Below are 57,671 nucleotides of genomic sequence, written 5' to 3' on the forward strand. Positions count from 1 at the left end.
GCGCGCTTCGTACCTGCTCCAACTGGCCGGCGGTGAGCTTGGTCACCGACTCCAGGAATCTCTTGAACTGGCGGGCGTTCATCGACTGCTCTCGTCATATCAACGACCAAAGTCTAGCAGCTATCCACGCTTAACCTGAACAGCGCCAACTGGAGATTGATGACATGACAGTGGCAGCCGTCCCGGCTGAGGGAAAGAAGATCTGGGTCAACGCCGAATACTGTGTGGAGTTTCATAAGCACAGCAAATGCGACGTGACATATTTCAAGACGATGTCGGAAGTCACGACATTCATCGAAGCGAACTTCCGCCACTACGGGGAAGGATTCAAGGTCGACGGCATTAGCTTTCGACCGGCTCGCTTTGTCTGGGATTTGTTCGGCGAACTCGAGGAAGAGAGCGATCGGTGAGGTGTTGCTGACGCTGTGATGTTTCCACCCACCTGGGGAATCCGTCCCCTGGGATCGATTCCCGCTGTTTGGAGAATCGATATGGAGGGAAATCGAAAATCGTTCTGGCAGCACTGGAACGACTGGCTCGCGCAGGCTTCCGATCATGAACTGGAAGTGCTGGAGCGCTATCTGCGGCTCGCCGCAAAGCGCAAGGGAAACACGAGTGTCTCCGGGGACAACTTGGTGCGCCTGTGGATCCGTTGTTGACGTCGGTATCAAACACAGCTTGGCTCCTGTAACGGCTGTGGATCCTTCGGGATCTGGAGTGTGATCGTTTCAACCATCCCGCGGGGACCGCATCCCCGATCGGGGTCGTGCCGGAACCCGCATTTTCAAGGAGTCTTGAAATGCAATTCTTGCGCAATCTATCCGCCGGCTTCCATCGCCAGCCCACCCAAAACGGTCACGTTCCGTTCTGGCAAGGCATGAGCCGGAACTATCCGAAGTTCCTGGTGACGCTGGAGCTTGGCTATGTGCAGCGTCTAACGGTTGGTGTCTCCGCGCCACATGAAGACGGGGCGACATCCATCGTGCGTCGCGCGCTGGACGCCGGCACGCTCTGGAAAGACACCGAAAGCATGCCGATCCTGCAGCACGGGTTCGAGCCTGCCAAAGCGGAACGTCTCATCCAGGGCATGTCCGTGCACGAGGTGGACGACTTGCCGGAGGCGGATTCATCTGTTTCGATGATGCGGTGCTATGACGCATCGTTGACGCTCTTGACCTTCGCTCGGCAGGTGCTGGAGGAGTGTGAGCGCCACCAGGACCTCGATGACCCGGTCTCCGACACGTTCACTGTGGAACTGGCCGCCGATGACATTCGAAAGCTGGCGAAGTTGGTGAGTACGCTCGACGACTGCTGAGCGTCGTCTTTCTGTTGATCCCAGCGGGGAAATCGCTTCCCTGCCCAGGGTGACGATTTCCCTCGCCTTCGATATGCATGGTGTTGGAGATTTCACCGATGGAAAACAAGCTGCATACGCAGTTGCTTCAAAAGATGGCGGGCTATCCGCTCGGCTCACAGTCGGAGGCGAATGATCCGATGGTGCTGGTTAAGCTCTTTGATGTTGCAGGGGCTGCGACCTGGTGGGTGACCGAGTATGACCCTGAGGACAGGATCGGCTTTTGCTACGTGACCGGCATGGCCTACGACGAGTGGGGAACAGTCTCGATCGATGAGCTGTTCGAGATGTGGATGACCTTCGCCACAGATCCGCGGCGCAATATCTGGCGCGTGCAAACCACGAAGCCGGGCATCGGTACGCCACGAATCGAGTTGGATCGTTCGTTCGAGCCGAAGCTGTTCAGTGAGGTGAAGGCGATGGTGGCGAAGTATGCGTTGAGAGCTAGCAACGCATACTGAACGTCGCATATCACGCAACTTGGAGAGGGTAACCTCTTTGCACCTGATCGGATCTGCCGAGTTTCCTGGAAACAGGATCCTTGGCGGTCCGAACCTTATCCGCGTGTTTCTCGCCGAGCAGTCCTAACCCAGACAGATGCAAGGCACCTCTCGCGAGTCCATCGGGTTCGCCGAAGACGGCAGGCAACTTATAGCCATCATAATGGATTGGGGGAGTTGGTCGCCGAGGCCCGCCCCTGACAGAGGATGCGATTCGAGCGCGCAAAGCGGAAGATGTCGCAGGCCGTCAGTACGGGTTAGTTTCAGCGTATGGACATGATGGAATGCCGCTCAGGGCAACGGTTTCGGAGCCTCTTTCGATATCCACAGGGAACATAGCACCGCCTTACCAAAGCAGTTGGAATTTCCATAGCGTCCAATGGCGCGAGTGATCGAGGACGCCGCCAACGTGGGCGACGACCTGCTGAATCAGGTCTCCGTGATTTGAGATTGCCAGTCTGTTCGTCGACCGGGAGATGCACATCAAGCGGTACATCCCGAAGGTCATAGATCTGTCCGGCATCATTCTGGGGGGGGGCGGCCCTTGTTTGACCTGATGCACCGGCCGCAATATCCGTCGGCTTCTTCAACGATGGTTCGACAGCCTATGCGACGGTCTGTGTCAGCTGATACGTCGTTGAATAGCTGAAGCGGCTCGCCGGGTGAACCCCGGTCGTTACGGCGATCACCTTGTCGCGCAGGAAATAGGTTCGGATGATTCGTAACCCGGCCGATCCCTCCGGTACCTGAAGAACATCAGCTTGTGTGCCTTCGATCAGCAGTCCCTGCACTTCTTGCTCGACTCGCGTGACTTTGATGCCGTACTGCTTTTCGACCATCGTGTACACAGGAACGTCCAACGTTGCTCCGAGCGGGGGTAACTCACTGAAAGCCCCGTCGACGTAGATGTCAACAAGAGCGATCGCTTCATTTGGGGGAGCGCTGCCATATCGAGTGCCAGCGATGTGCAACCAATTCACGCCGGGCGAGCAACGCAACAAGGCGGTCAGGCATTCGTCGGCGTTTATGCGTTCGCACAGCGACTTTCGGAGCGTTGTACCTTTGGCATAACCGACTAGGTCGGCAGGTGAATCCATTACCTGCATGAAGCGACTCAGGGGGCGGTCTGAGACAACGCGCGTACCGACGCCTGCTTGTCGGGTAACCAGTCCGAGGCTGCACAGCTTTTGCACCGCCTGTCGCACGGCGTAGCGACTTAAATTCCACTTTTCGCACAATTCGGCTTCTGTGGGGAGCAGTTCACCCACAGCAGGATGGCCGTTGTGGATCTCCTGCATCAGCGTCCGTGCCAAATCAATATGGCGGGGAGGCGCGGGAGCCAGGACAGCTGGATAGGCTTCGATCTCGTCTTGCATGGTTTTCAAAAAGCGATGGGTTCTTGGCTTGTCGTCTCGGGCCGCAGGGGCTGCTACCTGCCATGAGGATCACAAATCCTATCACGATGCACAGGGTTACCCCCAATATTCGAATGTTCGAACAAACTTCTATAGTTCGGCCATCGATGTGATGACGGATCGGTTCGCCCCGCCCCGCAACCCATCGCCCTCGTTTACTGGAGATACCTCGAGCATGTACCCCATCGACTTCCTGTGGCGCGCCGTTCACCGGCATCCGAATCGGGTAGCCATCATCAGCCCTGCTGGCGATCTTTCCTTCCGGGACCTGGCTCGCATGGTGCTCGAACGGGCGGCGGCGCTCACGGCCATCGATCCGGCTCCTCGCAGCCTGATCTGCGTCGGGGCCGCAAACACCGTAGACCATTTGGTGGGCATCCTGGCCATTCTGGCTGCAGGCAAGGTATGGGTACCGCTCAACCCGCGCAATGGCGACCCCGAATTACACCGCATCGTCGAGTTTGTCGAACCGTCGCTCGTGCTTGCCGACGCCGACATGGCAGGACGTTTGACTGGCATCCCCGTACGCCTGCATTCGCTTGAGGATTTGGCGCGCGGTAAGGGTGAGACAGGTGCAGTCGTAATGGGCCCGCACTCGCAGGGCGGGATTGGTCTTGACGAGCCGCAGGCCATCAAGTTCACCGGCGGCACCACTGGCTATCCGAAGGGGGTAATCCAGCCACTGCGCGCCTGGAACACCAATATCGCAACCCAGATCCACGAACTCGGCCTGGTTCCGGAAGATAGGTATCTGGTCGCCGCTCCGATTACACATGGCACGTCGACATACATGCTTCCCGTACTGGGTGCTGGCGGAGCGCTGATATTTCCGGAGTACGCCAAAGTATCTGCGTTGCTTGACGCTGCAAGCACGCATGATGCGAGCTTGTTCTTCGCGCCGCCCACACTGATTCTTTCGCTGGTCGAGGAGCAGCGCCGCTCGCCGCGTCCACTGCGCTCCCTGCGCTATCTTGTGTACGGCGGCGCACCTATGCGCCCGGAACAGATCCGCGACGCTCAGTCGGCTTTCGGACCCGTCCTGTGCACCTCGTTTGGCCAGACCGAGGCGCCCCAGATCATCACGTTCCTCCCCCCGGCGGAGATGACCGGTGAAAATCTGGCCTCCGTGGGAAAGCCATCACTGCTCACCCGGGTGGCCATCGTCGACAAGAACGGTATTCCGCTTAAAGCCGGGGAAGAGGGCGAAATCGCGGTACGCGGCGATCTGGTGATGAGCGGCTACCTGAAGGCGGAAGAGGAAACACGCAAGACATTGGTCAATGGCTGGCTGCGCACAGGGGATGCCGGCGTCTTCGACGAGCGCGGTTTCCTATTCCTGCGGGACCGTATTCGCGATGTGATTATCACCGGTGGCTTCAACGTCTATCCCAGCGATGTCGAGGTGGTGCTGTCGGGGCACCCGGCTGTAGCGGACTGTTCGGTGGTCGGCATACCGGATGCGAAGTGGGGGGAGGCCGTCCATGCTGCCGTGCAATTGCGTCCGGGAATGAGCGTCGACACCCATGAACTGATCGCCCTTGTCAAGCACGAGCTCGGCTCGGTCAAGGCGCCCAAGCATGTACATCTGTTCGACGCACTCCCGCGCAGTTCGGTCGGCAAGGTACTAAAGCCGGCGGTTCGATCGTCCATCCTGAGCACTCGGAGCCAATAATGACCAATTCGAACGAAGCCAAAGCGGCCCGCTCGAAGCTCTGCCGCTACACGAGCCAGGCCGTCTACTATGGCGAAGATGATCTGGTAAGCGACCTGCTCGGTCGGGCCAGCTTCGTCGATGTCTTCATGAAGCAGACCTTTGGAATCGTGCCGACCGCGGCACAGCGCCGGATTATCGAAGCTGTGCTCGTGACGCTGATGGAGCACGGCATGACACCTAGCGCGATTGCCACACGCATGATCTATGCGAGCTCACCCGAAAATCTCCAGGCTGGCGTAGCGGCAGGCCTGCTGGCGGTAGCCAGCCGCTTCGTCGGCACCATGGAGCCGGCGGCCGAGCTCCTGGATCGCATCGTGGATGCTGGCAACGATGGCCTGAAGGAATCGCAGCGTATTGCCCAGGACTTTCGTGTACGGCGGGAAGCGGTACCGGGTTTTGGTCACCACTTGCATCGGCCAGACGACCCACGTGCGATTGCGCTATTGAACCTCGCGCGCGAAGTCGGTACCCACGGACCACATTGTGCCGCGCTGGAGCAACTGGCTGCCGAGGTCGACGCTGCAGCCGGACGTCACATAACGATCAATGCAACGGGTGCAATCGCCGCAATCCTGGGCGATATTGGCATCCCCGCGGCGCTCATGCGTGGCTTCGCCGTCCTTAGCCGTGCGGCCGGCTTGATCGCTCATATTGCAGAAGAACAACGCGAGCCTTCGGGACGATTCATCTGGGACCTGGTCGACGGCGCGATGACGCCTGAACATTCGGCGGAGTGACCATCCCCAAACGGCAGGCGAAGTCTTCCTGATCTTTCGTACCATCCCATCCGCAGTAGGAGGAGACAAAAATGACCCAAGCAAATCATTCCATTCAGCGCCATCACCATATCACCCTGAATGTCGGCACGGCCCAGGAAGACTATGACTTCCACACCAAGGTGCTCTCGCTCAAGAGCGTCAAGAAGACCCTGATCTACGATGGCGGTACACCGTTCTACCACCTCTACTACGGCAACGACCTCGGCGAGGAGAGCACGCTGATCACCTGCTTCCCGGTATCTCATTTCGGCCGGAAGGGCAAGCGTGGGGCCGGGCAGATCGGCAACTTGGCGCTGTCGGTGCCGGCGTCAGCCATTCCGTTCTGGGAGAAGCGCCTGACCGACCACGGCTTTGAGGTTGTTCGCTCCGAGCGTTTTGGCGAGCGGGTCCTAACGTTCGCGCATCCCTGTGGCATCGAGTACGAGCTGATCGGTATAGCCGACGACGCTCGCAAGCCTTACTCCAATGGCGAGGTGCCGGCCGAGTTAGCAATCCGCGGCCTGCACACCATCGCAGTGAACGTGCGGGAGATGGAACCTTCGCAGGAGTTTATGCAGGACGGCTGGTCTGCCCGCGAGGTGGCGCGAGACGGCAAGTACGCTCGCTATGCATTCGGCGAGGGCGGCTCCGGCAAGTTCGTCGACTTCGCCCTGGAAACGAGCATGCCCCAGGCGAGCTGGACCTATGGCGAGGGCACCGTGCATCACTGCGCGTTCCAGGTGGCGGACCATGTTGTCCAGGACCTGGTCAAGGCCAGGCTCGAGGGCATGGGTTTGACCGACACCTCCGAGCGCAAGGACCGCGGGTACTTCGAATCGATTTACGTGCGCACGCCCAGCGGCGCGATGTTCGAGGCCACAGTATCCAAGCCTGAGGGCTTCCTGATCGACGAACCGTACGAGAAGCTCGGCACCGAACTACAGATCGCACCCCAGTTCGAAGGCCAGCGCGCGACGATCATGGAATCGCTGGAGACCTTGAAGTACTGAGTCCCAGCGGGCGCACAAGCTGCGTCCGACTGCACGCTACTGGAACACCCCGCGCAACGCCACATGCCATACGCCAATCCTCATCTGCATCAACCGGTAAGTACCTTCGGAGCAGCCACAGCGCGCGATGCGGCGCTTGCTGTCATCCTTGTGCATGGCCGTGGCCAGTCGCCCGCGCTGATGCAGGAGATGGTGGTCAGCCGTTTTGCGCGGCCAGACATCTCATGGCTTGCACCGTTGGCGGCGGAAAACTCCTGGTACCCGGAGCGTTTCATCGAACCACTTGAGGTCAACGAGCCGCGGCTTTCGCAGGCGCTTGAACGCCTGGATACGCTGTCGGAGGAACTGCGGATGCTTGGTTTCCCATACGAGTCCCAGGTCCTGATGGGTTTTTCGCAGGGCGCGTGTCTTTGTAGCGAGTTTGTCTGGCGTCAACGACGACGTTACCGCGCGCTAGTCGCATTCACCGGCGGACTGATCGGCCCGCAGGGCATGCTACGCGACACTTCGCATCGCAATTTTAAAGGAATGCCCGTGCTGTTTTCAACCTGGGAGCAGGACCCGTTCGTACCTGCGAGGAGTGTGCGGGAATCAGCCGCACTATTCCAAACGGTGGGTGCCGACGTGACTTTGAAGGTGGAGGCTGGCACGGAGCATGGCATCCGCGACGCCGAAATCGGCTATGCCAGGGCCACCCTGGACCAGAGCGCGTCGCAAGCCCACTTAAATTCCGCCCGGAGCCGTTAGCATGCAGCCCTTTGTGCACGAAACCCACGGAGCCCGCGTTGTCTTTGGCGGCGGGGCGCGCCAGTTCCTGCCGCGTGAGCTCGAGCAACTTGGGATGCATCGCGTATTGGTGCTGACCACCCCTGAGCAGGTCGAACTGGGCCAACAGATTGCGGGCATCCTAGAGAATCGTTGTGTTGGCGTGTATGCCAAGGCAGTGATGCACGTGCCTGCCGACGTCGCGCGCAGCGCCATCGATACAGCGCGGACCTTAGGCGCTGACGGATGCGTTGCTGCCGGTGGGGGATCGACCATCGGGCTTGCCAAAGCGATCGCGCTCGAATCGGATCTGCCGATCATTGCCTTGCCAACGACCTACGCTGGTTCGGAAATGACGCCGCTATATGGAATCACTGACGCGGGCCTCAAGAAGGCAGGGCGGGACTGGCGCGTAATGCCCCGCGGTGTTATCTACGACCCCGAGTTGACATTGACGTTGCCGCTAGCCCTGAGCATGACCAGTGGGATAAATGCCATCGCACACGCTGCCGAAGCCCTGTATGCCCGCGACGGAAATCCAATCTATAGCCTGATGGCCGAGGAAGGCATTCGTGCGCTCGCCGGTGCACTGCCGCGCCTGAGACGCGCATCCGCTGACATCGATGCCCGCAGCGACGCACTGTACGGTGCCTGGCTGTGCGGCACTGTGCTAGGCAACGTGCAGATGGGCGTGCACCACAAACTGTGTCATACCCTGGGCGGCAGCTTTAATCTGCCGCACGCAGAAGTGCACACGGTGATTTTGCCTTATGCGCTCGCCTATAACGCCGACGCGGCGCCCCAGGCGATGGCGCGTATTGCGAAGGCAATGGGGCGCGAGAGCGGACCGGCTGGCTTGCGTGAACTCGGTGAATCGCTTGCTGTGCCTCGTTCGTTGCGCGAAATCGGCATGCCCGCCGATGGTCTTGATCGAGCAGCCGATCTGGTGGTGGAAACACCTTATCCCAATCCGCGCCAGATCGAGCGAGGGCCGATTCGCGAACTGCTGCAGCGTGCATATGAAGGTGCCGAACCGGCTTGAGGGCGCACCAATGGAGAATAGAGAGAAATCCATGTCGTACATCATTCGTTGCTATTTTCGCCCCGGCTCGGCGCAAACGCGTCTGAAGATCCGGCCGGCGCATATCCGCTATGTCATTTCCAGGCTGCCCGAGATTGTCTGCGCCGGTGCATTGTGGGGGGAGGATCAACAACCGCAGGGCTTGTTTCTTGCCATCAACTGTGCCGAGAGAGCGCAGGCGGGCGAGTTCATCGCGGACGAGCCGTACTGCCGCGCAGGTCTGTTCGAGCGGATTGAGGTCGACCGCTTCAACCAGTTCGTCCCCCACGCGAATGCGCGCATCCTGCATGAGGAGTTGGAGCGAGCCCTGGAAGCCGCCGCTTCCGCGGCGAACTGAGGATGGCAGGCGCGTGCGCTGGTCTGGTTTGCAGCGCGCGGCAAAATTGACAGAGACAGAACGAGAGGGCAGAGCGCATATGCGCATCCGCCACAAAATCCAGGTCTAGGAGACCCCATGTCAATCGACCCCACATACCCGGCACGGGTGCCGAGACCCGGCGCTTCGTAGCGTTCGTTTAGGCGTAGCGGCGACTTTCCAGGTCTGCAAAGCCGCGGGCGCTTTTTCATCAGTTCAAGCAAGAATGCGCAGTGAAACCCTGCAGGGCGGCATTCGCCCACGACAGGTGAGCGCACGCGATGGCAGCAGCGGGGTGCCTTGCCGACGCGTCCCACGTGCCGCCCATACAAGCAGCCCTCAGCCTTTAGATGTCCTATTCAGAAAGAAGACGTGAGTCATGGAACGTATCAAACGCATCATCCTGTCGGGGCTGCCCATCACCATCATCGGGGGACTCCTTTATGCCGGCCTCTTCGTCAAGCCCAAGCCGGTCGGCAAGCCTGTCGAGCAACCGCTCGTCGAGCGAGGTGATGCCTTCTACGGCATCGTTGCCCTGCCCAATGGGTCCATGTGGGCAGTCGGTTCCAATGGAAAGATCCTGCACAGCGAAGATGCCGGGCAGAACTGGCGCAAGCAAAGCGCGGCCAGCCGCGAGACGCTGCAGGATGTCGCGGCCTGGGACGCGCGCCGGGCCGTTGCCGTAGGCAACGAAGGCGTGGTTCTGACGACGGAAGACGCGGGGCACTCGTGGGCGCCGGCGCAGGCACCGAAGTCGGCTATCAGCAACAAGCTGATGCGCGTCCACGTCAGTCAGGACGGCAGCGCCTGGGCGGCTGGCAGTGGCGGTGTGCTGTTGCGCTCACGCGACTATGGCAAGAGCTGGCAATCCGCCGCGCAAGGCGAGGACAGCGCTTGGAATGGCATCGCCTTCGACGGGCAGCGCGGATGCGTGGTGGGCGAGTTCGGCCGCATCCGGATCTCAAATGATGCTGGCGAGAGCTGGACAGGCGTTGCTAGCCCGGTCAAGCACAGTCTGATGTCGGTCAGATTCAGGGACGCCGGCCACGCTGTCGCCGTTGGTCTCAGCGGCACGGTATTGGTGAGCGACAACGGCGGCGCAAGCTGGATGCAGGTCGGCAAGGCGACAGATGAGGATCTCCTGGACGTTGCGTGGGATGGCAAGCAATGGATTGCCGTGGGCGACAAGGGCGTCGTCCTGGTGGCCGGGAAGGATGCCGGCAAATGGCGTCTGACCCGCTTCGCACCACAAGACCGCGGCTGGTACACCAAGGTGCAGGCACAGGGTGGCAAGTACTACGTCGCCGGCTCACGCTTCGCCGTTAAAGACGCCGCCGCTTTGTAAGGCAGCACATAGAGCATTTGGAGGAGAACATGAATACGATGGATCGAGGCAGGCTCGAACGCTTTGTCGAGTACTGCATACACCGGCGAGCTTACGTGACCGGCATCTTCTTTCTGGTGACGGCCGTGATGCTTGTGGCCGCCTTGCGGGTGGAAGTCAGGACTGTTTTCGAAGATCTGCTGCCGCGCAGCCACCCCTATATCCAGGTTCACGAGCAGTACAAGCAGGCGTTCGGCGGCTCGAACGTGGTCAGCATTGTGCTCGAGGCCGAGAAAGCGGACATCTTCAACACTGCGTTCCTGGCCAAGGTCAAGACGGTGACTTCCGCCTTGCAGCAGGTTGATGGCGCCAATCAGTTCCAGATAGTCTCGCTGGCGTCGCGCAAACTCAAGGAGATTCGTGGCTCGACCGAAGCCATCGAATCGAATCCGCTGATGTGGCCGGATGTGCCGCAAAGCGAGGCAGGACTGGAGACCTTAAAGCAAGCCGTGCTGAACAATCCGCTCGTCTACGGCGCCTATGTCTCGAAAGACCTCAAGGCTGCCCTAGTCACGGTGGATTTCTACGAAAATGCGGCCGACTACAACAAGATATTCCCGCAGGTGATGGCTATCGCCGATGCGGCACGCGGCGACGGTGTGCGGGTGCGCGTGACCGGCGAACCCATCCTCTACGGCTGGGTGAAGCACTTCCTGCCAGAGACGCTGCACATCTTCCTGTTCACGATCGGCTGCCTCGTGCTGCTGCTGTTCATCATCGCCCGTACCTGGCGCGGAACGCTGCTGCCGCTTCTGGCAGGACTCAGCAGTGCCATTTGGGCACTCGGCGTCGCACGTCTGTTGGGCTTTAATCTGGACCCGCTGGTGATTGTGATCGCGTTCCTGATCACGGCCAGGGCTATCTCGCATTCCGTGCAACTAGTATCTCGCTTCGATGAGGAGATTGCCGCGGGCGCCAACACCACGAAAGCGGCTGCGAAGGCAAGCATGCTGCAGCTTTTCAAGCCGGGCATGCTTGGCGTGATTGCTGATGCCGGCTGCATGGTCGTCGTGGTGCTGACCCCCATCCCGCTGATGCACAAGGTCTCAATCATTGGTACGGTGTGGGTGATGACAATCGCGCTAAGTGCCTGCGTCATGACGCCGGTACTGCTCTCGTGGGTGCGTTACCCGCGCGGGTACGCCCACCGCCTGGACCTCGGGCGTTACCTGGACCGCATCCTGAATGTTTGCGTACGGAGCGCGACCTCGCGGTGGCGCTATGCAGTGCTCGCGTCTGCGGTCGCTGTGTTTGCGGTTTCTGGGTGGTACGCCACCCGCATTCAGGTAGGGGACGCGCAGCCCGGCTCTCCGATTCTCTGGCAGAACTCTTCCTATAACCGCGATGCGGCAGCGATCAATCAGCAGTTCCAGGGCGCTGACAGGCTGTATGCCGTGTTCTCGGGAACCAAGCCAAATGCTGTGAAGGAGCCCAAGGTTCTCGAGAACATTACCGGATTGCAGCGCTACATGGCCGCTCAACCCGAAATCGGCGGCAGTGCCTCGATCGCGGACGTCATCCCCATGGTGAGGCGCGTCCTGAACGAGAACAATCCGCGCTACCAGGAACTGGGCCGTACCGCGCAAGAGAATGGGGAACTGATGTACATGTTCGTCTCCGGATCCGATCCAGGCGACATGGCCCGCTTTACCGATGCCCAATCGCAGAACGCCTCGGTGACGTTCAACTTCCGCGATCACCAGGGCGAGAGCATTCGCACGGCAATGGCACGGCTTAAGGCCTATGTAGATGCCCATCCCCTTGCCGAAGGCACCTACCGTTTGGCGGGCGGCCTGGTTGGTGTCCTGGCGGCGGTCAACGAGGTGATTCTCGCAGGACAGATCGAAAGTATCGCGCTTGCGCTGCTGGTGCTTGTGATTTGCTGCGCGGTGGCCTACCGCTCCGTGACGGCCGGCATCTTCTTCATGGTGCCCGTGATTCTCTCCAACACCATCACATTCAGCTATATGGCGTGGAAAGGCATCGGCATGAACCTGAGCACACTGCCGGTGGCGGCACTGGGCATTGGCTTGGGGGTGGACTACGCCTTCTACATCGTCGACGGCATAAAGGAAAAACTCAGCGAAGGCAAGGATCTGCCGGCAGCCACGATCGCATCGCTGCACGGTGCCGGCCGTGGCGTGGTGGTTACCGCGCTCACGCTGACTACCAGTGTGGTGCTTTGGTGTGCCTCGTCGCTGCGATTCCAGGCTGACATGGGTGTGCTGATGGCCATCTGGCTATTCGTCTCCGCGCTGAGCGCCCTGTTCATCATGCCGGCGATGGTACTGGTGTTCCGGCCGGCGTTCATCGTAAAGACGGCAGGCAAGGGGGTGACGCCGGGATGTCACAACGTCGCAATGAACGCGGTGCCGGAGCGCTAGGACCTCGCTTCGGTGAAAAAACAATAAGAGAGCATTAACAGGAGGAGACAATGAAATTGAATTCTTGGTACGAACTCGGCATGAAATCCGGTGCGGCTGGTCTGGCGTTGGCGCTTCTAGCTGCCTCATCGAACGCTCGGGCCGCCGCGGCGGACGAGTCCGCCACGGTCAGTGCGCAAAGCGCCGCGGACAGCGAGAGCAACTCGGAGAACTACAGCTTCCACTTGGGCGGATACGCCCGGGCCTGGGCCTCCTTCAATCTGCAGAACCCGCCGGAGACGAGCAAGAACGACAGGTATTCGCCATCCATGGTGCGGGGTTCGCTGTTGCTCGATGCCGATGCGAAGACGGGCCCGGTTACATGGAAGGTCGTAGGGCGGGCGGACGAAGAGTATAAGACGCCCTATCTCAAGGATCTTGAGCGGCAGAACCAAGAGCATTCGCCAGGTGGGCCGGGTAGCCGGTTGATGGACCAGTACAACCGGGCGGACCTGCGCGAATACTACGCAGATTTCTCACCAGTAGACCGCGTAAATTTCCGTATCGGCAAGCAGCAGGTCGTCTGGGGAGAAACGGACTTTTTCCGTGCGCTTGATCTGGTCAACGGCTTCGACTACCGCTGGCGGTCCTTCCTGGAGCGCGAGGGCGACGAACTGCGCAAGCCACTCTTCCTGATCAAGACCAAGATCAATGTTCCGGAGGCGGACGGCAGCCTGCAGCTTCTATTTCGCCCCGGCATTGACCGCAATCGGGACGTTGGCAATAGCTACGACCTCTATGGCGGCCGCTGGGCGGGACAGCCATACAAGGGCGTGGACTTCCTTGCGCCTGGCGCGCTGAACTACAACTACAGGCAGCCTGGCGCGAACGTTCAGGACAAGACAGGCGGTGTACGGTGGGAAGGTATCGCGGGGCCGGTCAACTATTCGTTGGCGTATCTCAAGACCTTTAGCAACGATCCGGTCGTCAACTCCGCCTTCGCGCCATCCGGCGCCGCACCCACAGGCGCGCTGGGCGATTTCATCTTCCCGAAGATCGACCTGTTCGGCGCGACCGTCAGCGGCTATGTGCCGGTGATCGATTCGGTGCTGAGCACGGAGCTCGTCTACACGCGCAATGCACCATACAACGTCGGTACCAACTTCTTTGGTGGGGCCCTCCCTGGATTTGGCGGCATCATCAAGAAGGACCTGGTCACCACCATGGTCCGAATTGACAAGAACCTGAACCTAACCAAGCTGCTCGGCACGAGCCGACCGTCATTCTTCTCGGTCCAAGTGTTCGATAAGTGGATTCAGAACTACAAGCAGTCGGACGATATCGTCAACATGGTTGGCTATGGCGCGGCGGCGAAGGAGCACTCCACCATCGCCACGGTGATTCTTGGCTTGAACTACAAGAACGACAAGATCAATCCCCAGCTAGCCGCAGGCGTGGACCTGCAGGGCCGCGGCGGCTTTCTGATCCCGAGCGTGGAATTCGTCTACGGCAACCACTGGCGACTGGTGTTGGAGGCGGATCTGTTTTTCTCGAAGAACCAACGATTGCCCGGCCAGGTGGAAGGCTCAACGCGCCTGTTCGGTTCCTTTGCCAATAATGACCAGTTCATTGCTCGTTTGACACGACAATTCTAAGCAGGAGACATAAATCATGTATCGCATCAAGAAGACCCTCGCCCTGTGCATGTTCGCGGCAATCAGCGCGGGCGCAACGGCAGCCGTTGCCGCGGAGCTGCCCGCCGGCACCGTAATCGACAAGGCCAACATTGACAAGGTCAAGAACGACACGTTCGACGGCCATACCATCGCGAGCCTGTTGACCGAGAAGCTCGAGTGGCAGATTCGCAATACCGGGCTGAAGATTCCACTTGGCCACGCCAAGCCTGTGCAACTTGATCCCAAGTACCTCGAGGCCACCAGGAAGAATGCGGGCAAGGCGCAATTCGATGAGAAGACTCGCGAGGTTACGGGCTGGGTGGCCGGCATTCCCTTCCCCGAAGTCAGCCAGAGCGACCCGCATGCGGGCGACAAGCTAATCTGGAATTTTTACTACGCCTCACCGGAGGGCGACGTCATCAACAACAAGGCGACCTTCCTGATGATCAGCGGGGAGAAGGGTCTGGAGTCGACGCAGGACTGGCTGTTTCAGCGGTACTACATGAAGGGACGGCTTAGCGGCGACAAGCCGGTGCTGGGCGACGGTAGCGTTCTCAGCAAGACGTTGTTTGTTGCGACGGCACCCGAGGACATCAAGGGGGTGGGCACCTTCACCATCCGCTACGACGATCCGAAACTGGAGGACAGCTGGGCCTATATCAAATCGGCGCGGCGCACCCGTCGCCTTTCTGGCGGCGCATGGATGGACCCAGTTGGCGGGCTTGATGTCCTGAATGACGATATCTATGTATGGAACGCCAGGCCTTCGTGGTATCCGAAGATTAAATTGGTGAGTCGGCGCTGGATCCTGGCGATATCCGATGCCAAGCTTGGCTACACGCCTTCGAAGAAGGGAACACCGGAAGAGTGGAAAACGGTGGACTTAAAGGATCCCCCGTACTGGAATCCCGTGCAAACGTGGCAGCCGCGTGAGGTCTGGGTCATCGAAGGCACTCCCCCGACGGAACACCCCTATGGCAAGAAGGTGGTCTACATGGACGTGAATTATCCGCGCGTCTATATGGGCGAAGCCTATGACAAGAAGGGGGAATTCTGGAAATTCATTAATTTCCACATGACCCCGTCAGTGGGTGAGGATGGCACGAAGTACTCCTCATCGATCCAGGGCGACATCATCGATTTCAAGGCGCATCACGCCTCCATCTACCTCTTCCGCGGCTACAAGCTCAACGAAGCGAAGATCAAGGAGAGCGATATGAGCTACACCGCGCTGGAAACCATCGCCAAGTAGCACGGGTCGGGTGTCCGCTGACGTGCATGCGGGGCGGACACCTTCCTGCACTGTTCTCGGCTGGAATGCCCACCAACCTTCAGGGAAGGGATGCACAAGCCAGTCGCAAGCAACAGGGATCATGACGAGATTGCCGTGGACGGAGCACGGAACAGAGCAACAGGTCTACAAACATCGGAGGGCGGGAGAGCGATCATGGAAACAAGAACAATGACGGACGAGCAGCGCAAGGCAATTGCGCTCGAGTACTTCAAGCGCATGGACCGGGGCGAGAGCGTCCTTGACCTGTTTGACGAACACGCTGAGTTTTGTTTTCCCAAGTGGGGTATAGCGCAAGGCCATGAGCAGATCGGCCAACTGTTCCAGGATTTGATGGGCATCATGGAATCGATTCGTCACGATGTTGCCCATGCAAATGTCATACAGCAGGGGGATCTATTGGTGGTGGAGGGTACCTCCAGCGGAAGCCTCAAATGCGGCGAGACGTGGCGCGCGGGGATGACTCATGCGGGTCGCTGGTGCGACGTTTTCGAGATCCGTGACTTCCGGATACAGCGCTGCTATGTCTATCYGGACCCGGACTATGGGGGCAATGACGTAGAGCGCTATCCATGGCTGAGCAAGCAGGGCGAGAGCCGGCGCTGAAAAGGTATTCCGTGTGCGACGCAACGGCGCACACGGACAGCCTCATCCACTTTGTAAGCAGACAATAGGACTACGCGGTCTTGCTAAGGTCGGGCGATGATGTTTCCGGGGCCTGCCGCAATCAGGATGATGAAGCCGCCAATGATGCTGATATGTTCCAGAAATCCCGTGAAAGACACGGTGCGCTGCGCGCCTTTCAAATTCCAGAAATCGTAGAATACCAATGCGGTTGCCAATGTGAACACTGCAAGAAGTAGCGAAGCGATGCCGGTCTGCCATCCTGCCATGATGGCGATGCCACATGTAAGCTGGACCAGTATCGTGCTTGAGAGGATAAGGCGCGGAAACGGAATGTGTCGTGATCTGACTTCATCCAGACCATGACTGAAGAACAGGAGTTTATTGGTTCCGCTGAGTACGTACATGAATGCGATAAATACGCGTCCAGCAAGCAGGTAGTAATCAGACATAAAGACTCCCAATGGGGGCGCTTAGGGTGGGAATGCGTGGCCGCATTTCCGACATGGAGGAGAACCGACCGGCCCGGTACGGTTTGCAGGGCCGGCCCGGCTATAGTCAGCTACGATCGTAGGAGAATTGGATTCCGGCCGTGCCGCCTGTTTCAACGAACAGGTCAATGAATGCCGGCACGGTTTCCGCCCTTGCCCAGTCGCGCTGCAGTTCGCAGAACAGCTGCGCAACGCTGATCATCTTGCCGCCTGCTTGTTCGATCCGGCGCAGGGCAGCTTCGTGAGCGGCGACGGAGGTACCGCCGACGGCGTCCACCACCACATAGACTTCATATCCTTCCTTGAGTGCATCCAGAGCGGGGAACGTTAGGCAAGCCTCGGTCCACAGCGCGGTCATGATGAGCTTTTTTCGCCCGGTTGCCTCTACGGCTTTCCGGAACTCGACGTCTTCCCACGAGTTGATGGTAGTGCGGTCATAGGTCGGATAGTCGTCCAAGACGCGACGCAGTTGCGGAATAGGTGGCTTGTTCAAGCCGCTCTTCACATTCACGGTCGAGTGAATGATGGGCAGCTTGTATGCAATGGCCGCCTTCGATGTGCCAACGATATTATTGATCAGAAGCTGGCGGTCCATCGACGCGATGGAGTTCACTTGCACCGGTTGGTAATCGATGACGACAAACGCTGCGTTCTGCGGGGTCAGCAGATGGTCGCTTGCAGGATCGCGGATGGGTTCGCTGGCCATAGTTTTCTCCATATAAATAAGAAAGATGCTGCTATTCAATACGCATTGATGATGCCTGCGTGCGCACCGCGGGCTGTCGGCCTTACTTCGGTGGCTCAATGGAAAGGCGGCAAGTTTCAGGACCGTGGTGAGATCCCGTTGTTAGCTTGCCAACCGGACATTCCAGCCATTTCAAGCGGAAAGTCGAAACGCTGCGGTGAGCCTGTGCAGAATAAGCGATCCCAAGTGCTGAGCGTGATAGGCATCTGCCGAACACGGTGTTCCATCTGGTCGAACTATGTGGTCGGGCAATTGAGTGCATGCTGTCTCCGATCCATGGTCTGGTGGATGCCGGACATCGTCAGGGACCTTCGACGTGAGGCGCTCGCTGGGTCCCGCGGTTCCCCGCTTCCTCCCGCCAAGCAAGAGTCGGCGCTTCGTACTTGCATCTTTTGATATTCAAAACTTGTTTTTATATATTTTATTGGATAGTATAGTTTTTGTATCTGCCGCGGCAGACTCGCCGGATTGACCACCGTGCGCAAAGAGTCAGAGGCTCCACATAGAGAGCGGCGGACGACACAGCACATTGAACAGCGGGAGACAAAGATGGACATCAACGAGACTCACTCAAGGCTGGGCGGAAGCGCTGCGGCGTCTGGACCGCGACATGCGGTGCATTCAATCGATCACTACGCGCTGGAGGTCCCCGACCTGGCAGTGGCTGAGCACTTTCTCGACGCTTTCGGGCTGATCCCGCAGCGCAAGGGAAACTCGCTTGAGGTTTTTGCCGGTGACCAGCACTGCTGGGCCAGATTCTATGAGGGTGAACAGAAGCGCCTGGCTTACCTGAGTTTCAATTGCTTTGAAGGGGACTTCGACGGCATCCGGCGACAGCTTGCCGATTGCGGTGCGACCTTTGTGAGCGATGTGCCGTTCGGCGGCGCAGAAGGGATGTGGTTTTTCGATGTGGATGGCAACCTGGTCCAGGTCAAGGTCGGTCCCAAGACATCCCCGAGCGCGAAGTCCACCGTGCGAATGGAGAGCGCGCCGGCAGGTAGACGCGGTGCGGCGGTCAGGAGCCAGGTGCAGAGAGTCCATCCGCGACGCCTCTCTCACGTGCTGCTGTTTTCGCCTAGCGTGCCACGCGCGCTGGATTTCTATCGGGATGGGTTGGGCTTGCGCCTATCGGACAGATCCGATGATGTGATCGCCTTTACCCACGCCCCATACGGCAGCGACCATCACCTGCTTGCCTTTGTGAAGAGTTCCGCCAAAGGCTGGCATCACGCAGCATGGGATGTCGAAAGCGTCAATCAGGTAGGGCAGGGTGCCAGCCAGATGGCCAACGCGGGTTACAAACTGGGCTGGGGAACCGGACGCCATGTACTCGGCTCGAACTACTTCTTCTATGTACTCGACCCTTGGGGCTCGTTCTGCGAGTACTCGGCGGACATCGATTACATCGCCGCGGGGCAGTCGTGGCCTGCGGGCGATTTCCCGACCGAAGACTCGCTGTATCAATGGGGGCCCGACGTTCCCGACTACTTCATACGCAACACGGAAGCTTGAGGTAGCAGAGGACGTCGCGGCGGCGCGCTAGCACCGGGAGATAGCCGCCAGCGGTTTCTCCGCCCTCGGTCTTTTCCTTTAGATGCAGAGGGCTCCCCCTTCGCGATGACGGAAGCCGAGTTAGGCTGGCTTCAGAAATTTATTTGCATTTGTATCTATTTATATCGCTTGGCTGTGCGTTATGGCCTCGATCTCTAAGGGAGTTTGAATATGAAGTTGGTAACGTTCCTGCTGGATGGCCAGCAACGTGTGGGCATGGTGACCACCGAGGGCGTGTTTACCTTGCCTGCGGCCGCCGGCAATGATATTGGCGCGTTGATTGGGGCAGGCTTGAGCACAGACCAGTTGTGCAACCTGTATGCCGAAGCCAAAGCTGTGCCGGACGGCAGCCGGCTGACTTATCTACCGCCTGTTGTCAGTCCCAGCAAGATTCTCTGCGTAGGACTTAACTATGCCGACCATACCAAGGAATCGCCTTACGACCAGCCGGATTACCCGACGCTGTTCCTGCGCGTGCCGACGAGCCTGGTGGGGCACGCCGGTGCTATTGTGCGGCCATTGGTGAGTGACTCGCTGGACTTCGAGGGCGAGCTGGCTGTCGTGATCGGGAAGGGGGGCAAGCACATCGCGAAGGAAGCTGCGTTGGCTCACGTGTTCGGGTACTCGATCTTCAACGACGGTTCGGTACGGGAGTACCAATTCAAGTCTCCCCAATGGACGGTCGGCAAGAATTTCGACGCAACTGGTGGCTTCGGGCCGGTGCTGGTGACAGCGGATGAATTGCCGCCGGGCGCGGCTGGCCTCAAGCTGGAGACGCGGCTGAACGGCCAGGTTGTCCAGTCCGCGAATACCTCCGACATGCTGTACGACGTGGCCACCCTGATCGCCATCATCAGCGAGGCGATCACCCTTGAGCCTGGCGACGTGATCGTAGCCGGCACGCCGTCCGGCATTGGCTGGGCGCGTAGCCCGAAGGTGCTGATGCGCCATGGCGACGTGTGCGAGGTCACGATTGAAGGCATCGGCACGCTATCTAATCCCATCATCGACGAGCAGATGCAATAAGGCGCGCTGAGCGCGAAATCCGAGGAGACAAAATTGAAGACGATCGAAGTCCCCGTTCTTGTCGTGGGCGCTGGACCGGCGGGCCTGGTGGCCACGGCACTGCTGGCCACGTACGGAGTCCGGACCCTGACAATTACCAAGTACCAGGGCACCGCCAATTCGCCTCGCGCCCACGTTACCAACCAACGTACCATGGAGGTGTTTCGCGATCTGGGCATCGAGGATCGCGTGCGGCAGTTTGCAACGCCCAACGAATTGATGAGCAACAATGTCTGGGCGACGAGTTTTGCGGGCACGGAGATCGCAAGACTACAAACTTGGGGCAGCTCGGAGCAGCGCAAGGCAGACTACGCGATGGCTAGCCCATCCCAGATGTGCAACGCGCCGCAGCATCTGCTTGAGCCTGTCATTCTGGATTGTGCTCGGGAGCGTGGGGCCGAGTTCCTGTTCAATACGGAACTCATTCAGATCTCCCAGAACGCCGATGAAGTCACGGCTATCCTGAAGGACCGCAACACGGGTGAGACCATGCAGGTCAAGGCGCGCTATGTCATTGGCGCGGATGGCGGCGCCAGCACCGTGGTGCCTCAATGTGGATTCGAGATGGAAGGCCAGATGGGACTCGGGGCTGCAGTCAATTGCTGGCTCGAAGTGGATCTCGCCAAATATTGTGAGCATCGTCCCGGTGTGCTGTACTGGATGACCCAGCCCGGCAATGACTATTGGGTTGGGAGCGGCACCTACATCTGTGTGCGTCCATGGAACGAGTGGGTGCTGCTATTCATGTACGATCCGGCCGACGGCGAGCCCGACCTCAGTGAGCAAGCCATCATCCGGCGCGCCAGGGCTACCATCGGTGATGACTCCCTTCCCATCAAGGTAAAGGCAGTCAGTAAATGGCAGATCAATCATGTTGCGGCCAGGGACATGCGTAAGGGCCGTGTATTCATCGCTGGCGATGCCGCACACCGACACCCGCCCGCCAACGGTCTTGGCACCAATACCTCGATCCAGGATGCCTTTAATCTGGCCTGGAAGCTTGCGTATGTGATTCGTGGAGGTGCGGATGACGCATTGCTCGACAGCTATTCCGCCGAACGCCAGCCGGTCGCTAGGCAAGTGGTTGACCGCGCCATGAAGTCGGTCCGCAATATGCTGCCGATCGCGCAGGCGTTAGGATTCCAGCCAGGCCAGAGCGAAGCCGAGGGCTGGGAAAACGTCGACGAGCTCTTCGGCGACACGGAGCGAGGCCGGGAGCGGCGCCGTGCACTGCAAGAGGCGGTCGAGTTGCAGAACTACCAGTTCAATTGCCATGGCGTGGAGCTTGGCCAGACTTACCAGTCGGCAGCGGTAGTGCTGGATGGGCGGCAGCGCGAACCCTTCACGCGTGACCCGGAGCTCTACTACCATCCGACCACGTCGCCAGGTGGGGTCATTCCCCACGCATGGCTGGAGTATCGCAAGGAGCGCGTCTCCACGCTGGATCTGGTCGGACACGGTCGCTTTACGCTGCTGACCGGTGTCGGTGGTGGCGCCTGGCACCGCATCGCCACTGCCGTTTCGAAAGAGTTGGGAATCGAGATCGACGTGGCTAGCATTGGCGGCCCGAATTGCGATGCGCACGATGTCTACGGCACCTGGAACAAGCTGCGCGGTACCACCGACTCAGGCGCGATTCTGGTACGGCCGGATCGTTTCGTCTGCTGGCGGCAACAACGGCATGGCGCCAACTCCGAACGAGAACTCTCCGCAGCAATGCAGGGCATCCTCGGCCGCTTGTCGGATTCCTCGGTCCGTTGCCAGGCCGCATAGCGCACCCCGCGGCTGAGCCAATGCCGCTGGCAGGTGTGTTGCGCCAGCGGCATTCATTCGACAACATCAGGAACAGCAGGGTCCACGCTGAGCTGGCCACGGGCGACACAGAGGGCGCGAGGGCGGCGATAGTCGCGATGCGTTGCTTGCTTCGTCACCTGCTAGCCTAGCAAAATATATAATAGCTCATACTATCTATCATTCTGCGAAGGGCCATACCGTGCCGAGAACTAAGTCAGCGAAGGCGGGCGCCAAGGAACTTGCTGCCGTAGTGCCGGAAGCGCTGGATTTGGGGGGGCGCACCTGGGCGTCTATCCTCGAGCAGACCGTCCGCGAAGACATCATCAGCGGAAAATTGCCCGCAGGTAGCAAGCTGYGTTTGAAGGAGCTGGCTGAGCGCTACCAGGCCGGCGTTATTCCGCTACGGGAGGCATTGTCACGACTATGCACGACAGGATTCGTACTTGCGATTGATCAAAAGGGCTTCCGTGTCGCAGATCTGTCGCCAGAGGAGTTGCTGGATATCACTCGCGTCAGGCAGCAGATCGAAACCAGCGCACTCCGTGACGCGATCGAGACGGGAGATATCGCCTGGGAGGGAGAGGTCGTTGCAGCGCACTTTCGCCTGACGCGCATCCCGATGGTTCTGCGTGGACGGGATGGCGCGCTGAATCCCGAGTGGGAGGAGGCCCACGCCGCCTTTCATGGTGTTCTGATCGCCGGATGCAAGTCGCCGTGGATGCGCCGGTTTTCGACAGTGCTCCGAGATCAGACGGCGCGTTACCGGTTTCTTTCGCTTTCTGTGCCCAAGGCCGAACGAAGCCGGGACGTGGCGGCGGAACATGAGGCAATCGTCAATGCCATCGTCGAGCGCAATGCCAACAAGGCTTGCAGGCTTCTTTCCGATCATTTCCAGGCGACCACGAACTTGGTGCTGAAGTACCTCCAGCAACAGAAAGCCAAATCGGCGGCGGCGCGCAAGCGGAGCACATCGATGGAGATGGGGATCTGACGCCAGTACGGCCGATCTTCGCCAGTCATGGCTGCCGGGCTGGCTGCTCTTTGGCGCGGAAGTTCCCCTGAGACTAGTGCTGATTCTGGCCACGCGCCAGGGGGGTGCTGAATTTTCCGGCCTGGCTGCCGGCCGCGCATGAATCAATCTCGACGAGCAGGCGCCGAAACTGGCATGCGGCATACCTCATTGTTTGCCGCGACCACGCGTTGGAATATATCCACGAGCAAGGAACGCTCCGCTTTGTTCAAGCAGGCGCAGTATGCACACTTGCGGGCGCTCCGTGCCGAGATCGATTGTCTTGAGCAGGGCCTCGCCTGCTGACACCGAAGCCGCTCGACCATGAGAAGGGAAGACCTCCGATCACGGGGAAGGGGCAACGGGAAGATGGTGGAACTTGTGGTGCATGTATGGATAGATAGGGAGGAACAGGTAGCCGCGCCAGGCAGTGAGGCGCCGGCTGCCCCCGCGTCCAGCTCGCGTCAGCCTCGAGCGCTATCACCAAGGTGGCTGCGGCGGCTCAAAGAGCTATCACTAGCTACGAAGGGGTTCATGGCAAGCGGTGCGGAGTTTGCCGCTGACATTCTGTTCTTCGTGGCAACGGGAAATCGCGAACACGTTCACTTCTCCTTGCTGGCGGATTGTTCTTGTATGGGGGGGCATCTTTTACTAGGCTCGACACATCGAGTTGCTCGGAGGTGAGTGACCTGCCGAGCTGCACGCCGGTACCGCGCTTTTGGCACTGAAAGACGGCTCGCCAGGTGAGTGTCCAAGCATGGCACCCATGACAAAACTACCGCAATGGAGACTAGCATGACCAGCGAAGCGATCCGCGATCCCAAGAGTGATCACCTTCTCACCCCGCAGAACTCAACCTTCATCATCATCGATTACCAGCCGGTGCAGGTTAACTCCATTGCCTCGATGGACCGTCAACTCCTGATTAACAACATCGTAGGCACCGCGAAGATGGCAGTGGCGTATGGATTGCCGATTGTCCATTCCACTGTGAACGTGAAGACCGGGCTGAACAAGCCGCCAATCCCGCAGATCCAAAAGGTGCTCGGCCACCTGCCGACCATCGATCGCACTTCCATCAACTCCTGGGAGGACACGGAGTTCAAGCAGGCGGTAAAGGCAATTGGGCGGAAGAAGCTGATAATGACCGCGCTGTGGACCGAGGCGTGCCTGTCCTTTCCCGCGCTCGACGCGTTGGAGGAGGGTTACGAAGTCTATGCGGTAGTGGACGCCGTTGGAGGAACCTCGGTTGCGGCGCATGAGGCCGCGTTGAGGCGGATCGAGCAAGCCGGTGGCCAGATGATCAGCTGGACGCAGATGCTGTGCGAACTCCAGCGCGACTGGGCCAGGGCCGATACCGTGCCTGCGTTCATGAATCTCTTCATCGAAACGGGCGGCACGGCCGGCATCCAGTTCGCCTACGAGAAGAAGGATTAGTATCGGCGCGGTCGCGGCCACAGTGCCGGGCGGGTTCAAGGTGCAGGGGGGGCTAGCTGGTGAGTGACTCGCCTTTTGATGCGCCTGCCATGTCTCAACCCGATAGAGGTCCGGCCCGGCTGCATGCTCTTGACGGCACCACGGGGGAGAAGATGGAAGATTTCTTTGTATTGGTGATCGTATATGCGAAGCCGGGGCGGGAGGCTGATCTGAGGGAGAAGCTGAGGGCTGTGGCGGAGCCATCGCGCAAGGACCGGGGAAACTTGCGCTACGAGTTATTTGAGCAGCAGGATGATCCGAACCGATTCGTCTTCGTGGAGCACTGGGCGAGCGAAGAGGCCCAGGAAGAGCATCACACGCAAGCCGAGCATATACGCCGATTCGAGGCGCAGAAAAGTGACTTGGTGGAGCGTGTCGAATTGTTCTACAAGCTGAAGCTGGTTTCCTAGACATGCATGGCTTGGAACGGCGTCCTTGGACCGGGCGCGATCTATTTGCCGCCGCCGTCGGCAACGACGGTGACGGTGCATGTGGTCCCCATGGCAAGTTGGAGATCCTCAGGGGGAGAATCCAGATGGATCCGTACGGGAACGCGCTGCGCCAGCCGGACCCAAGTGAACACGGGATTCACGTCAGCCAACAGATTCGCACTGGTAGGGTTGTCGCGGTCGGCAATGCCTCGTGCGATGCTCTCCACATGTCCGCTCAACGGAGCGCCACCAGATAGCAGTCTGATCTCGACTCTCGCGCCTACGCGCACCTTCGACAGTTTGGTTTCTTCGAAGTAGCCGTAAATCCAATAGGAGTGCTTGTTGATGACTGCCATGCGAGCTGACCCGGCACTCACGTAATCGCCAGCATAGAGATTTAGGTTGGTCACGTATCCGTCTACCGGGGATCGGATCTCGCTTCTTTGCAGATTCAGCTTCGCGGTATCTCGGGCCGCCAGGCTCGCGTCGTAGTTCGCTTTCGCTTGCTTCTCCTGGGCGCTGGTATCTTCCCGGCTCTCTATCGAGATGACAGAACTATCGAGGTCACGGCGCCGGATGGTCTGCTGGTGCCGCATATCCAACTCCGCCTTGCGAGCTTGTACCTGTGCTTCCGCTTGGGCGAGCGCCTGCCTGAAACGCTCCTGATCGATGACGAAGAGCAGGTCGCCTTGATGCACCTCTTGGTTATCCTTCACGGGCACGCGGGAAACCAGGCCGGAGACATCCGCCGCGATATTCACCACTTCCGCGCGTACACGGCCATCACGCGTCCATGGTGAATACATATAGTGTGTCCAAAGGCTGTAGCCGAGTACGATCGCCGCGGTTGTCAACAGTAAGGTGACAAGCAGGCGCAACAGGAATTGCGTTTTCAATTTCATGTTTCTGAATGATCTATGATCCGTTTGCCGGTTTGCCGGGGCGGGAAAATCAGGCCCACAGCAGGAGACCGATCCCGCTGAACATGCACGCGAACAAGGCCGCGCGAAACAGCGCGGGATGCCACGCCAGGCGATAGAGACCGATGCGTGCGAACAGGTGATCGACCAGCAAGTAGAGGAGCACGCAAGCCAGGAATACCGGCAACAACGTCGGCACCAGGATAGATGACAAGGCGATTTCACGAGGCATGGGATGGTGCTCCGGCTTTGCTCATTCCTGGCTCGCAGACGCTGTCGCGTCAAAGCCGCCGCCCAGGGCTTGCATGAGGCGTGCCCACGCATCGAGGCGGCTGGCCTGCACCTGCGCGAGGCTTTGCTGCTGGCGCCTGAGTTCGTTCTCGGTGTTCAGTACGTTGAGATAGTCGGTGAACCCGCCGCGGTAGCCCTTTTCGGCGAGCCCATATGCCTGCTTTGCCGACAGCAGCGCCTCCTCGATGCCGGCCTGCTGCCGTGTGAGAGACTGGAGGGAAATCACCTCATCCGCAACGCTTTGGAAGGCGGAAAGCACGGCCTTATTGTAGCTCTCGACCGCGAGATCGTAGTTCGTGGTCGCGGCGCCGTAGTTGCCCTGCCTTCTCCCGCCGTCAAAAATTGGCAGCGAGAAGGCGGCGCCAACGTTGTGTCCGATCGCATCGTTGTTGATGAACGTAAAGAAGTTGCCGAAGGCTGCGGATGCAAGTCCCAGGCTCGCCACGAGATTGATGTTTGGGTAGAAATCTGCCTTTGCCACCTTCATACCTTGTGCTGCCGTTTCTACGCGCCAGCGTTGCGCCACGATGTCGGGTCTGTGTCCAACCAGTTCCGCCGGCAGCCTAGCTGGCACGGCAATTGGCGTTTCCAGGACCAGCTTTGGGCGCTGCAGCCTTTCCCCCGCGCCCGGGCCGTCACCGCTGAGCACCGCAAGCTGGTTCTTGATCAGCGCAATCTCCCGTTCCGATTGCTGTAGCTGCGCAAGCAGGGCAGGGATCGGCGTGCGCGCCTGGCTCAGTTCCAGCTGGCTGGCCAGGCCCCGGCTCGCGCGCTTGCGGATGATGTCGAAAATACTGCTTTGCCGCGCAAGCATGGCCTTGTTTACATCCCAGATCGCATATTGCAGGGCCAGTTCCACATAGGCACGAACCACGGAGGTTTCCAGGTTCAACTGCACGGCACGGGCATCAGCGGCCGCCGCCTGTACGTTGTCGAGGGTGCCCCGCAGCACGGCCCGGTTCCTGCCCCAAAGGTCGAGGTCGTAGGAGAGATCGATGCCAATGCGGTTATTCCACGTGGTGTGGCCCCCAATGGGCTGCGGGGTAGACAGGCGAGGAAACCGTGTCCGGCCAAATGCACCGCCGCCGGTGACGCTGGGCTCGACGGCGGCGCCGGCGATCCGGGCCTGCGCTTCGGCGAGCTGGCTTCTTGCCTGCGCGATTCGCATATCGGGACTGCCTGCGACCGCCCGCTCTATCAGCGCATTCAATGCCGGGTCGCCTAGACGGTCCCACCAGGCTTGCTGTGGCCAGCCCGCGTCTTGCTGTGTCGCGCGCAAAGCGGCGCCAGCATCGACGGCGGTGGCTTCCATCAGGGTGGATGACGGGGCAATGCCGCCTGTACTAGCGCAACCTGCGAGGGCGACGGCGATGGTGCAAACGCAGGCGCAAATCAGGGATCTAGCTGGCACGGCGAATACCTGCATGGTTCAGTAGGTGGGAAGCAACGGCGAGCATGCTTGGATCAGGCAACTTTGGCCCCGGTGCCTCGCAAGACATTGACCAGGGGGAGGGCATCGTCCTGCAGCGACAACCTGACGAAGTGCAAGATGGCCCGGATTTGCGACGGCCGCCGCGATCCAGGCGTTCCTGGATCAGCGCCTTCAGTATTGCCCGCCGTTTCGGCCGTCTGTTCAATGGCGCGTTCGACAGCGCGCAGCGCGAACTCATGGGTCTGCGGCGAGGGTGCCAGAAACAGCGCGGAGATCGCCGCCAGCATGCGGTCTTGTTGTTTTTCCCATCTAGCTGGCATGACGTCCCTGGCCGCAGCTTCGCGAATATTGATCACGCCGAGCCCGATCTCCAGCGCGGCGAAAGACCATCCCAGCAGTTCTACCTGGCTGGCGCGGCCGGCTACCGGCCGGGTGCCGGCGTACTGCACGAAATCGCGGATATTGCTCTCAAACGTCAGGCGCAGGCCATCGAGTGCGCCATGGCAGGCCTCTTTCGCAACCAGCTTGCGCAACTGTTGTAGATAGCGCTCGGCTAGCCAATGACCGCCCTGAGGCACGATGGTCGCAAATGCAAGCGACGCTATCGCAATGCCCAGCAGCGTGGCAAGGCCCGCGTCGAGATAGCTGGTCGGGTTGTAGACGGTCGGGTTTGTCAGATTGCTGAGGAAACTGAAATAGATACCGAACCCCAACCCGATCGTCGCGGTTTTCGGAAAGGTGCCGAGATAGCTGCCTGCCATGATGAATGGGACGATGCAGACTGCGAGCAGTAGGAATCCATCGAGGCGGGGCAGAATGAAGAAGTTGAAAAACAGGCCGGCCAGCCAGGCCGCTGCGCAACCGATGAGCATCTGCCGCGCGACGGCGGTCGGCTGGGGCATGACCGAGTAGAGAGCGATGGCGATGGCAGCGGCGATGACTGCCGAGCTGCCGCCGTTCCAGCCCGACGCAATCCAGAGCCAGGAGCATGCCAGGATGGCTATCGCCGCGCGCAGGCCGGATGCCAGGGCAAAGGCGCGATTCCCCGAGTACAGGAGCTTGCGCGGCCGTTTGCGGGGTGGCTCCGCGACGAATGTGCGCGTCGTGCGCAGGGCAATATAGTGCTCGGTATAGGAGAGCAGATCTGCCGTGGCCTCGTAGAGTGCCGCCGCACCGGCGGCAAACCGGTCCGATGCCGGCGGCGGGGCATTGGACAGCGCCGCCGAGGCGGAAGCGATCCTTTCGGGAAGCTCGGACTTCAATGCCAGCAAGCTGGCATGCAGGCTGCGTACCTCCGCCAGGCTAAGCTTCGCGCCATCCGAGGGCGATGGCAGGATTCTGGACAACGAGTCGAATAGCAGATCAAGCGCACTTCCCGCGCTATGATCTTCAGCTTTCTCGATGCGCGACCGCAGTTGGTGAATCGAGTGAAAGCGCGCAATGGCATCGAGGAAATCGTGATTCAAACGAATCATCAGGTCATTGTTCGCGCGAAGTTCTGGATCCTCGAACACCACTGCGCTGCGCAAGTTCTCAAGCTGGGCGCGCTCACCCATCAGATGCAGGTGTGAGAGCCCCAGCGCGGACGGAGCTTGCCTGCCGCGCAGGGCCTCGCGGATGAAGCCGATAAAGGTGGTGATATGTTGCTGGCCCGCGGCTAGCATCATTGTCGCGACCCGCTGCGGAAAGATCAGCGCGCTTACCAAGCCTGCACACAAGATCCCGATCGATACCTCGCTAAGACTGACAATCACATTATCAAAGATCGCATAGGGATTATTGATGGACGGAACGGCGGCAATACATGTCGCGTAGCCGGCGAGCACGAACCCGTATGATTGATAGTTGCGGTAATAGGCAGCCCCGCAAACACAGAGCCCGGTCCAGACAGACAAGCAAAGCAGGAATAGCACGCGTTCTTGCGGAAAGGCGAAGAACAGCAGCAGGGCGGCCAGATTGCCAACCAGCATCCCCAGGGCGCGGTAGAAGCCCCTTGCCAACACCATGCCACTGTGCTGGTGCATCATCAGGATGACCGCTGAAACCATGGCGGTGCGCGGCGAGGAAAGCTCAAGCCGCATCGAGAGCCACATCGAGAGGACCACGGCAAGCGCGGTCTTCGACGCGTGTGCCAGCCGTCCCCGGTCTGCCTGCCAGTATGACCGAACGGCATTGGCGAGCGACGCCGAAGCTGGCATTAACGTGCTGCCGGATGTCTTTGCCATAGCATTTGGGTCAGAGCCTGACTAGGGTGGTAAAAGAGCGCCAACGCTGGTGTTCCCGCGGTTCCTGCACTGGAGCCCCATCATAGTCGAGCACGCTGTGCGCCGGCGTTCTGCTTCATCGAACACAGCGTTCTGCTGAGGCCAGTGCAAAGTGTCACGGCACCTTGCCTCCGGCGAGATGATGGAGGCTGTGCATCTTGTCCTGGAGCCATTGCAAGACGCTCGATTTACCTGCATGCGCAGACGGTTGCACGTTGCCGAAGGCATTGTTCGATTCCTGCCGCTTGGAAAGTAGCTGGCACATTTGCGATCCCACTTCCGGGCGGGATTGAAGCACCGGTGTGAGATCCGATTTATCCAGCCGGTAGAGGACCACGCCGGTAATTGCCTCAATGGTCACCTGCATGGCAATGCCCGCCAACACGCCGGGCTCGCCGAACGCGTCGCCCGGTCCGAGGCGGGCAGTCTCCACGCGCTCGTCACCGCGCGCGATCGAGACGGAGAGCACGCCCGAGTCCACAAGAAGCATATAGTCCGTGACCTCCGAACTCGTCACAACGGTCTGGTGCGCCTGATATTCATGGCGCGACAGACGTTTGGCAAGCAGGGAGAGCTCGTCCGCACTGAGCGTCTGGAAGATGCTCACCGTCGAAAGCAGCCGCTGGCGGTGATCGGTCGCCGGGGTGCCTGGGCTGGGCACGGTTAGCGGACGGAGATCGACGTCGACGGATGCCAGGTGCCGATGAGCGAGATCGAAGAGTTGATTCGTTGCCAGTCTCTTGTCGGCGATATCCTGGACGTAACAAGTGATTTCATACTCAATCGAGTTGGCGCCGGCGTGTTTCACCATGACCGATGGCGCCGGCTTTGCCAACGCGACTTTGCAACCTAGAACCGCGCGCTCCAGCGCTTCCACGACCACATTTGGGCGCGCTTCCGGCGTTACCTGGATGGAGACGTTGACACCGTGCAGTTCCGAGGGGCGGCTGATGTTGGTGATCTTGGCCCGCGCAGTCAGGTTGTTGGGGATTACTACCAGATTGCCCTGGGCGCTCAGCAGATGGGTGGCGCGCCAGTTTATCTCCAGGACCTTGCCGTCCACGCCATCAATGGAGACCCAGTCGCCAAGATGGTAGGGCTGTGTGGCATTCAGGACGAGTCCGGAGAACACATCGCTCAATGTACTTTGGATCGCCAGGCCAACAACGATGGCCAGGGCCCCCGACGTCGCGAGCAGGCCACTCACAGGAAGCTCTAGGACATAGGCGATGGCCGCCACGGCGGCCGCGACGAAAATCAGCGCGCCCAGCACGTCCTGGAACAGGCGCTCCTGATGCCAGGCCTTGGGCATGAAGAGCGCATCGAGCAGAATGGTGAGGGCGCGGGCGCCGAGCAGCCACCAGATGATTTCCAGCGTCTGGCCAAGGAAATGGCGAACCGGCTGTTCAGGCGACGGCGCCGCATCGAGCGGGCTCATGCCGCCATAGAGAAGCACGGTGGTCAGCAATGCAAATATTGCCAGCCGGATGGCGAGGCGCAGCCGTTTGTAGCCGGGGCCGATCAGGCGCCAGGCGAGAACATCGCACAGCACTAAGCCAACGCCCAGGCAGAGAGGATCCAGCAAATATTCCATGGCGAGACCTTGCGTACGGATGATGCCGATTCAGGCAGCCATAGCACGCCGCCCTCTGGAAAGTGAGGCAAGAGGCTGGTGCCGTGTTTCGTTTCCAATCAGAACGGCAGCAGGTACCGCAACACGATCTTGCTGCCCTCCGGGCGATTCCGGGCGCCCCATTCCTTATAGGCATTCAACAGGATCTGGTATGAACTTCCTTGGTATAGCACCCCCGGGCCAGCCCCGAAGAGCCGCTCCTTGGAATCTGATTGGGACTTGCCATCGATGCGATCCTCGCTGATCTGTTGCAGGGCATAACCCGCGATGCCGATCCGCCAGTGCTTGGAAACAGCATAGGAGCCAGAGAGGTTCAGGGACAGGGCGTCACCGGCCTGCACGGAGTCTGCGTTCAAGGATGGGGCTGGCTTGGTGTTCTTGCCGTTCCATTGGTAATTGAGCCGGGCACTGATCTCGAACTTGTCGGTTGGCATCAGCGTGAATGCATAGTAAGGCGCGACCGTCCAGGCATGGCTGCCTGCGTTGGCGAGCGCATTGCGGTTGTATTGCCCCGTTGGCGCCGAAAAAAGCAGGTCGAGCCGCTGGAAGAAGGGCATGCCAAACAGCGTCTGGCCTGTCCACTGAACCAGGAATGGGCTGAACTGGATGTCGCCGGCAGCAAAATTGCGGTCTTCGAGGCCGGGCCCGACCTTCAGGTTGGCATAGACGAGCGGGAGCAACACCTCGCCGCCAACATGTCCGCCAAGCAGCGTGATATCGGGCGATATGTAGGCAATATGCGGAACGATGGCAGCCACCTCGATGCGCGGGGCTCCTGGACTGGCGTTTCCGGCATCGTCCTTGATGGCCGTGGCGTGGTAGTAGCTGGAGCCAACTTCAAAAAGGAAGCCGGGCCCGGCGATACCGTCCAGGAAGCTCGTGTTGCCGAGATTCATTGGGGGAAGTGCCACAGCGTCTGCCATCGCGGTGGATGACATCAAGGCACAACCAATCAGCGGCAGGCACTGCCGCGCTATCTTTCTCATACAGAGCCTGTTGACGATTGAGGCGTCGGCTTCGACGCCGAAGAACGGAAGTTTGGTAAGGGAGCCGAGTCCAGTAGGGGCATCGAGCTAAGTTGAACAAGGACGCCGTCGCCAGTGCCTGTCGGGCATTTAGAAAATCCGAACACCCCCTTCCGGATCAAAGAATACCATACCGTACGGTTGATACTATAGTGTGCTTCATAGGCGCAAGCACTCATGTCAAAACCGTGAGGGAGCCCAGCATGACTTCGCACAACCCAGCTGTCCTGTCGCAGTGCACGGTATTGCCAACGCACAGATCGCAGCATAGACTTATTTCGCATGTCGCCATTATTTGCGGCTAGCGCAAAAAAAAGGAGATGATATGACAATCGGGCAGATAAGGCAGCCCCTGGCCGGCCGTACGGCCATCGCGGAGGTCGACATCCACGGGGTCGCCGTGCACGGCAAGGACCTGAGCCAGGAACTCATCGGCAAGGTGGGTTTCACGGAGTACTTCCTGTTCCTGCTTACCGGGCGGATCCCTGACACGGGACTGGTGGCGGTCACCAATGCCTGCCTCGTTGCCATCGCCGAGCATGGCCTTGTGCCATCCGTGCAGGCGGCGAGAATGACCCTTGCAGCCGCCCCGGACGCGCTGCAGGGCGCCGTCGCGGCCGGCGTCCTTGGCTGCGGCTCCGTGATACTGGGCGCATCGGAGACTGCCGGCCTGATGCTCAAGGAAGTGCTGGTGGGCAGGGAGGTCGGTTCCATGGCCGAAAGCGCGCACTCCGTGGTCCGGGCCTTGCGCCAGGCGCGCAAGCCGCTGCCAGGCTTCGGCCACCCCACGCACAAAGAGGGCGACCCGCGCGCTCACCGCTTGCTGGCGTACTCGCGCGAACTCGGTCTGGCGAGCGAGCACGTCGCCGCGCTGGAGGCGGTCGCCGAAGCGGTCCCGGCGCATTACGCCAAGCCACTACCCATGAACGTGTCCGGGGCGATCCCGGCGGTGCTGCTGGATGCTGGCTATCCGGCCGGCGCCTTGAAGGGGGTGCCGATGCTGGCCCGCGTGGCTAGCCTGATCGCCCACCTGCAGGAAGAGCAACGGCAACCCATCGGCTTTATCTTGGCCGATGCCGCCGAACACGCCATTGCTTTTGACGGCATCCCGGCGAGGGCAGCATGAACCATCCTCTCCCCGCCGGTGACCCGGCAATGATCAGCCCGCTTGAGGTGCTCCGGCAGTACCGGCCCCATGACTTCACGTTGACGGATTTTCTCGCCGCCAGGGTTGAAGCGCATCCGGACAAGCCCGCGGTCCTGTTCGAAGGCGAGACCTGGACCTATGGGCAACTGGAAGCGCGGATCTCCCGCGCCGCGAACTGGCTGACGCACGATATGCAGGTGCGCCCCGGCGACAGGATCGGCATCCTGTCCGCCAACCATCCGTCCACCGTGGTACTGATGTTCGCGCTAGCGCGGATCGGCGCTAGCATGGTGCCGGCGAACCCGGATTACCGGCTGGACGAGGCGCTGTATGTGCTCCGGCACGCGCAGGTCTCCGGCCTTGTGTGCTCTGCGGCCACCTTCGAAACCGCCGCGGCCGTCGTTGCCGAACTTGGCGAGGGTGTCTGGCTGCGCGCCAACGAGCCCGGCCAGCACGCCGTACCCACGCTTGAGACATCAATGGGCGCCGGCACGCCGGCGCAGGTGCCGCAGGGCGCTGGCAATGCGACCGATACCGCGCTGATCATTTACACCTCGGGCACCACCGGTTTTCCGAAAGGCGCCATGCACAGCCATCGCGGCTATGTGCTGACCGCGGAGGCATTCGTTGGCCGCCTCCACCTGCAGCCCAGCGAGCGGGTGATGTGCGTTATGCCGTTGTTCCACATCAATGCGCTGATGTACTCGGTTGGCGGCGCCATCGCATGCGGCGGATGCCTGGTGCTGCTGCGCAAGTTCTCCGCCTCGTCCTTCTGGCGCTTTGCCGCGGAGAGCGGCGCGACTGAGGTCAACCTGGTAGCTGCCGCCGGCAGCATCCTGGCGCGCCGGCCGCGCGAGGAATTCGTTCCCGGCCACCGCATCACCAAGATGTTCATCGCCCCCCAGACGCAGGAGATGGTCCGCGTGATGCGCAACGAGTTCCATGTGCCGCGGCTGATCGAGTGCTATGGCATGACGGAAATTCCGGGGGTAATCGCCAACCCCTTCAATGGGCCGCACAAGTTGGGGACGATGGGCCTTATCTCGCGTCATCCCGATACCAGCATCGCGGCGCCCGAAGCCCGCATCGTCGACGACGAGGGAGTTGACGTGGCCCAGGGCGAGGAGGGCGAGTTGCTGATCCGCACGCCCACCTTGATGCAGGGCTACTTTCGAGACGCCACGCAGACGGAAGCCGCGTTCAAGGCCGGCTGGTTCGCCACTGGCGACTTGGTGCGCCAGGACGCCGACGGCTACTACGTTTTCGTCGCCCGCAAGAAGGACGTCATCCGGCGCAAGGGCGAAAACGTGTCCGGCGCCGAACTCGACCGCATTTTCGGCGAGCATCCCGCGGTCGAAGAAGCCGCGGCCGTCGGCGTGCCGGCCGAGCTTGGCGAAGAAGAAATCATGCTGGCAGTGCAGCTCAGGAAGGGCCAGGCGGTCAATCCGGCTGCCCTGGTTGCCTGGGCCAAACACCGGCTTGCCGCGCACAAGCTGCCGCGCTTCGTGGTGCTGGTCGACGCCATTCCCCACACGCCCACGCATAAGCCGGCCAAGCACAAGCTGAAGGCGGATACGACCCTGCTTGCGCGAGCCGTCGACCTGGCCGGCGGCGCCGCAACCCGATAAATCGAGACGGAGACAACCATGAACATGCAAGACAATCCCACCCTGCAACGGGCAATCGGCGCGATGTGCGAAAGTGCCGCAGGTTCCGATCCGGCGCTTCAGGCTCGCTTCGCGGTGGCGCTTCGCCACTTTCACGCCATGCTGGACGAATTGCGCCTGACGGACCAGGAGCTCTATCGCATCGTGGGCTGGCTGGGCAAGGTGGCAGCCCAGGACGAACTCATCATGCTGTGCGACATGATGGGCATGACCATGCGGTCGCTTGATCTGGCACGCTCCGACGATCAGGCCACGCCGCAGAACGTGACCGGCCCCTTCCCGAAGGACGGCATTGCCGAAGGACCTAATCCTTGTTCGTTGGCGACGGACGAAGAGCCCGGCCAGCGTCTCGAGCTAAGGGGGCAGGTGCGCGACGCCGTGACCGGCCACCCGATAGCGGGGGCGCAACTCATCGTGTGGCAGCCGAACCAATTCGGCCGCTATGAAAACGAGGACGATTCCCAATCGGAAGACAACCTGCGGGGAAAGCTGCGCTGCGACGCGGAGGGTGGTTTCAGTATTCTCACTGTACGGCCAGGCGGCTACATCATCGGCCGGGAAGACACCGAAGTCGGCATGCTGATGAAGCGGCTCGGCCGCAACCGCCAGCGCGCTCCGCACATCCACTATCGCGTGGTACATCCTGGCTATCGGATGCTTACCTCGCAGGTCTATTTCGCCGGCGATCCCGCCAATCCGGTCGACTGCATCTTTTCGACCATCGACGACCATATCGTGGCAGTGCGCCCGCACCCCGAGCGCGACAACTACCAACTGGTGGAGCTCGATATCGCCATGGAGCCCGAGGCAGCAAGCTAGGCGCGTGCCGGTGTTGCCCGGCTCAGGACGCCGCCGAAATGGAGTGCGCCAGGGCGGGCGCTCGCTGTATCGCCGCCTCGATCGAGGCGGCGGCCTCGCGCAGCGCAGGCAAGCGGGTGGAGAGCAGTTCCTCCATGCTGGTCCGTTCGGCTTCGGTCGAGCAATTGATGGCGGCGATCACCCGCCGCTGCGGGTCGCGCACCGGTACCGCGATCGACAGCACGCCGATTTCCAGCTGGCTGTCCTGTGCCGCGTAACCCTGCTCCAGTGCCTTGGCCAGCGCCGCCCGCAGATCATCCGCTTCGCTAAGCGTCATCGGGGTGTACTTCTGGAACGGCGCCTTGGCGAGGACGGCGTTCTGCTGCCGCTTCGGCGCGTGCGCAAGCAGCAGCCGCCCGAGCGAGGTGCAATGGACCGGCAGGCGGTAGCCAACCGAGGCGCGAAACGCGATGCGGCGGCTGCTTGGCACGTGCGCAAGATAGACCACGCTGTCGCCGTCGAGGATGGCCAGCGAGACCGAATCGCGAAAGCGCTCGGCCACCTCTTGCAGGAAGGGCTGCACGATGTCGCGCAGGTTCATGGAGCTGAGGAAGGCCGCCCCAAGCGACAGTACTTTGGGCAAGAGCAGGAATCGACGCCCGTTTGCGCCGATGTAACCGAGCGATTGCAGCGTCAGCAGCGCGCGGCGTGCGGTGGCGGGACTCATTCCCGTGGCCTGGGCGACTTCGCTCAGCGTCATTTCGGGTTCGCTGTCGGTGAACGCCTGAATGACCGCAAGGCCTCGCGCCAGGGCCGCGACATAGTCGCGGTGGCCTTCTTCCAGTTTGGGCTGCGCGTCCTCCTCGGACGCGGCAGTGGGTTTGGCGATTGGTTTCATGCGCGTATTTTAGCCACAAGACAGCCGCCATCGGCATTCCGGAGCACAAGATCATCATGAAGCTCGATCCGACGTCATTGCGGCTCTTCGTCGGCATCCTCGAAGAGGGATCCATCTCGGCTGCCGCCGAGCGCGCGCATCTTGCTGCGGCGGCTGTCAGCAAGCGCGTCAGTGAGTTGGAGCACAGCCTGGGAACGGCGCTGCTCGTACGCAGCAACAAGGGGGTGCATCCGACGGCAGCGGGGGTGGAACTGATGCATCTGGCGCGTGGCGTCCTGCATGATCTCGACGATATCGCCGTTCGCATGCGCGACTACGCCGGCGGCCTCCGAGGGAGGGTCAGGGTGTTCGCCAACATTTCCACTATCACGCAGTTCCTGCCGGCGCAGCTCAAGTCCTTCCTTGCGGCCTATCCGCTGATCGACGTGCACCTGGAGGAGCGCATCAGTTCCGCCATTGTGCGGGCCGTGGCGGAGAGCGCCGCCGATATCGGCATCTTTACCGCCGGGGCGGCAGGGGCGGAACTGGAGACCTTTCCCTACCGGCGCGACGAACTGGTGCTGATCGTGCCGCAGGGGCATGCGCTTGCCGGCAGGCAATCGGTGGCGATCCGCGAGACGCTGGATTACGACCACGTGAGCCTGCACGCGGGCAGCCACATCAACTTGCAGTTGATCAAGGCCGCCAGCGAGGCGGGCAGGGCTCTCAAGCCGCGTATTCACGTACCGGGTTATGACGCGCTGTGCCTGATGGTGCAGGCCGGCTTGGGCCTCGGCATCCTGCCCAAATGCAGCGCCGCGCCCTACCAGCACACGCTTGGCATTTGCACCATCAAGTTGGACGAACCGTGGGCGGAGCGCCAGCTTGTGATCGGGGTACGTGCCTACCAGGGCTTGTCCGTGGTGGCTAGGCTGCTGGTCGACCACCTTCGCGAGGCGCCGTAGTCGTACCGGCGTTGCCATCGCGTTTGGCGATGGCGCGCTCGCCAATGGTTGCTTTACGGCTCGCGCGACTTCTTTCAACCTTCAGTACCGCAAGCCGCAAGCCGCAAGCCGCAAGCCGCAAGGCAGTAGTGTCAGACAGGAGTTCGATACAGCCATGGCCCATGCCAACGACAACGACAACGACCAAGACGAAGACAACGTCAACGACAAATCCTCCCTCCGGGGCATCCGGGTCATTGAACTCGGTTCGCTGATCGCAGGCCCCTATGCGGGCAGCCTGCTGGCCCAGTTCGGTGCCGACGTGCTGAAGATCGAGCCGCCCGAGGAGGGCGATCCGCTGCGCAAATGGCGCAAGCTGTACGAGGGCACCTCCCTGTGGTGGTACAGCCAGAGCCGCAACAAGAAATCGGTGACGCTGGACCTGCGCTCTCCCGCAGGCCAGGACATCGTGCGCAAGCTGGTCGCCAGTGCCGATATCGTGATCGAGAACTTCCGGCCGGGGACGCTCGAAAAATGGGGCCTCGGCTGGGAAGACCTGCGCCAGGTGAATCCGGCACTGATCATGGTCAGGATTTCCGGGTACGGTCAGACTGGTCCCTACAAGGACCGGCCGGGCTTTGCCGCCATCGCGGAATCGATGGGCGGGCTGCGCTACGTCTCGGGCTATCCGGACCGGCCGCCGGTCCGCTCGGGCGTGAGCATCGGCGATACGCTGGCCTCGCTCTACGGAGTGATCGGCGCGCTGCTGGCCATGCATCACTTGCGCGCCAACGGCGGCGAAGGCCAGTTTATCGACGTGGCGCTCTATGAATCGGTCTTCGCCGTGATGGAGAGCCTGGTTCCCGAATACTCGATGCTCAAGCATGTGCGGGAGAGATCGGGTGCCAGCCTACCGGGTATCTCGCCTTCCAATACCTATCCCTGCAAGGACGGCCACTTCGTCATCATCGCCGGCAATGGCGACGCCATCTTCAAGCGTTTCATGACCGCCATCGGCCGCGGCGATCTCGGCGAGGACCCGCGCCTTGCCCATAACGACGGCCGGGTCGCGCATAACGCGATGCTCGACGAGGCCATCGCCGCGTGGACATCCTCGCATGACCTGGAAACGGTGCTCGCCACGCTGGGCGCCGCGGCCGTTCCTTGCGGCAAGATCTACACGGCCGCCGAAATCTGCACCGATGAGCACTATCGCGCCCGCGACATGATCGAGACCCACACCCTGCCGGACGGCGTGCCAGTGGAAATGGCGGGGATCGTGCCCAAGCTCAGCGAGACCCCGGGCAAGACCCAGTGGCTCGGCCCCGCGCTGGGTGCCCACACGGAGGAGGTGCTGGCATCGCTCGGCATCTCCGGCGCCGAATTCCAGGCATTGCGCGACGCCGGCGTGGTCTGAACCGCCAGCCGGCACGACAGGAGAAAGTCATGTGGTTTTCAAACGCCCCGCAGCGGGTATTCATCAACGAGGTTTCGGTACGGGACGGCTTCCAGATCGAACCAGAGTTTATTCCGACCCAGCAGAAGATCGATCTCATCGACCAGCTATCGGCAACGGGACTGGCCAAGATCGAAATCACTTCCTTCGTCTCGCCCAAGGCCATTCCGAATCTGCGCGATGCCGAAGCGGTCGCCAGGGGGATCCGGCGCCATCCGGCTGTCACCTACGCGGCGCTGGTGCCGAACGCGCGCGGCTGCGAACGGGCGCTCACTTGCGACGTGGATGAGATCAATCTGGTCATGTCGGCAAGCGAGACGCATAACCTGGCCAATATGCGCATGACCTGCGCGCAGTCGATCGAGCAGTTTCGCGGTGTGATGCAACTGATGCAGGGAACGGCGCTGCGGGTCAGCGGCTGCATCGCGACGGCCTTCGGCTGCCCGTTCGAAGGCGACATCGCGCCCGAGCGGGTGAAATGGGCTGCCGAGCAGTACCTCGGCATGGGCATGCACAGCATCACGCTGGCGGATACCACCGGCATGGCCGATCCTCGCCAGGTGGGCGCACTGGTGGCGGCCTTCCGCGCATGGTTCCCCGGCGTGCCCTTGACCTTGCACTTCCACAACACGCGCGGCATGGGGCTGAGCAACGTGCTGGCGGGACTGGCGGCTGGGGTGACCAGCTTCGACGCGTCGCTGGGCGGGCTGGGCGGCTGCCCGTTCGCGCCGGGCGCCACCGGCAACATCTGCACTGAAGACCTGGTGCACATGCTGGAGTCGTCCGGCGTTGACACTGGGGTCGACCTGGACAGGTTGCTCGGTGTGGCGCTCGGCCTGCCGGCCCTGGTCGGGCACGACATTTCCGGGCAGGTCGTCAAGGCCGGCAAGCGCACCGACCTCCATCCCAGGCCTACCTGGCTGGAAACACGATAGACCGGCGGCGCAATCCAGCATCCCTTGGCAAGGCCCGCGCGCGACCTGCGCCTGCGCGGGGTATTACGGAGACCAACATCATGCTTGAATTCAGCCAACCGGCCAGCCTACTCGACAAGCTCTGGGCCAGCCACGTCATCCACGAGGAAGCCGACGGGCCCTCGCTGATCTATATCGACCGGCACCTGGTGAACGAGGTGACCAGTCCCCAGGCCTTCGAAGGCCTGCGCCTGAACGGGCGCAAGCTCTGGCGCGCCGCTTCGGTGCTTGCCACGGCCGACCACAATGTGCCGACCACCGCGCGCGCGCAGGGCATCACCGATCCCGTGAGCCGTGCCCAGGTGGAGGCGCTGGACCAGAACTGCGCCGACCACGGCATTGTCAACTTCGGCATGGATGATCCGCGCCAGGGCATCCTGCACGTGGTCGGGCCAGAGCGCGGAGCCACGCTGCCCGGCATGACCATTGCCTGCGGCGACTCTCACACATCCACGCACGGCGCATTCGCTGCGTTCGCCTTTGGTATCGGGACATCGGAGGTCGAGCAGGTGCTGGGCGCGCAATGCCTGTGGATGACCAAGCCGAAATCGATGCTGGTCAGGGTGGAAGGCGAGCTGTCGCCGGGTGTTTCCGCCAAGGATATCGCGCTCAGCCTGATTGGCCGGATCGGCACCGCCGGCGCGACCGGGCATGTGATCGAGTTCGCCGGCAGCACCATCTGCGGCCTGAGCATGGAAGCACGCATGACAGTCTGCAACATGGCGATCGAGGCGGGGGCGCGGGCCGGCATGGTGGCGGTCGACGAGACCACGCTGTCCTATCTCCGGGGCCGTCCGCTCGCGCCTGAAGGCCAGGCGTGGGAGACCGCCAGCGCGTTCTGGCGGAACTTGCGCAGCGACCCGCACGCGGCTTTCGATGCCATCGTGGAGATCGATGCGGCATCGGTCCGCCCGCATGTGACCTGGGGCACCTCTCCGGAAATGGTGGTGGCCATCGGCGAGCGCGTTCCCGATCCCCAGTGGGAGCGCGATCCGGTCAAGCGCAAGAGCATGGAACGGGCGCTCGACTATATGGGTTTGCAGCCGGATACGCCGCTGGAGTCCATCCAGCTGGACAAGATCTTCATCGGCTCGTGCACCAACGCCCGTCTTGAGGATCTTCGCGCGGCAGCGCAAGTGCTGCGCGGCCGGCACATCGCCCCGAGCATCCGCCTGGCCCTGGCGGTGCCCGGTTCCGGGCTGGTGAAGTTGCAGGCGGAGGCCGAAGGGCTGGACCAGGTCTTTATCGCCGCCGGCTTTGAATGGCGCGAACCGGGGTGTTCGATGTGCCTGGGCATGAACGACGACAGGCTGGCGGCCGGCGAGCGATGCGCGTCCACCTCGAACCGCAATTTCGAGGGGCGGCAGGGACCAGGAGGGCGAACCCACTTGGTGAGCCCGCAGATGGCGGCCGCGGCGGCGGTGGCGGGCCATTTCGTCGACATTCGCGCGCTTTGACGAGGAGGTAACGATGAGAGCCTTTACCACGCTGGACGGACTGGTGGCGCCGCTGGACCGCGCCAACGTCGATACCGACGCCATGCTTCCCAAGCAGTTCCTGAAATCCATCAAGCGCAGCGGATTCGGTCCCTACCTGTTCGATGAATGGCGCTACCTGGATCACGGCGAGCCGGGGCAGGACTGTAGCAGCCGTCCGCTGAACCCGGACTTTGTGCTCAACCAGCCGCGCTATCGGGGTGCCTCGGTCATGCTGGCGCGCGAGAACTTCGGTTGCGGCTCGTCCCGTGAACACGCGCCGTGGGCACTCGAAGACTTCGGCATGCGCGCCCTGATCGCGCCCGGTTTCGCCGACATCTTTTACAACAACTGCATGAAGAACGGTTTGCTGCCGATTGTCGCCGATGCGGCCGTTGTCGACCGGCTGTTTGCCGAGGTCGCGGTGACCCCCGGCTACCGCCTGCAAATCGACCTCGCCGGGCAGATCGTGACGACACCGTCCGGCGAAACGATTGGCTTTTCGCTCGATCCGTTCAAGAAGTACTGCCTGCTGAACGGGCTCGACGATATCGCGCTGGCGCTGCGCCATACCGTACAAATCCGCGGCTATGAACAAGAGCGGGCACGGCGGGAGCCCTGGTTGTTTGCCTGAATGAAAGCCAGCCGGCGAGCTGGATTCCAATACTGAAATGGATGGAGACACTATGCTTTGGCAAGACCACAAGCGGCAACCTGGCCGCGAAAATTCCCCTGCGCGCGGGAACAAGGATGCAAGGACGGACGCAAAGACCAGCGGGCTTTCCCGCCACTGCAGGCATATGGGCCTGGCGGCCGTCGCCCTCGCCTGGCTGACCGGGGCGGGCACGGCGTGGGCGCAGTCCTATCCCGCCCAGCCCATCAGGCTGGTGGTGCCGTACGCGCCCGGCGGCACCACCGACATCATCGCCAGGCAACTGGCCCATCGCATGTCCGAAAAGCTGGGCCAGCAAGTCGTGGTCGAAAACAAGAGCGGCGGCAACACCGTGATCGGCGCGGAAGCCGTGGCCAAGGCGCAACCCGATGGCTATACGCTGCTGCTGACGAACGACGCCACCTTTGTGCTGAACCCGGTGGTACTGCCCTCGCTTTCCTACAACGTCTCGCGGGATTTCGTGCCGGTGGCCGCCATTGGCTATGTGCCCCTCGTCATGGCCGTGTCGGGCAGCTTGCCGGTCAATAGCCTCAAAGAACTGGCGGCCTATGCAAAGAGCCGGCCGGGCACGCTCAGCTACGGCTCGTTCGGCAACGGCAGCCAGCCCCACCTGATGGGGGCGCTGTTCAACAAGCTGGCCGGTACCGATCTGGTCCACGTGCCCTACAAGGGCTCCGCGCCGGCGGTCAGCGATGTCGTGGGCGGCCAGATCCTCTTGACGTTCCCGGCGCTGCCTACCATCCAGAGCTTCGTCGGCGCGCGCAAGATCAAAGTGCTGGCGGTGAGCGGCGAGAAGCGGACCCAGGCCCTGCCGGACGTCCCCACATTTACGGAGGCCGGCTTCAAGGAGATGAATATCTCCGCCATCTACGGCGTGCTTGCCCCGGCAAAGATGCCCAGGCAGGTGGTGACCAAGCTGAACACCACCATTGTCGAGATCCTCAATGAGCGGGACTTCGTCGAGAAGAACTTCGCCGCGCAGGGGATGGTGCCGATGAGGTTCAGCCCGGAGCAGTTCTCGCGCTATATCGACGAGCAGACGCAGCAGACCAGGAAGACCGTGGCGCTCTCCGGCGCGAAGGTCGACTAGCTGGCCGGTCTATAGGCGGCACGTGGCCGCCGCGCCCTCGATTACTCACTTCGCACAGGCAATAGGGCGTCGAGGGCTGTTCCCGCCTCGCACCTTGCGGCCCCTTTCAGGCTGCAAGGCGCCCCCATGCCCGCATGGCTCGCGGTATCTCCCACCCCCGGTGAAAACCCCGCCTTGCCTGCATTGGGGTTCTCAACTAAATTTCTTCGCACATCGACTTTATTTGCGCTCAGCGCAAAAATGAGTGTTGACCAAAAGCACATAAAGGACGAGACAAAGCATGAATCCCTTGCGACTTGGCTGGATTGGCGTCGGCGCCATGGGCCGGCCAATGTGCCTGAACCTGCTGAAAGCCGGCTATCCGGTGATGGTCTTCGACAAGACAGCTTCGCAGTGCGAACCCGCCGTCGCGGCGGGCGCGGCCAGGGCAGCTTCGCCGAAGGAGCTGATGGCGGCGGTGGACGTGGTCTTCTCGACGATATTCAACGACGAGGGGTTGCGCGACGTTGTCATGTCCGAGGATGGCCTCCTCGCCGGAGCGGCGGGTGCCGGGATCCATGTCGATATGAGCACCGTCTCGCCCGATGTCTCTGCCACGGTTGCGCAGGCGCTTGCACAGCGTGGCGTGCAGTACCTGCGCGCTCCGGTCTCCGGGACGGTGTCGCTAGCCGCGAACGCGCAATTGAGCAGCTATGTCTCCGGTCCAAAGGAGGCCTTCGAGGCCGTGCGCCCGGTCCTGGCCTGTCTCACTGCGAGGCAAACCTATGTCGGGGAGGCCGAAGAGGCGCGCGTCATCAAGCTCATGATCAACCTGATGGTGTTCATGAGCACCGCGGTGATCGGCGAAGGGCTCGCCTTCGGCGCGCGCGCGGGGCTGGACCGCGCGCTCATGATCGACGCGATCAACGACAGCATCGTGGCCAGTCCGCACTACAAGACCAAGGCGGAAAAACTGAAGCAGCGCGAGTACGGCGCCGACGGCGCCATCTCGCTTGTGGTGAAGGACCTGGACCTGGCGCTGGCGGTCGCTCGCCGCAACGACGCCGCGCTGCCGATTTCATCCCTGGTGCGCCAGTACCTCGCCATGATGCAGAGCCGGGATATGAGTCATCTCGATGTGGCCGCGCTTGCTGACGTGCTGGCGCTGATGAGCGGGCATGCCGATGCGCAGGACTTCCGCTCGTCTTGCCCGGGGCCGTGAGCCCGGGCCGATCCTTCAAGGCCCTCGGGTCAATCACTAATAGTAGAAACGGAGCAGACATGAGCTACAGAGCAATCCATCTACGGATGCCCGGGAAGGCGATGGCCGCCGTCATTGCGGGCGCGGCGTTCACATGCGCGGTACAGCCGGCCCTGGCCCAGCCGAAGCCGGGCGGCGAGCCAATCCGTATCGGCGCGCTGTTGTCGACGACCGGCGGACTTGCCGCCGTGGGGCTCGCCGAACGCGAAGGCGCCCTGCTGGCCCAGAAGGTGATCAATGGCCGCGGCGGCATCCAGGGACGTCCGCTCGAGATCGTGTTCGAGGACGACGGTTCCAGTCCGGACTCCGCGGTGGCCAAGGCGAACGCACTGATGTACACGCACAAGGTGCGCGCCATTGTGGGGCCCACGGGAATTGCGCAGACCGTCGCCATCGGCAGCATCACGCAGCCGCAGAGACTGCCCGTATTCGCCTTTTCCGGTCTGGGGCCGGCAGTGGAGCGCGAGCGCACCTGCGTCTTTCACATGACGCCCTCGCAGGAGCTCAACGCGCGCGCAGTGCTCTCCTACGCCCGCGACAACGGCCTCAAGCGGATTGGCGTGCTGCATGACTCCGGCTACGGGCAAGTGGTGTGGAACAGCATGAAGAACCTGGACCGCGAGTACGGGGTCAGTTTCGTGCAGGTGGAGAAATTCGAAATCGCCGCGACCGACGTGACCACCCAGGCGGCCAAGGTGAAGGCAACCACGCCCGATGCGCTCATCATCATCTCGACCTCGCCCGCGCCGTTCCGCAATGTGCGCCAGCTGAAGATTGGCGTGCCCATCCTTTCCGTGCACGGTACCGCCACCTACGAGACCGTCAAGGCGATGGGCGATGCGGCGGACAACATCATCCACCCGGAGTTCGTGGTGGCCGAGGATCCGCTGCCGAACCAGAAGGTGTTCGTCGAAGCGTATCGCAAGGAGTACGGCAAGCTGCCCAAGCACTTCTCCGCGGTCGCGTGGGACGCCGTGATGGCGCTGGCCGACGGCCTGAAGACCGCCGGCGCGAACGCGCCGAACGACAAGCTCTGCGGCGCACTGCGCAAGCCATATCTGGGCGCCACCACCGGCTATGACTTCTCCGCGTCCGACATGGGCGGCATGACGCTTGCCGGCTTCACCTACTCGCGGTTGCAAAAGGGCCAGTTCGTGCGCCTGGGCTACACGGCCGCCGCCAAGCCATAGCGCGATACCGGTAATCTGAGAGGAACCACGATGTCCATGAGTCTCACCATCCAGGCGGTCCTGTCCGGGATCACCAATGGCTTTGTCTACGCGCTGATCGGCGTCGGCATGGCAGTCATCTACAAGGGCACCCGCATCGTCAACGCCATGCAAGGCGAGTTCGCCGTGGTTGGCGGACTGGTGGCGGTGTTCGCGCTGCAGGCCGTCGGGCTGCCCTACGCGCTGGCCATCCCTGCCGGCATCGCCGCCGGGGCGGCCAGCGGCCTGGTTATCGACCTGCTGTTCGTGCGGCCGATGACGCGGCGCGGAGCCACCGAGGAAAGCTATCTGCTGCTGACCATCGGGCTGGCCTTCACCTTGTCCGCCGCCGCGCTGTATGTCGGCGGGCGCGATTCGCATCTGCTGCCGGGCATCGGCGGTGACGGCGTGGTCGAACTCCTCGGCGCCGTCACGCCGACGCACGCTTTGTCCCTGATCGGCATTGCCGCGCTGCTGGTTGGCCTGCTGCGCCTGTTTTATACCAGGACGCTGACGGGCCTGGCCATGACGGCCGCCTCGCTCGATCCCGACGGGGCCACCACCACCGGCATCAATGTGCGCCGGATGCGGTCCCTGACGTTCCTGCTTGGCGGCGGGTTCGGCGCCATTGCCGGCATCCTGGTCACGCCGCTGATCGCCATGAACTACCAGATGGGCATCGGCCTCACGCTGAAAGGCTTCGCGGCTGCCATCCTCGGCGGGCTGAGCAATCCGCTGGGCGCCGTCGTCGGTGGGCTGATGCTTGGCCTGATCGAATCGCTGGCCGTGCTGGGCTTCCCATCGGGCTACCGCGATGTGATCGCCTTGTCGATCCTGATTGTCATCATGATTCTGCTTCCCAACGGCATGCTTGGCCGCGTGGGCCGCAAAGGAGGATAACCATGAACTACTCGCGTGCGCTGGTGCTCATCGCCCTGGTGCTATGGGCGGTAGCCGGGCAGATGCTGTCGCGGCACTACCTGGATATGCTGAACTTCGCGGCGATCCTGACGGTCGGCGGACTGGGCGTTGGCCTGCTGCTCGGGCAGTGCGGCATCGTCAACCTCGGGCAGGCGGCGTTCTATGGCTTTGGCGCGTATGCGTCGGCCTACTGCACCACGGTACTCGGCTGGCCGGCGCTGGGCGGGTTCGCCGCCGGCCTGGTTTTCAGCGCAGTGCTGGCCGCGATCATCGGCACGCCGGTGCTCCGTCTCGGCGGGTTCTTTCTCGCCCTGGCTACGCTTGCGGTGGGGAGCATCGCCAATGTGCTCTTCTTCGAGTGGGACTGGCTGACGGGCGGCACGCTCGGCATCGGCGGCATTCCGAAGCTGTCGCTGTTCGGCTTCATGCTCGACACGCCGGAGCGCTACTACTACTTCATCTGGCCGCTCGCGATCCTGTTGCTGTGGCTGGTGGACAACCTGGTCAAGGGCAGGCCTGGCCTGTCGATGCGGGCCATGCGCGACGCCGCGCCGGCGGCCGAAGTGCTGGGCATCGATATGCGCGGGCTGAAGACGGCGATGTTCGTGCTGTCCGCCATGCTCGGCTCGCTGGCGGGTTCCCTGTTCGCGCACTACGTGTCGTTTGTCAGCGTGCAGAGCTTCACCGTGGAGCGATCCATCGTCTTCTTGCTGGTGCCGGTCGTTGCCGGTGCGCGTTCTGTCTATGGCGTGGTGCTGGGGGCGCTGTTCGTCGCCCTGGCGCCGGAGTTGCTCAGCGGCCTGGGAGACTTCCACCAGGTGCTGTTCGGTCTTGCGCTGGTTCTGGTTGTGACCCTGATGCCGGGTGGGCTGGTGGGTGCGCTGATGCGCGCCCGGTCGTGGAGGGCGGCGCAATGAATGCTCCCGTGCCTGATTTCAGAACCGGCGCACATGCCGTGCACGCCGCCACGCCGTCCTTGCTGAAGCTCGAAGGCGTCGCGCACAGCTTCGGCGGCCTCGACGTCCTGCGCAACGTGAGCTTCGAGGTGCCCGCGGGCCGGATCGTCGGCCTGATCGGTCCGAACGGCAGCGGCAAGACCACCTGCTTCAATATCATCTCCGGCTTCCTGCGCCCGAAGGGCGGCAGGGTATCGCTGGCGGGGCGAGAGATCACCGCCGATTCGATCCAGCAGCGCAGCCGCGGCGGCCTGGTCCGGACGTTCCAGACGCCCCAGGTCTTCGAGCACATGACCGTGCTGGAAAACCTGATGGTGGGCTGCTACAACGCGACGAGTTCGGGCGTGCTGCAAGCCATGCTGCGCACCCCGAAGTCCCGTGCCGAACTGCGTGCGATGCGCGCGTCCGCACAGGCTTGCTGCGAGAAGTTCGGCCTGGCACGGCTGCAGGACAACCTGGCGGGAAGCCTCCCTGCCGGGCAGCGCCGCATTGTCGAACTGGCGCGCGCCTGCATCGGCAATCCGCGCCTGCTGCTGCTGGATGAGCCATCCTCCGGTCTCAACAGCGACGAGATCGAAACGCTGGCAGCGTGGATCGCGCGCCTGAACGAGGAAGGCATCACCATCCTGCTGGTCTCGCACGATATGGGGCTGATGACGGCTTGCGACACCGTGCACGTGCTGTATTTTGGCGAGATCATCGCCACCGGGGCGCTGCATGAGGTGCAGGCCGATCCGCGTGTACGTGAAGCCTATATGGGGGTCTGACGATGCTACAGGTAAGAGGCTTGCGCGCCGGCTACGGGACAGTGCCGGTGCTGCACGAGATCGATATCGATGTGGAGCAGGGCGAGGCGGTTGCCGTAGTGGGCGCCAATGGCGCTGGCAAGACGGCACTGGTGCGGACCCTGTCCGGCCTGATCAGGCCGATGGGCGGTAGCATTGTCAAGGATGGTGTCGAGATCAGCCGGGTGCCTGGCTACCGGCGGTTCGAGCACGGCATCGCGGTGGTGCTGGAGAACCGGAACCTGTTCACCGAGCTGTCGGTCCATGACAACCTGCGGCTTGCCGAGCGCGCCGGCAAGCGTGCCAATGGCGGCAAGACGCGCTTTTCCTTCGACGAAGTCTGCGATCTCTTCGAGATCCTGCGCGAGCGCGGGCAGTGCGCGGTGGAACTGCTGTCCGGCGGCCAGCAGCAGATGGTCGCGATCGCCCGCGCGCTGTTGCTGCAACCCGACTTGCTGATCATGGATGAACTGACCACCGGGCTGGCGCCCAGGATCGTCAAGGAGATACTGGCGGTACTGAACAAACTGCGGGCGCGCGGCATGAGCATCGTGCTGGTGGAGCAGAGCGTTGCGATTGCCTCCGAGATGACCGATCGGGCTTACGTCCTGTCGGTGGGGCGCGTCATCCATGAGGTTCGCCGGGGGGAATGGAGCGCGGTGTTGAACGACAAGACATTGATCAAAGCCTACCTGCAGGGCTGATGCCCGGCAATTCAAGGAAAAGGCAGCATGGAACACACAACGGCCGTGACGCAACTGAAGCTGGCTGACGAAGCCCGGTACCGCGCCATGCTCACTGGCGATATCGCCGCCCTGGAAGGCCTGCTCGCCGATGAGCTTTCCTACACGCATTCGTCTGCTCTGCGCGAGGGAAAGCAAGCGTACCTCGCCTCGCTTGCGAGCGGGCGAGTGAGATACCTGGACGCCTGCTTGAGTGATGTGGAGCAGAATATCTATGATGACATGGCGGTAATGCAGGGCAAGGCGGTGATCGAGGCTGTCGTCGATGGCGCCGAGCGCACCCTGGATAACCGTTTCCTGAGCGTTTGGAAGCATACCAGCGGTGGCTGGCAGATGGTCGCATGGGCATCAACGCCCGTGCCGGCGCGCAAGTCGTGACAGGCGCCAGCCTGATCCATCAGCCCGGTGTTCGCGCTGAGGGAACAGCGTGTTCGATGATCCGAACCTTACCGCGGCGAAGTGCGGATGCTACGCTTCACTCCCCTGTCCGGGGAGTCTTCCCATATGGATTGCCGGACACTTCGCTTCAACCTTGCCCAAGAGGAGTTCAACATGGCGCAAGTTACGCCGCCCACTTCCCCGAACGACGACATCGACACGCAGGAGACTGCGGAATGGCTCGACGCGCTCGATTCCGTCATTGCGTACGAAGGGACGGAACGCGCGCACTTCCTGATCGAGAAACTGATCGAGCGCGCGCATGGCGCCGGCATCTACCTGCCGTTCAGCGCGAACACGGGCTACGTCAATACGATTCCAGTTGATGCGCAGGCCAGGAGTACCGGCGACCAGGACCTCGAGCACCGAATCCGGTCGTATATCCGATGGAACGCGGTCGCGCTTGTCCTGCGAGCAGCGCGCGATTCCAATGTCGGCGGCCATATCGCCAGCTTCGCGTCGGCCGCGACGCTGTATGAGGTTGGCTTCAACCACTTCTGGCATGCGCCGTCCGGCGAGCATGGCGGCGACCTGGTCTTCTTCCAGGGACACTCGTCGCCGGGCTTCTATGCGCGGGCCTTCCTCGAAGGACGGCTGACGGAAGAACAGATGGATAATTTCCGTCAGGAAGTGGACGGCAAGGGCATCTCTTCCTATCCGCACCCCTGGCTGATGCCAGACTTCTGGCAGTTCCCAACGGTATCGATGGGGCTGGGTCCCATCATGGGAATCTACCAGGCCCGTTTCATGAAGTACCTGCAAGACCGCGGATTCGGGCAACACGCCGGCCGCAAGGTCTGGGTCTTCAGTGGCGACGGCGAGATGGACGAGCCCGAATCCCGTGGTGCGCTTGGCATGGCGGGCCGGGAGCACCTGGACAACCTGGTGTTTGTCATCAACTGCAACCTGCAACGGCTCGATGGCCCGGTCCGCGGCAACGGCAAGATCATCCAGGAACTGGAGGCGGAATTCCGTGGCGCCGGCTGGAACGTCATCAAGGTTGTCTGGGGCAGCAAGTGGGATGCGCTGCTGGCGCGGGACAAGGCCGGCATCCTTGCCAGGCGGATGATGGAATGCGTGGATGGCGACTACCAGACCTTCAAGGCCAAGGATGGCGCCTACGTGCGCGAGCACTTCTTCAACACACCGGCGCTCAAGGCCATGGTCGCCGACTGGTCGGACGACGATATCTGGGCGTTGAACCGCGGCGGTCATGACCCGCACAAGGTCTACGCCGCCTACCAGGCCGCAGCGAATCACCAGGGCCAGCCCACCGTCATCCTGGCGAAGACCATCAAGGGCTATGGCATGGGCGAGGCGGGAGAAGCCCAGAACATCACGCATCAGCAAAAGAGCATGCGCGTGGAAGCGCTCATGCATTTCCGTGACCGGTTCAAGTTGCCGCTATCGGACCAGCAGCTCGAGGCCCTGCCCTACCTGAAGTTCGAGGAAGGCTCCCGCGAGCACTCATACCTGCATGCGCGCCGCAGCGCGCTGGGCGGCTATCTTCCGTCCCGGCGCAGGCGCGGCCCGTCGCTGCCGGTGCCGCCGTTGTCGGCCTTCGACGCCCAACTCAAGGCCGGTGGCGAGGGGCGCGAGTTCTCGACCGCGATGAGCTACGTCCGCATCCTGAACACGCTGCTGCGCGACAAGGTACTGGGCCGGCGCATCGTGCCGATCGTCTCGGACGAATCGCGTACCTTCGGCATGGAAGGGTTGTTCCGGCAGATCGGCATCTGGTCGCAGCAGGGGCAGACCTACACGCCGCAGGACGCCACGCAGCTGATGTTCTACAAGGAATCGAAGGACGGGCAGATTCTGCAGGAGGGCATCAACGAAGCGGGGGCGATGGCGGACTGGATTGCCGCGGCCACAGCGTACTCGACGCACGGCGAGCCGATGATCCCGTTCTTTATCTTCTACTCGATCTTCGGCTTCCAGCGCTTCGGCGATCTGGCCTGGGCCGCAGGCGACCAGCGCGCGCGCGGCTTCCTGCTGGGGGGAACCGCAGGCCGCACGACGCTGAACGGGGAGGGCCTGCAGCACGAGGATGGCCATAGCCTGGTCTGGGGCGGAACCATCCCCAACTGCATCAGCTACGACCCGACGTTCGCCTACGAGCTGGCTGTGATCATCCAGGACGGCCTGCGCCGGATGATCCAGGACCAGGAGGATGTGTATTACTACATCACCGTGATGAACGAGAACTACGAGCATCCGGCGATGCCTTCAGGCGCCGAGGCCGATATCCTGAAGGGCATGTACCTGTTCCGGCGCGGCGAGGACGGCAACGGCGCGTCGCCCCGGGTTCAGCTCCTCGGCGCCGGCACCATCTTCCGCGAGGTCATCGCGGCGGCGGATCTGCTGCGGCGAGACTGGGGCGTGCAGGCTGACCTCTGGGGTTGCCCCAGCTTTATCGAACTGGCACGCGAGGGCAACGAGGCAACGCGATGGAATCTCCTGCACCCGGAAGCGCCGCCACGGCAGTCCCATGTCGAGCAGTGCCTTGGGCAGGTGCAAGGCCCCGTGATTGCTGCCACGGACTACGTGCGCGCGCTGGCGGAGCAGATCCGCCCGTTTGTGCCGCGGCGGTACACTGTGCTCGGTACCGACGGCTACGGCAGATCGGACACGCGTGAGCAATTGCGCCACTTCTTCGAAGTCGACCGCCACTGGATTGTCCTGGCCGCTTTGAAGGCTCTGGCGGATGAGGGTACCTTGGACAAGGCTATGGTGCAGCGTGCCATCGAAAAGTATGAGATCGACCCTGGCAAGGCGTATCCGCTGCGCGCCTGATCGGGCCGGCGGGTGTATGTCGCCTGGCGCTGCCTAGCGCCATGCATTTGTGCAACGCCCGACACGGTCAGAACGTGTAGCTGGCCGCGATATAGGTGAACGTTGTGTTGTGGCCGCCCACTGTGCCCAAGGCCTTGGAAACATCCACATAGACAAGGCCGGCATTGAGGAGAATATGGCGATTTGCCTGCCAGGCCGCATCGACTGAAAACTGGCTGCTGCTGTACTGGCCTGGGTGTCCTGCAGTACCCGCGATCGGTATGCCCACGGAGGTGTAGACGGCATCGTGGGTTGTCGCTCGCCAGATGAAATCGCAGGCCAGCGTGAGCTTCAGGGCAGGGACCGGGTGCAGGGTCAGCGATGGCTGTATATCGATCACGTTGGAGGCCCCGATCAGCCCGGCCTGATTGAAATACGCGAGTTTTGGAAAGAGTCCGTCGTATGTGCCAAGCGTTCCGTCGTGGGGGTTCCGGTCGCCACTGCCCATGGTCGCCTTGACTCCGCCCCTGGGCTTCCAGTCGTAAGCCACCAGCGTGTAGCCGGTATCGGTTGAAAATCCCCATGCCCGGATCTGCCGCTGGGAGAAGGATCCGAACTGGCCGAGCGTTTCCCAATCCCAGTCCCAGCGTCCGTGGTGGCCAAAGACGCGTGCGCCGACCGAGTGCCTTCGCTCCACGCCCGTACCGGTGCTAAACAGCGCGTGGTCGTTCTCGAAACCAAGATAGTAGAGATCGAAACCGGAGTGGGGCATGACGCTGTCCGCCACCGTCGCGTAGGCGCCCCAGAAGCCCTGCGCATGGTTGGGTTGATCATCGAAAACGCCGTCCCGCAACAGTACCGGGCGCGTGGCGAAGGCGTCGACGCGAACCTGGTCGACCGTTGCGCCCAGGCGGGCGCCATCGAAAGCGCGCCGTACATTCGGCGCGTCCCGGATCGAGATCAGTCGCTGTGCACCAAATGCCATTTCCTGGCGTCCAATCCGCAGGAACGGGTCATCGGCCAGACGTTCCTTCAACGGAAACCGCACGTCAACGAAGGCCTGTTGCACGTCGAGCCGGTCACTATAGGACGGGGCCGCGCTATCCTTGCCGGGCGCCAGCTGATTGCCAAGCTGCACGAAGCCGCGAACGAATTCACCTGCATGCAGATCGGCATGGAGCAGGGCGCGATGCAGCAGGTAACTGTCGCTCTGTTTGCCTGGCACGCCAAAATTCGCGGCTGTGTAATCTTCGAAGCGTTCCCGCACTTCGCCGCCGAAACTGATGAACCAGCCAGACGCGCTGATCGGCATGTACTTGACGGGATCCCAGAAGTCGCTCCGTCTGGCGGGGTCTTGCAGGTAGCTGTAGTCCTCGTCGTAGCGCATCAGCTTGTAGGCGGGCGCAGTGGCAGCCGCCGGAGAAGACTGCTGGGCGGCGGCGCAGGTCATCTCAAGAGCGGTGGCCAGGGCGACAAGCATCACGCCCGCCACCCTACCGAAGCCGGAACGGGGGGCCGGACGTAGCCGGCGACTTCGTTTGAGGAGCGCTCCCGTACTCATGTCATTCCTGACTACCGACCCGTGGTTCGAATTCCATTCGTCAGTTGGAAGCCTGCCGTCACGGCAGGATTTCACTTATGAGCACAAGGTTAGGCTGGCCTTCGTACAGCCGCAAGGCAATGATGCCGTCGGCTATTCCTGATGCCCCGGATCCTCCCAGGGAGGCGGCGACAGTGATTGTTGCAGGAACAGGATAAGTGCCTTTAGCTTATGCGAGACAAACGGGGTGCGTTGATAGACGGCAAAGATGCCGTCGTCCAGCGGCGTCTCGTTGGGTAGCGCATTGATAAGACGGCCTGCCCGAATGTCGTCGGCCACGATGAAGAGCGGCAGCACGGCCAGCCCGTGTCCAGCTGTCGCTGCATCCCTCAGCACCTCGCCATTATTCGCGGTGAACTGACCCCGCGGCGTGACCACTCTCGGGGCGGACCGAGGTGTCGGACCCTGGAACGCCCAGATCTGGCCGGGCGGCGCGTTGCTATAGGTCAGGCAGGCATGGCGTGTGATGTCGTCCAGCGTCTTGGGAAGCCCTGCTAGTTGCGCGTATGCTGGGCTGCAGCAAACGATCCTGCGACTAGCCGCAAGCTTCCTTGCGATCATCGCAGTGTCGCCCAGGCGCGTCACCCGGATTGCCACATCAAACCGCGCATGTTCGGTATCGACGAGCCGGTCGTCGAGTTCGACGATCAGATTGAGCTTTGGATTCGCGGCTGCGAACCGGGACAGGAGTGGAGAGAGCCAGAGCGTGCCAAAGCTCATGGGAGCAAGAATTCGCATTTCGCCGCACAACTCTTGTGAGTTCTGGGAAATGGTCTCGGCAGCGCGCGTGAGTTGCGCCAATGCTGAGCGCGTCTCTTCATAGAATCTTGCCCCATTCTCCGTGGGCTGAACGCGTCGCGTCGAGCGCTGAAGGAGCAATACGCCGAGCGTACGCTCCAGATCACTTAAACGCTTGCTGATAACGGATTTCGATAAATTGAGGTGACGGGCGGCCCCGCTGACGCTGCCTTGCTCAACAACCAACAGGAAAGCTTCAAGTTCGTCCGTTCTTAGCTGCATGCGAATGTATAGAGAGAGGGATGCGTTGGGTCCATAGGATACCGAAGGTCGATTGCGTTCAGCAATCGCCCTGATGATTGCTCGAATCCCAGTCCCCGGAGGGGTATTGTTCGGCTGTGAAGAACGCCGTTTTCGGCAATGAGGCGTACGTAAAGGCGGCGTTCCGATGCTACTCTTCGCGTCCCGGCACGCACTCGCTGAAAGACAATCAGTCGGACTAGCGTGGACAGTGATGTGCCGGGACCTGACTTCAAATGCACAACTGGTCAGCCTGCTGGCCAATCCGCATCGCTCCGGCAATCCACATCATCGGTCCGGCGGCGGGGTGCATCCGAATGATTGCCCTCGCAAGCCAGGTGGCGGGGCTATGCAATGTGCACGGCGTTGCCACTGCGCGGAGAGCTGAGTCGTGCGCTTGCGGCACAGCGTTCGGACAATCGATGTGCCGTCTGCTCTCGGCTGACGCAGAGCAGGGGAGCAGGAAGATGCACGAAGAGACGTCAAACATGGATGAGTTGGCTGGCATACATTCGATTGACCATTTTGGCCTTGTTGTACCGGACCTTCGCGTTGCAACAGAGTTCTTCTGGGCGTTCGGCCTCGATGTAGTCGAGATTCCCGGCAGCAATCTGGAGTTGCGCGCTGGCGGTGCACAACGCTGTTGGGCACGCATTTTCCCTGGGTGGTCGAGAACCTTGGGGTATATCGCGTTCCGCTGTTTTCCAGAAGACTTCGAGAGAATTTGTGCGCAGGTTGTTCGTGCTGGCGGTACTCCAGGGACGCCGTTCCCCGAGGCGCCACCCGGCGGCTATTGGTTTCGTGACATAGCTGGAAATCTTGTCCAGCTACGTCAGGGACCCATCGATGCACCGGTGAAACTCGACCGAGGTGTCATCTCGACAGCACTGCAGCGCGATGCCGTTGCGAGGAATGTGCTGAACCGTAGCGAAATCAGAGAGGTTCAGCCTTTGCGTTTGTCTCATGTGATGCTCTTTGTGCCCCGGATGGAGGCGGTTATGGCGTTCTATGTTCAGGCCCTCGGCATGCGAATCACCGACAGCGCGGACGGGTTGGTCGGGTATATGCATGCAAGGCATGGCAGCGACCATCACATAGTTGCCTTTGCGGCGTCCTCGGCGACAGGATGGCATCACAGTTCCTGGGAGGTTCCAGATATGGACGACGTGGGAAGTGGCGCGATGCAGATGAGGGCGGCGGGGTTCTGCGATGGCTGGGGAGTTGGTAGACACATCCTTGGCTCCAACTACTTCTACTATGCGAGAGATCCGTGGGGTTCCTTCTGCGAGTACGCCGCTCACATTGACTATATTCCGGCCGGTGCCGATTGGAAGGAGCGAACCCATGCGCGAGACGAGATCTTGTACATCTGGGGACCTGACTCGCCTTCGGACTTTACGGTCAATTCCGAAGCCTGACAGTGGCTGCTGTGGGAGCGGGTCGCGAGTCTTGCACGGGAAGAGTCGGCCCATCGTTCACGAATTGGGACTCTGTAGCCCGATTTAGCAGACTACCGGGGGAGTGGCATCGCACCTATGCTTTCCGCAAATGATGCGATTGAATCCAATCGCCTTTGGAGATTCACATGAAACGAGTCCTTGGCGTGTACAGCGCACCCCAGCGCCACTGGGTGGGAGATGGCTTCCCGGTGCGGTCGATGTTTTCTTACCAGACCCTTGGAAGACACCTCAGTCCGTTCCTGTTGTTCGACTACGCAGGGCCGGCCGATTTCACCCCTGCCGATAGGCCGCGCGGGGTCGGCCAGCATCCCCATCGCGGCTTCGAGACGGTTACGATCGTCTACAAGGGTGAGGTGGCACACCGTGATTCGACAGGGCGGGGCGGCGTCATTGGTCCCGGCGATGTGCAATGGATGACGGCGGGCGCAGGCATTCTGCATGAGGAATTCCATTCCCCGGATTTCACCCAATCCGGTGGCGCGCTGGAGATGGTGCAGCTCTGGGTGAATCTGCCGGCCAGGGACAAGATGACCGAGCCCGGCTACCAGGCTATCCTCGACCGGGACATTCCGGCCGTAACGCTCCCGAATGGAGCCGGGACGGTTCGAGTGATTGCGGGCGAGTACGCCGGTCACACAGGCCCTGCGCAAACCTTCTCGCCGATGCATGTCTGGGACCTGCGGTTGACGCAGGGCAGCAGCAACGAAATTTCGCTTCCAGACGGTTGGAGCACGGCGCTCGTTATCCTGCGAGGTTCGGTGCTCGTGAATGCCGATACGGTGGCCCGCGATGCGCAAATGGTCGTACTGGACCGAGCAGGGCAGGACATGTCGATCGAGGCCACTAGCGACACCGTCGCACTTCTCTTGAGCGGCGAGCCAATTGATGAACCAATCGTGGGTTACGGTCCCTTCGTAATGAACAGCGAGGAAGAAATTATCCAGGCCTACGCCGACTTCAACAGTGGTCGCTTTGGTCAGATGCAAGGA

Annotated in this window: 52 protein-coding genes (1 of these 52 running past the window's edge); 40 read left to right on the forward strand and 12 right to left on the reverse strand. The window is 61.6% G+C overall.

Annotated features, from left to right (window positions below; genetic code table 11):
• Positions 1–164: 164 nt before the first annotated feature.
• The 4 genes from AB4061_RS19585 to AB4061_RS19600 all read left to right on the forward strand — a co-directional run bounded on the left by AB4061_RS19585 (position 165) and on the right by AB4061_RS19600 (position 1,815).
• Positions 165–410, forward strand: a complete 246-nt coding sequence (locus AB4061_RS19585) for a hypothetical protein (protein WP_441636658.1) — start codon at positions 165–167, stop codon at positions 408–410.
• An 81-nt stretch (positions 411–491) separates the two neighbouring features.
• A complete protein-coding gene (locus tag AB4061_RS19590) occupies positions 492–659 on the forward strand; it encodes a hypothetical protein (protein WP_441636660.1) in 168 nt (55 codons plus the stop codon).
• Positions 660–799: 140 nt separating this feature from the next.
• Positions 800–1,315: a hypothetical protein gene (locus AB4061_RS19595; protein WP_441636662.1), complete on the forward strand. Its 516-nt coding sequence runs from the start codon at positions 800–802 to the stop codon at positions 1,313–1,315.
• A 98-nt stretch (positions 1,316–1,413) separates the two neighbouring features.
• Positions 1,414–1,815: a DUF2958 domain-containing protein gene (locus tag AB4061_RS19600; RefSeq protein ID WP_441636664.1), complete on the forward strand. Its 402-nt coding sequence runs from the start codon at positions 1,414–1,416 to the stop codon at positions 1,813–1,815.
• Between the two features lie 644 nt (positions 1,816–2,459).
• Here the strand turns inward: AB4061_RS19600 and AB4061_RS19605 are convergent.
• On the reverse strand, positions 2,460–3,230 hold the full coding sequence (locus AB4061_RS19605; RefSeq protein ID WP_441636666.1) for a GntR family transcriptional regulator: 771 nt from the start codon (positions 3,228–3,230) through the stop codon (positions 2,460–2,462).
• A 214-nt stretch (positions 3,231–3,444) separates the two neighbouring features.
• Between AB4061_RS19605 and AB4061_RS19610 the strand changes: the two genes are divergently transcribed.
• The 11 genes from AB4061_RS19610 to AB4061_RS19660 all read left to right on the forward strand — a co-directional run bounded on the left by AB4061_RS19610 (position 3,445) and on the right by AB4061_RS19660 (position 16,272).
• The gene (locus tag AB4061_RS19610) at positions 3,445–4,941 is read left to right on the forward strand and encodes a class I adenylate-forming enzyme family protein (protein ID WP_441636668.1); all 1,497 of its coding nucleotides are present in this window, start codon (positions 3,445–3,447) and stop codon (positions 4,939–4,941) included.
• Positions 4,941–5,720, forward strand: coding sequence for a citryl-CoA lyase (locus tag AB4061_RS19615; RefSeq protein WP_441636670.1), 780 nt, complete (start codon positions 4,941–4,943; stop codon positions 5,718–5,720). Before AB4061_RS19610 ends, AB4061_RS19615 begins: the two co-directional genes overlap by 1 nt.
• A 71-nt stretch (positions 5,721–5,791) precedes the next feature.
• Entirely contained in the window at positions 5,792–6,751 is a 960-nt protein-coding gene (locus AB4061_RS19620) for a VOC family protein (RefSeq protein ID WP_441636672.1), read from the forward strand.
• A gap of 63 nt (positions 6,752–6,814) precedes the next feature.
• Complete coding sequence (locus AB4061_RS19625; RefSeq protein WP_441636673.1) at positions 6,815–7,498, forward strand: alpha/beta hydrolase; 684 nt, start codon at positions 6,815–6,817, stop codon at positions 7,496–7,498.
• A 1-nt stretch (position 7,499) separates the two neighbouring features.
• The gene (locus AB4061_RS19630; protein ID WP_441636675.1) at positions 7,500–8,558 is read left to right on the forward strand and encodes a maleylacetate reductase; all 1,059 of its coding nucleotides are present in this window, start codon (positions 7,500–7,502) and stop codon (positions 8,556–8,558) included.
• Positions 8,559–8,589: 31 nt separating this feature from the next.
• A complete protein-coding gene (locus tag AB4061_RS19635) occupies positions 8,590–8,934 on the forward strand; it encodes a YciI family protein (RefSeq protein WP_441636677.1) in 345 nt (114 codons plus the stop codon).
• Between the two features lie 397 nt (positions 8,935–9,331).
• Positions 9,332–10,297, forward strand: a complete 966-nt coding sequence (locus AB4061_RS19640) for a WD40/YVTN/BNR-like repeat-containing protein (protein ID WP_441636679.1) — start codon at positions 9,332–9,334, stop codon at positions 10,295–10,297.
• Between the two features lie 29 nt (positions 10,298–10,326).
• Complete coding sequence (locus tag AB4061_RS19645) at positions 10,327–12,720, forward strand: efflux RND transporter permease subunit (RefSeq protein WP_441636681.1); 2,394 nt, start codon at positions 10,327–10,329, stop codon at positions 12,718–12,720.
• A gap of 50 nt (positions 12,721–12,770) precedes the next feature.
• On the forward strand, positions 12,771–14,354 hold the full coding sequence (locus AB4061_RS19650; RefSeq protein WP_441636683.1) for a DUF1302 family protein: 1,584 nt from the start codon (positions 12,771–12,773) through the stop codon (positions 14,352–14,354).
• A 16-nt stretch (positions 14,355–14,370) separates the two neighbouring features.
• On the forward strand, positions 14,371–15,627 hold the full coding sequence (locus tag AB4061_RS19655) for a DUF1329 domain-containing protein (protein ID WP_441636685.1): 1,257 nt from the start codon (positions 14,371–14,373) through the stop codon (positions 15,625–15,627).
• A 195-nt stretch (positions 15,628–15,822) separates the two neighbouring features.
• Entirely contained in the window at positions 15,823–16,272 is a 450-nt protein-coding gene (locus AB4061_RS19660; protein ID WP_441636687.1) for a nuclear transport factor 2 family protein, read from the forward strand.
• An 83-nt stretch (positions 16,273–16,355) separates the two neighbouring features.
• Here AB4061_RS19660 and AB4061_RS19665 read toward each other — a convergent pair whose 3' ends face one another.
• Positions 16,356–16,742 (reverse strand): DoxX family protein, encoded by a 387-nt coding sequence (locus AB4061_RS19665; protein ID WP_441636689.1) that lies wholly within the window; start codon positions 16,740–16,742, stop codon positions 16,356–16,358.
• Positions 16,743–16,848: 106 nt separating this feature from the next.
• A complete protein-coding gene (locus AB4061_RS19670; RefSeq protein ID WP_441636691.1) occupies positions 16,849–17,487 on the reverse strand; it encodes a hydrolase in 639 nt (212 codons plus the stop codon).
• A 588-nt stretch (positions 17,488–18,075) separates the two neighbouring features.
• Here AB4061_RS19670 and AB4061_RS19675 point away from each other — a divergent pair.
• The 6 genes from AB4061_RS19675 (at position 18,076) to AB4061_RS19700 (ending at position 24,831) form a co-directional block, all read left to right on the forward strand.
• On the forward strand, positions 18,076–19,038 hold the full coding sequence (locus AB4061_RS19675) for a VOC family protein (RefSeq protein WP_441636693.1): 963 nt from the start codon (positions 18,076–18,078) through the stop codon (positions 19,036–19,038).
• 210 nt (positions 19,039–19,248) lie between these two features.
• Complete coding sequence (locus AB4061_RS19680) at positions 19,249–20,103, forward strand: fumarylacetoacetate hydrolase family protein (RefSeq protein WP_441636862.1); 855 nt, start codon at positions 19,249–19,251, stop codon at positions 20,101–20,103.
• Positions 20,104–20,136: 33 nt separating this feature from the next.
• On the forward strand, positions 20,137–21,915 hold the full coding sequence (locus AB4061_RS19685; RefSeq protein WP_441636695.1) for an FAD-dependent oxidoreductase: 1,779 nt from the start codon (positions 20,137–20,139) through the stop codon (positions 21,913–21,915).
• 271 nt (positions 21,916–22,186) lie between these two features.
• Positions 22,187–22,927, forward strand: a complete 741-nt coding sequence (locus AB4061_RS19690; protein WP_441636697.1) for a GntR family transcriptional regulator — start codon at positions 22,187–22,189, stop codon at positions 22,925–22,927.
• A gap of 813 nt (positions 22,928–23,740) precedes the next feature.
• Positions 23,741–24,382: a hydrolase gene (locus AB4061_RS19695; protein WP_441636698.1), complete on the forward strand. Its 642-nt coding sequence runs from the start codon at positions 23,741–23,743 to the stop codon at positions 24,380–24,382.
• A gap of 89 nt (positions 24,383–24,471) precedes the next feature.
• The gene (locus AB4061_RS19700; protein WP_441636700.1) at positions 24,472–24,831 is read left to right on the forward strand and encodes a putative quinol monooxygenase; all 360 of its coding nucleotides are present in this window, start codon (positions 24,472–24,474) and stop codon (positions 24,829–24,831) included.
• 41 nt (positions 24,832–24,872) lie between these two features.
• Here the strand turns inward: AB4061_RS19700 and AB4061_RS19705 are convergent, their stop codons facing one another.
• From AB4061_RS19705 to AB4061_RS19730, 6 genes are all read right to left on the reverse strand, one after another.
• Positions 24,873–25,754 carry an efflux RND transporter periplasmic adaptor subunit gene (locus AB4061_RS19705; RefSeq protein ID WP_441636702.1) on the reverse strand — a complete coding sequence of 294 codons (882 nt, stop codon included), beginning with the start codon at positions 25,752–25,754 and terminating at the stop codon, positions 24,873–24,875.
• Between the two features lie 49 nt (positions 25,755–25,803).
• On the reverse strand, positions 25,804–26,004 hold the full coding sequence (locus AB4061_RS19710) for a DUF1656 domain-containing protein (RefSeq protein WP_441636704.1): 201 nt from the start codon (positions 26,002–26,004) through the stop codon (positions 25,804–25,806).
• Between the two features lie 21 nt (positions 26,005–26,025).
• Positions 26,026–27,489 carry an efflux transporter outer membrane subunit gene (locus AB4061_RS19715; RefSeq protein WP_441636706.1) on the reverse strand — a complete coding sequence of 488 codons (1,464 nt, stop codon included), beginning with the start codon at positions 27,487–27,489 and terminating at the stop codon, positions 26,026–26,028.
• Between the two features lie 38 nt (positions 27,490–27,527).
• Positions 27,528–29,720: an FUSC family protein gene (locus AB4061_RS19720; protein WP_441636708.1), complete on the reverse strand. Its 2,193-nt coding sequence runs from the start codon at positions 29,718–29,720 to the stop codon at positions 27,528–27,530.
• Between the two features lie 154 nt (positions 29,721–29,874).
• Entirely contained in the window at positions 29,875–31,353 is a 1,479-nt protein-coding gene (locus AB4061_RS19725) for a mechanosensitive ion channel domain-containing protein (RefSeq protein WP_441636710.1), read from the reverse strand.
• Positions 31,354–31,451: 98 nt separating this feature from the next.
• Positions 31,452–32,288: a SphA family protein gene (locus tag AB4061_RS19730; protein WP_441636712.1), complete on the reverse strand. Its 837-nt coding sequence runs from the start codon at positions 32,286–32,288 to the stop codon at positions 31,452–31,454.
• 454 nt (positions 32,289–32,742) lie between these two features.
• Here AB4061_RS19730 and AB4061_RS19735 point away from each other — a divergent pair, with 454 nt between their 5' ends.
• Genes AB4061_RS19735 through AB4061_RS19745 form a run of 3 tightly spaced genes read left to right on the forward strand, consistent with a single transcriptional unit; the run spans position 32,743 to position 36,050 of the window.
• Positions 32,743–33,543, forward strand: a complete 801-nt coding sequence (locus AB4061_RS19735) for a citryl-CoA lyase (protein ID WP_441636714.1) — start codon at positions 32,743–32,745, stop codon at positions 33,541–33,543.
• Entirely contained in the window at positions 33,540–35,192 is a 1,653-nt protein-coding gene (locus tag AB4061_RS19740; RefSeq protein ID WP_441636716.1) for a class I adenylate-forming enzyme family protein, read from the forward strand. The genes AB4061_RS19735 and AB4061_RS19740 overlap by 4 nt, the downstream gene beginning before the upstream one ends.
• Positions 35,193–35,210: 18 nt before the next feature.
• Positions 35,211–36,050 carry a dioxygenase family protein gene (locus AB4061_RS19745; RefSeq protein WP_441636718.1) on the forward strand — a complete coding sequence of 280 codons (840 nt, stop codon included), beginning with the start codon at positions 35,211–35,213 and terminating at the stop codon, positions 36,048–36,050.
• Between the two features lie 22 nt (positions 36,051–36,072).
• Here AB4061_RS19745 and AB4061_RS19750 read toward each other — a convergent pair whose 3' ends face one another.
• Positions 36,073–36,927: an IclR family transcriptional regulator domain-containing protein gene (locus AB4061_RS19750; RefSeq protein WP_441636720.1), complete on the reverse strand. Its 855-nt coding sequence runs from the start codon at positions 36,925–36,927 to the stop codon at positions 36,073–36,075.
• Positions 36,928–36,983: 56 nt separating this feature from the next.
• Between AB4061_RS19750 and AB4061_RS19755 the strand changes: the two genes are divergently transcribed.
• The 14 genes from AB4061_RS19755 to aceE all read left to right on the forward strand — a co-directional run bounded on the left by AB4061_RS19755 (position 36,984) and on the right by aceE (position 52,605).
• On the forward strand, positions 36,984–37,871 hold the full coding sequence (locus tag AB4061_RS19755; RefSeq protein WP_441636722.1) for a LysR family transcriptional regulator: 888 nt from the start codon (positions 36,984–36,986) through the stop codon (positions 37,869–37,871).
• A gap of 154 nt (positions 37,872–38,025) precedes the next feature.
• Positions 38,026–39,267, forward strand: coding sequence for a CaiB/BaiF CoA transferase family protein (locus AB4061_RS19760; RefSeq protein ID WP_441636724.1), 1,242 nt, complete (start codon positions 38,026–38,028; stop codon positions 39,265–39,267).
• A gap of 29 nt (positions 39,268–39,296) precedes the next feature.
• Positions 39,297–40,241 (forward strand): hydroxymethylglutaryl-CoA lyase, encoded by a 945-nt coding sequence (locus AB4061_RS19765; RefSeq protein ID WP_441636726.1) that lies wholly within the window; start codon positions 39,297–39,299, stop codon positions 40,239–40,241.
• Positions 40,242–40,321: 80 nt separating this feature from the next.
• Positions 40,322–41,737 (forward strand): 3-isopropylmalate dehydratase large subunit, encoded by a 1,416-nt coding sequence (leuC, locus tag AB4061_RS19770; RefSeq protein WP_441636728.1) that lies wholly within the window; start codon positions 40,322–40,324, stop codon positions 41,735–41,737.
• 13 nt (positions 41,738–41,750) lie between these two features.
• Complete coding sequence (gene leuD, locus AB4061_RS19775; RefSeq protein ID WP_441636730.1) at positions 41,751–42,389, forward strand: 3-isopropylmalate dehydratase small subunit; 639 nt, start codon at positions 41,751–41,753, stop codon at positions 42,387–42,389.
• A gap of 166 nt (positions 42,390–42,555) precedes the next feature.
• Complete coding sequence (locus AB4061_RS19780) at positions 42,556–43,518, forward strand: Bug family tripartite tricarboxylate transporter substrate binding protein (RefSeq protein WP_441636732.1); 963 nt, start codon at positions 42,556–42,558, stop codon at positions 43,516–43,518.
• A 280-nt stretch (positions 43,519–43,798) separates the two neighbouring features.
• Positions 43,799–44,719 (forward strand): NAD(P)-dependent oxidoreductase, encoded by a 921-nt coding sequence (locus tag AB4061_RS19785; protein ID WP_441636734.1) that lies wholly within the window; start codon positions 43,799–43,801, stop codon positions 44,717–44,719.
• Between the two features lie 59 nt (positions 44,720–44,778).
• Positions 44,779–45,948 (forward strand): ABC transporter substrate-binding protein, encoded by a 1,170-nt coding sequence (locus tag AB4061_RS19790; protein WP_441636736.1) that lies wholly within the window; start codon positions 44,779–44,781, stop codon positions 45,946–45,948.
• Positions 45,949–45,984: 36 nt separating this feature from the next.
• Positions 45,985–46,866: a branched-chain amino acid ABC transporter permease gene (locus AB4061_RS19795; protein WP_045239930.1), complete on the forward strand. Its 882-nt coding sequence runs from the start codon at positions 45,985–45,987 to the stop codon at positions 46,864–46,866.
• Between the two features lie 2 nt (positions 46,867–46,868).
• Positions 46,869–47,804, forward strand: coding sequence for a branched-chain amino acid ABC transporter permease (locus AB4061_RS19800; protein WP_006159758.1), 936 nt, complete (start codon positions 46,869–46,871; stop codon positions 47,802–47,804).
• A gap of 8 nt (positions 47,805–47,812) precedes the next feature.
• Positions 47,813–48,610, forward strand: coding sequence for an ABC transporter ATP-binding protein (locus AB4061_RS19805; RefSeq protein ID WP_441636739.1), 798 nt, complete (start codon positions 47,813–47,815; stop codon positions 48,608–48,610).
• A gap of 2 nt (positions 48,611–48,612) precedes the next feature.
• A complete protein-coding gene (locus AB4061_RS19810; protein WP_441636741.1) occupies positions 48,613–49,332 on the forward strand; it encodes an ABC transporter ATP-binding protein in 720 nt (239 codons plus the stop codon).
• Positions 49,333–49,359: 27 nt separating this feature from the next.
• Positions 49,360–49,749: a nuclear transport factor 2 family protein gene (locus AB4061_RS19815; protein WP_441636743.1), complete on the forward strand. Its 390-nt coding sequence runs from the start codon at positions 49,360–49,362 to the stop codon at positions 49,747–49,749.
• A gap of 174 nt (positions 49,750–49,923) precedes the next feature.
• Complete coding sequence (gene aceE, locus AB4061_RS19820; RefSeq protein WP_441636745.1) at positions 49,924–52,605, forward strand: pyruvate dehydrogenase (acetyl-transferring), homodimeric type; 2,682 nt, start codon at positions 49,924–49,926, stop codon at positions 52,603–52,605.
• A gap of 67 nt (positions 52,606–52,672) precedes the next feature.
• Here aceE and AB4061_RS19825 read toward each other — a convergent pair whose 3' ends face one another.
• Both AB4061_RS19825 and AB4061_RS19830 read right to left on the reverse strand, forming a co-directional pair.
• Positions 52,673–54,064: an alginate export family protein gene (locus tag AB4061_RS19825; protein WP_441636747.1), complete on the reverse strand. Its 1,392-nt coding sequence runs from the start codon at positions 54,062–54,064 to the stop codon at positions 52,673–52,675.
• Between the two features lie 213 nt (positions 54,065–54,277).
• Entirely contained in the window at positions 54,278–55,204 is a 927-nt protein-coding gene (locus tag AB4061_RS19830) for a LysR family transcriptional regulator (protein ID WP_441636749.1), read from the reverse strand.
• Positions 55,205–55,689: 485 nt separating this feature from the next.
• Between AB4061_RS19830 and AB4061_RS19835 the strand changes: the two genes are divergently transcribed.
• Both AB4061_RS19835 and AB4061_RS19840 read left to right on the forward strand, forming a co-directional pair.
• Complete coding sequence (locus AB4061_RS19835) at positions 55,690–56,640, forward strand: VOC family protein (RefSeq protein ID WP_441636751.1); 951 nt, start codon at positions 55,690–55,692, stop codon at positions 56,638–56,640.
• A gap of 167 nt (positions 56,641–56,807) precedes the next feature.
• On the forward strand, positions 56,808–57,671 hold the 5' portion of the coding sequence (locus AB4061_RS19840; RefSeq protein WP_441636753.1) for a pirin family protein. It continues 3 nt past the right edge of the window; 864 of the gene's 867 nt are visible here — the first part of the coding sequence; the start codon lies at positions 56,808–56,810; its stop codon lies off the right edge, out of view.

Origin of the sequence: Cupriavidus sp. YAF13 (assembly GCF_052113425.1) — a bacterium.
In the GTDB taxonomy this organism is placed as follows: domain Bacteria; phylum Pseudomonadota; class Gammaproteobacteria; order Burkholderiales; family Burkholderiaceae; genus Cupriavidus.

Excerpts from the sequence above, each read along its gene's own strand:
- aceE (WP_441636745.1), top strand. The coding sequence starts at position 49,924 with ATGGCGCAAGTTACGCCGCCCACTTCCCCGAACGACGACATCGACACG.
- leuD (WP_441636730.1), top strand. The coding sequence starts at position 41,751 with ATGAGAGCCTTTACCACGCTGGACGGACTGGTGGCGCCGCTGGACCGC.
- AB4061_RS19830 (WP_441636749.1), bottom strand. The coding sequence starts at position 55,204 with ATGCAGCTAAGAACGGACGAACTTGAAGCTTTCCTGTTGGTTGTTGAG.
- AB4061_RS19615 (WP_441636670.1), top strand. The coding sequence starts at position 4,941 with ATGACCAATTCGAACGAAGCCAAAGCGGCCCGCTCGAAGCTCTGCCGC.
- AB4061_RS19835 (WP_441636751.1), top strand. The coding sequence starts at position 55,690 with ATGCACGAAGAGACGTCAAACATGGATGAGTTGGCTGGCATACATTCG.
- AB4061_RS19760 (WP_441636724.1), top strand. The coding sequence starts at position 38,026 with ATGGCCCATGCCAACGACAACGACAACGACCAAGACGAAGACAACGTC.
- AB4061_RS19695 (WP_441636698.1), top strand. The coding sequence starts at position 23,741 with ATGACCAGCGAAGCGATCCGCGATCCCAAGAGTGATCACCTTCTCACC.
- AB4061_RS19600 (WP_441636664.1), top strand. The coding sequence starts at position 1,414 with ATGGAAAACAAGCTGCATACGCAGTTGCTTCAAAAGATGGCGGGCTAT.
- AB4061_RS19645 (WP_441636681.1), top strand. The coding sequence starts at position 10,327 with ATGAATACGATGGATCGAGGCAGGCTCGAACGCTTTGTCGAGTACTGC.
- AB4061_RS19610 (WP_441636668.1), top strand. The coding sequence starts at position 3,445 with ATGTACCCCATCGACTTCCTGTGGCGCGCCGTTCACCGGCATCCGAAT.
- AB4061_RS19790 (WP_441636736.1), top strand. The coding sequence starts at position 44,779 with ATGAGCTACAGAGCAATCCATCTACGGATGCCCGGGAAGGCGATGGCC.
- AB4061_RS19680 (WP_441636862.1), top strand. The coding sequence starts at position 19,249 with ATGAAGTTGGTAACGTTCCTGCTGGATGGCCAGCAACGTGTGGGCATG.
- AB4061_RS19825 (WP_441636747.1), bottom strand. The coding sequence starts at position 54,064 with ATGCTTGTCGCCCTGGCCACCGCTCTTGAGATGACCTGCGCCGCCGCC.
- AB4061_RS19705 (WP_441636702.1), bottom strand. The coding sequence starts at position 25,754 with ATGAAATTGAAAACGCAATTCCTGTTGCGCCTGCTTGTCACCTTACTG.
- AB4061_RS19750 (WP_441636720.1), bottom strand. The coding sequence starts at position 36,927 with ATGAAACCAATCGCCAAACCCACTGCCGCGTCCGAGGAGGACGCGCAG.
- AB4061_RS19585 (WP_441636658.1), top strand. The coding sequence starts at position 165 with ATGACAGTGGCAGCCGTCCCGGCTGAGGGAAAGAAGATCTGGGTCAAC.
- AB4061_RS19800 (WP_006159758.1), top strand. The coding sequence starts at position 46,869 with ATGAACTACTCGCGTGCGCTGGTGCTCATCGCCCTGGTGCTATGGGCG.
- AB4061_RS19655 (WP_441636685.1), top strand. The coding sequence starts at position 14,371 with ATGTATCGCATCAAGAAGACCCTCGCCCTGTGCATGTTCGCGGCAATC.
- AB4061_RS19725 (WP_441636710.1), bottom strand. The coding sequence starts at position 31,353 with ATGGAATATTTGCTGGATCCTCTCTGCCTGGGCGTTGGCTTAGTGCTG.
- AB4061_RS19640 (WP_441636679.1), top strand. The coding sequence starts at position 9,332 with ATGGAACGTATCAAACGCATCATCCTGTCGGGGCTGCCCATCACCATC.
- AB4061_RS19595 (WP_441636662.1), top strand. The coding sequence starts at position 800 with ATGCAATTCTTGCGCAATCTATCCGCCGGCTTCCATCGCCAGCCCACC.
- AB4061_RS19780 (WP_441636732.1), top strand. The coding sequence starts at position 42,556 with ATGGGCCTGGCGGCCGTCGCCCTCGCCTGGCTGACCGGGGCGGGCACG.
- AB4061_RS19620 (WP_441636672.1), top strand. The coding sequence starts at position 5,792 with ATGACCCAAGCAAATCATTCCATTCAGCGCCATCACCATATCACCCTG.
- AB4061_RS19745 (WP_441636718.1), top strand. The coding sequence starts at position 35,211 with ATGAACATGCAAGACAATCCCACCCTGCAACGGGCAATCGGCGCGATG.
- AB4061_RS19730 (WP_441636712.1), bottom strand. The coding sequence starts at position 32,288 with ATGAATCTCGGCAACACGAGCTTCCTGGACGGTATCGCCGGGCCCGGC.
- AB4061_RS19810 (WP_441636741.1), top strand. The coding sequence starts at position 48,613 with ATGCTACAGGTAAGAGGCTTGCGCGCCGGCTACGGGACAGTGCCGGTG.
- AB4061_RS19795 (WP_045239930.1), top strand. The coding sequence starts at position 45,985 with ATGAGTCTCACCATCCAGGCGGTCCTGTCCGGGATCACCAATGGCTTT.
- AB4061_RS19675 (WP_441636693.1), top strand. The coding sequence starts at position 18,076 with ATGGACATCAACGAGACTCACTCAAGGCTGGGCGGAAGCGCTGCGGCG.
- AB4061_RS19625 (WP_441636673.1), top strand. The coding sequence starts at position 6,815 with ATGCCATACGCCAATCCTCATCTGCATCAACCGGTAAGTACCTTCGGA.
- AB4061_RS19815 (WP_441636743.1), top strand. The coding sequence starts at position 49,360 with ATGGAACACACAACGGCCGTGACGCAACTGAAGCTGGCTGACGAAGCC.
- AB4061_RS19590 (WP_441636660.1), top strand. The coding sequence starts at position 492 with ATGGAGGGAAATCGAAAATCGTTCTGGCAGCACTGGAACGACTGGCTC.
- AB4061_RS19665 (WP_441636689.1), bottom strand. The coding sequence starts at position 16,742 with ATGTCTGATTACTACCTGCTTGCTGGACGCGTATTTATCGCATTCATG.
- leuC (WP_441636728.1), top strand. The coding sequence starts at position 40,322 with ATGCTTGAATTCAGCCAACCGGCCAGCCTACTCGACAAGCTCTGGGCC.
- AB4061_RS19635 (WP_441636677.1), top strand. The coding sequence starts at position 8,590 with ATGTCGTACATCATTCGTTGCTATTTTCGCCCCGGCTCGGCGCAAACG.
- AB4061_RS19785 (WP_441636734.1), top strand. The coding sequence starts at position 43,799 with ATGAATCCCTTGCGACTTGGCTGGATTGGCGTCGGCGCCATGGGCCGG.
- AB4061_RS19765 (WP_441636726.1), top strand. The coding sequence starts at position 39,297 with ATGTGGTTTTCAAACGCCCCGCAGCGGGTATTCATCAACGAGGTTTCG.
- AB4061_RS19735 (WP_441636714.1), top strand. The coding sequence starts at position 32,743 with ATGACAATCGGGCAGATAAGGCAGCCCCTGGCCGGCCGTACGGCCATC.
- AB4061_RS19700 (WP_441636700.1), top strand. The coding sequence starts at position 24,472 with ATGTCTCAACCCGATAGAGGTCCGGCCCGGCTGCATGCTCTTGACGGC.
- AB4061_RS19720 (WP_441636708.1), bottom strand. The coding sequence starts at position 29,720 with ATGGCAAAGACATCCGGCAGCACGTTAATGCCAGCTTCGGCGTCGCTC.
- AB4061_RS19740 (WP_441636716.1), top strand. The coding sequence starts at position 33,540 with ATGAACCATCCTCTCCCCGCCGGTGACCCGGCAATGATCAGCCCGCTT.
- AB4061_RS19755 (WP_441636722.1), top strand. The coding sequence starts at position 36,984 with ATGAAGCTCGATCCGACGTCATTGCGGCTCTTCGTCGGCATCCTCGAA.
- AB4061_RS19650 (WP_441636683.1), top strand. The coding sequence starts at position 12,771 with ATGAAATTGAATTCTTGGTACGAACTCGGCATGAAATCCGGTGCGGCT.
- AB4061_RS19710 (WP_441636704.1), bottom strand. The coding sequence starts at position 26,004 with ATGCCTCGTGAAATCGCCTTGTCATCTATCCTGGTGCCGACGTTGTTG.
- AB4061_RS19630 (WP_441636675.1), top strand. The coding sequence starts at position 7,500 with ATGCAGCCCTTTGTGCACGAAACCCACGGAGCCCGCGTTGTCTTTGGC.
- AB4061_RS19605 (WP_441636666.1), bottom strand. The coding sequence starts at position 3,230 with ATGCAAGACGAGATCGAAGCCTATCCAGCTGTCCTGGCTCCCGCGCCT.
- AB4061_RS19715 (WP_441636706.1), bottom strand. The coding sequence starts at position 27,489 with ATGCAGGTATTCGCCGTGCCAGCTAGATCCCTGATTTGCGCCTGCGTT.
- AB4061_RS19670 (WP_441636691.1), bottom strand. The coding sequence starts at position 17,487 with ATGGCCAGCGAACCCATCCGCGATCCTGCAAGCGACCATCTGCTGACC.